Source organism: Goodfellowiella coeruleoviolacea (assembly GCF_024171785.1).
Classification (GTDB): domain Bacteria; phylum Actinomycetota; class Actinomycetes; order Mycobacteriales; family Pseudonocardiaceae; genus Goodfellowiella; species Goodfellowiella coeruleoviolacea.
Genome location: NZ_JAMTCK010000020.1, coordinates 1 through 57,671, shown reverse-complemented (window position 1 = coordinate 57,671; position 57,671 = coordinate 1). Strand labels below are relative to the sequence as shown.

At 70.8% G+C, this 57,671-nt stretch carries 47 protein-coding genes; 34 read left to right on the top strand and 13 right to left on the bottom strand.

Features of this window, described 5'->3' with window-relative positions; genetic code table 11:
• Positions 1–175 precede the first annotated feature (175 nt).
• The 3 genes from LX83_RS33460 to LX83_RS38590 all read left to right on the top strand — a co-directional run bounded on the left by LX83_RS33460 (position 176) and on the right by LX83_RS38590 (position 3,464).
• On the top strand, positions 176–1,681 hold the full coding sequence (locus LX83_RS33460; RefSeq protein WP_253778909.1) for an MFS transporter: 1,506 nt from the start codon (positions 176–178) through the stop codon (positions 1,679–1,681).
• 204 nt (positions 1,682–1,885) lie between these two features.
• The gene (locus LX83_RS33455) at positions 1,886–2,329 is read left to right on the top strand and encodes a hypothetical protein (RefSeq protein WP_253778907.1); all 444 of its coding nucleotides are present in this window, start codon (positions 1,886–1,888) and stop codon (positions 2,327–2,329) included.
• A gap of 22 nt (positions 2,330–2,351) precedes the next feature.
• Positions 2,352–3,464 carry a polymorphic toxin type 44 domain-containing protein gene (locus LX83_RS38590; protein WP_253778905.1) on the top strand — a complete coding sequence of 371 codons (1,113 nt, stop codon included), beginning with the start codon at positions 2,352–2,354 and terminating at the stop codon, positions 3,462–3,464.
• On the opposite strand, the gene LX83_RS33445 is transcribed toward LX83_RS38590, so the two are convergent.
• Positions 3,451–4,542, bottom strand: a complete 1,092-nt coding sequence (locus LX83_RS33445) for an XRE family transcriptional regulator (protein WP_253778902.1) — start codon at positions 4,540–4,542, stop codon at positions 3,451–3,453. The genes LX83_RS38590 and LX83_RS33445 overlap by 14 nt on opposite strands.
• A 263-nt stretch (positions 4,543–4,805) precedes the next feature.
• Here LX83_RS33445 and LX83_RS33440 point away from each other — a divergent pair, with 263 nt between their 5' ends.
• From LX83_RS33440 to LX83_RS33425, 5 genes are all read left to right on the top strand, one after another.
• The gene (locus LX83_RS33440; protein WP_253778900.1) at positions 4,806–4,958 is read left to right on the top strand and encodes a hypothetical protein; all 153 of its coding nucleotides are present in this window, start codon (positions 4,806–4,808) and stop codon (positions 4,956–4,958) included.
• Entirely contained in the window at positions 4,955–5,500 is a 546-nt protein-coding gene (locus tag LX83_RS33435) for a DUF6879 family protein (protein WP_407649727.1), read from the top strand. Before LX83_RS33440 ends, LX83_RS33435 begins: the two co-directional genes overlap by 4 nt.
• Positions 5,472–6,353, top strand: coding sequence for a helix-turn-helix domain-containing protein (locus LX83_RS33430; protein ID WP_253778895.1), 882 nt, complete (start codon positions 5,472–5,474; stop codon positions 6,351–6,353). The genes LX83_RS33435 and LX83_RS33430 overlap by 29 nt, the downstream gene beginning before the upstream one ends.
• 203 nt (positions 6,354–6,556) lie before the next feature.
• Entirely contained in the window at positions 6,557–6,685 is a 129-nt protein-coding gene (locus LX83_RS38185; RefSeq protein WP_301329341.1) for a hypothetical protein, read from the top strand.
• Positions 6,686–6,711: 26 nt separating this feature from the next.
• Positions 6,712–7,782, top strand: coding sequence for a methyltransferase domain-containing protein (locus LX83_RS33425; RefSeq protein WP_253778893.1), 1,071 nt, complete (start codon positions 6,712–6,714; stop codon positions 7,780–7,782).
• 429 nt (positions 7,783–8,211) lie between these two features.
• Here LX83_RS33425 and LX83_RS33420 read toward each other — a convergent pair whose 3' ends face one another.
• Together LX83_RS33420 and LX83_RS33415 are read right to left on the bottom strand one after the other, a co-directional pair.
• Positions 8,212–8,403 (bottom strand): DUF397 domain-containing protein, encoded by a 192-nt coding sequence (locus LX83_RS33420; protein ID WP_253779092.1) that lies wholly within the window; start codon positions 8,401–8,403, stop codon positions 8,212–8,214.
• 18 nt (positions 8,404–8,421) lie between these two features.
• On the bottom strand, positions 8,422–9,303 hold the full coding sequence (locus LX83_RS33415; protein ID WP_253778891.1) for a helix-turn-helix domain-containing protein: 882 nt from the start codon (positions 9,301–9,303) through the stop codon (positions 8,422–8,424).
• Positions 9,304–9,768: 465 nt separating this feature from the next.
• Here LX83_RS33415 and LX83_RS33410 point away from each other — a divergent pair, with 465 nt between their 5' ends.
• The 7 genes from LX83_RS33410 to LX83_RS33380 all read left to right on the top strand — a co-directional run bounded on the left by LX83_RS33410 (position 9,769) and on the right by LX83_RS33380 (position 13,373).
• A complete protein-coding gene (locus LX83_RS33410) occupies positions 9,769–10,062 on the top strand; it encodes a hypothetical protein (RefSeq protein ID WP_253778889.1) in 294 nt (97 codons plus the stop codon).
• Positions 10,063–10,240: 178 nt separating this feature from the next.
• Complete coding sequence (locus LX83_RS33405; protein ID WP_253778887.1) at positions 10,241–10,543, top strand: zinc finger protein; 303 nt, start codon at positions 10,241–10,243, stop codon at positions 10,541–10,543.
• Positions 10,540–10,782, top strand: a complete 243-nt coding sequence (locus LX83_RS33400) for a hypothetical protein (RefSeq protein WP_253778885.1) — start codon at positions 10,540–10,542, stop codon at positions 10,780–10,782. Before LX83_RS33405 ends, LX83_RS33400 begins: the two co-directional genes overlap by 4 nt.
• Positions 10,779–11,174: a hypothetical protein gene (locus LX83_RS33395; protein ID WP_253778882.1), complete on the top strand. Its 396-nt coding sequence runs from the start codon at positions 10,779–10,781 to the stop codon at positions 11,172–11,174. The genes LX83_RS33400 and LX83_RS33395 overlap by 4 nt, the downstream gene beginning before the upstream one ends.
• On the top strand, positions 11,171–11,338 hold the full coding sequence (locus LX83_RS33390; protein WP_253778881.1) for a hypothetical protein: 168 nt from the start codon (positions 11,171–11,173) through the stop codon (positions 11,336–11,338). Before LX83_RS33395 ends, LX83_RS33390 begins: the two co-directional genes overlap by 4 nt.
• A 245-nt stretch (positions 11,339–11,583) precedes the next feature.
• Positions 11,584–12,207 (top strand): class I SAM-dependent methyltransferase, encoded by a 624-nt coding sequence (locus tag LX83_RS33385; RefSeq protein ID WP_253778879.1) that lies wholly within the window; start codon positions 11,584–11,586, stop codon positions 12,205–12,207.
• 284 nt (positions 12,208–12,491) lie between these two features.
• Positions 12,492–13,373, top strand: a complete 882-nt coding sequence (locus LX83_RS33380; RefSeq protein WP_253778877.1) for a phosphotransferase — start codon at positions 12,492–12,494, stop codon at positions 13,371–13,373.
• 105 nt (positions 13,374–13,478) lie between these two features.
• On the opposite strand, the gene LX83_RS33375 is transcribed toward LX83_RS33380, so the two are convergent.
• From LX83_RS33375 to LX83_RS33365, 3 genes are all read right to left on the bottom strand, one after another.
• Complete coding sequence (locus tag LX83_RS33375; protein WP_253778875.1) at positions 13,479–14,921, bottom strand: MFS transporter; 1,443 nt, start codon at positions 14,919–14,921, stop codon at positions 13,479–13,481.
• A gap of 92 nt (positions 14,922–15,013) precedes the next feature.
• A complete protein-coding gene (locus LX83_RS33370) occupies positions 15,014–15,460 on the bottom strand; it encodes an RrF2 family transcriptional regulator (protein ID WP_253778874.1) in 447 nt (148 codons plus the stop codon).
• 120 nt (positions 15,461–15,580) lie between these two features.
• On the bottom strand, positions 15,581–15,904 hold the full coding sequence (locus LX83_RS33365; RefSeq protein ID WP_253778872.1) for a DMT family transporter: 324 nt from the start codon (positions 15,902–15,904) through the stop codon (positions 15,581–15,583).
• Between the two features lie 362 nt (positions 15,905–16,266).
• Here LX83_RS33365 and LX83_RS33360 point away from each other — a divergent pair, with 362 nt between their 5' ends.
• The 9 genes from LX83_RS33360 (at position 16,267) to sigJ (ending at position 33,546) form a co-directional block, all read left to right on the top strand.
• A complete protein-coding gene (locus LX83_RS33360; RefSeq protein WP_253778870.1) occupies positions 16,267–26,085 on the top strand; it encodes an RHS repeat-associated core domain-containing protein in 9,819 nt (3,272 codons plus the stop codon).
• 8 nt (positions 26,086–26,093) lie between these two features.
• A complete protein-coding gene (locus LX83_RS33355; protein WP_253778868.1) occupies positions 26,094–26,327 on the top strand; it encodes a hypothetical protein in 234 nt (77 codons plus the stop codon).
• A 26-nt stretch (positions 26,328–26,353) separates the two neighbouring features.
• Positions 26,354–28,693, top strand: a complete 2,340-nt coding sequence (locus tag LX83_RS38180; protein WP_301329339.1) for a hypothetical protein — start codon at positions 26,354–26,356, stop codon at positions 28,691–28,693.
• A gap of 196 nt (positions 28,694–28,889) precedes the next feature.
• On the top strand, positions 28,890–30,827 hold the full coding sequence (locus tag LX83_RS33345) for an AfsR/SARP family transcriptional regulator (protein ID WP_253778867.1): 1,938 nt from the start codon (positions 28,890–28,892) through the stop codon (positions 30,825–30,827).
• 254 nt (positions 30,828–31,081) lie between these two features.
• A complete protein-coding gene (locus LX83_RS33340; RefSeq protein WP_253778865.1) occupies positions 31,082–31,408 on the top strand; it encodes a PadR family transcriptional regulator in 327 nt (108 codons plus the stop codon).
• On the top strand, positions 31,405–31,761 hold the full coding sequence (locus tag LX83_RS33335) for a DUF1048 domain-containing protein (protein ID WP_253778863.1): 357 nt from the start codon (positions 31,405–31,407) through the stop codon (positions 31,759–31,761). Before LX83_RS33340 ends, LX83_RS33335 begins: the two co-directional genes overlap by 4 nt.
• A 1-nt stretch (position 31,762) precedes the next feature.
• Entirely contained in the window at positions 31,763–32,089 is a 327-nt protein-coding gene (locus tag LX83_RS33330) for a DUF1048 domain-containing protein (protein ID WP_253778861.1), read from the top strand.
• A gap of 192 nt (positions 32,090–32,281) precedes the next feature.
• Positions 32,282–32,470: a hypothetical protein gene (locus LX83_RS33325; RefSeq protein WP_253778859.1), complete on the top strand. Its 189-nt coding sequence runs from the start codon at positions 32,282–32,284 to the stop codon at positions 32,468–32,470.
• 104 nt (positions 32,471–32,574) lie between these two features.
• A complete protein-coding gene (gene sigJ / locus LX83_RS33320) occupies positions 32,575–33,546 on the top strand; it encodes an RNA polymerase sigma factor SigJ (RefSeq protein ID WP_253778857.1) in 972 nt (323 codons plus the stop codon).
• 128 nt (positions 33,547–33,674) lie between these two features.
• On the opposite strand, the gene LX83_RS33315 is transcribed toward sigJ, so the two are convergent.
• Positions 33,675–34,241, bottom strand: coding sequence for a dihydrofolate reductase family protein (locus LX83_RS33315; RefSeq protein WP_253778855.1), 567 nt, complete (start codon positions 34,239–34,241; stop codon positions 33,675–33,677).
• 343 nt (positions 34,242–34,584) lie between these two features.
• On the opposite strand from LX83_RS33315, the gene map reads away from it, so the two are divergent.
• Positions 34,585–35,409, top strand: coding sequence for a type I methionyl aminopeptidase (gene map, locus LX83_RS33310; RefSeq protein ID WP_253778853.1), 825 nt, complete (start codon positions 34,585–34,587; stop codon positions 35,407–35,409).
• Between the two features lie 40 nt (positions 35,410–35,449).
• Here map and LX83_RS33305 read toward each other — a convergent pair whose 3' ends face one another.
• Positions 35,450–36,202 (bottom strand): hypothetical protein, encoded by a 753-nt coding sequence (locus LX83_RS33305; protein ID WP_253778851.1) that lies wholly within the window; start codon positions 36,200–36,202, stop codon positions 35,450–35,452.
• Between the two features lie 78 nt (positions 36,203–36,280).
• Here LX83_RS33305 and LX83_RS33300 point away from each other — a divergent pair, with 78 nt between their 5' ends.
• Positions 36,281–36,565, top strand: a complete 285-nt coding sequence (locus tag LX83_RS33300; RefSeq protein WP_253778848.1) for a hypothetical protein — start codon at positions 36,281–36,283, stop codon at positions 36,563–36,565.
• On the opposite strand, the gene LX83_RS33295 is transcribed toward LX83_RS33300, so the two are convergent.
• Positions 36,550–39,954, bottom strand: coding sequence for a LamG-like jellyroll fold domain-containing protein (locus LX83_RS33295; RefSeq protein WP_253778846.1), 3,405 nt, complete (start codon positions 39,952–39,954; stop codon positions 36,550–36,552). The two genes, LX83_RS33300 and LX83_RS33295, sit on opposite strands and share 16 nt — an antisense overlap.
• Before the next feature lie 174 nt (positions 39,955–40,128).
• On the opposite strand from LX83_RS33295, the gene LX83_RS33290 reads away from it, so the two are divergent.
• Positions 40,129–40,467 carry a hypothetical protein gene (locus LX83_RS33290; protein ID WP_253778843.1) on the top strand — a complete coding sequence of 113 codons (339 nt, stop codon included), beginning with the start codon at positions 40,129–40,131 and terminating at the stop codon, positions 40,465–40,467.
• Between the two features lie 39 nt (positions 40,468–40,506).
• Positions 40,507–40,842, top strand: coding sequence for a hypothetical protein (locus tag LX83_RS33285; protein WP_253778841.1), 336 nt, complete (start codon positions 40,507–40,509; stop codon positions 40,840–40,842).
• Positions 40,843–40,906: 64 nt separating this feature from the next.
• Here LX83_RS33285 and LX83_RS33280 read toward each other — a convergent pair whose 3' ends face one another.
• Complete coding sequence (locus LX83_RS33280) at positions 40,907–44,527, bottom strand: RICIN domain-containing protein (protein ID WP_253778839.1); 3,621 nt, start codon at positions 44,525–44,527, stop codon at positions 40,907–40,909.
• Positions 44,528–44,699: 172 nt separating this feature from the next.
• On the opposite strand from LX83_RS33280, the gene LX83_RS33275 reads away from it, so the two are divergent.
• Positions 44,700–50,942 (top strand): RHS repeat-associated core domain-containing protein, encoded by a 6,243-nt coding sequence (locus tag LX83_RS33275; protein ID WP_253778837.1) that lies wholly within the window; start codon positions 44,700–44,702, stop codon positions 50,940–50,942.
• Positions 50,943–50,979: 37 nt separating this feature from the next.
• Positions 50,980–51,465 carry a hypothetical protein gene (locus LX83_RS33270; protein WP_253778835.1) on the top strand — a complete coding sequence of 162 codons (486 nt, stop codon included), beginning with the start codon at positions 50,980–50,982 and terminating at the stop codon, positions 51,463–51,465.
• A gap of 35 nt (positions 51,466–51,500) precedes the next feature.
• On the opposite strand, the gene LX83_RS33265 is transcribed toward LX83_RS33270, so the two are convergent.
• A complete protein-coding gene (locus LX83_RS33265) occupies positions 51,501–52,475 on the bottom strand; it encodes an ArsR/SmtB family transcription factor (protein ID WP_253778833.1) in 975 nt (324 codons plus the stop codon).
• A 383-nt stretch (positions 52,476–52,858) separates the two neighbouring features.
• On the opposite strand from LX83_RS33265, the gene LX83_RS33260 reads away from it, so the two are divergent.
• A complete protein-coding gene (locus LX83_RS33260) occupies positions 52,859–53,296 on the top strand; it encodes a VOC family protein (protein ID WP_253778832.1) in 438 nt (145 codons plus the stop codon).
• Here the strand turns inward: LX83_RS33260 and LX83_RS33255 are convergent.
• Positions 53,250–53,885 (bottom strand): TetR/AcrR family transcriptional regulator, encoded by a 636-nt coding sequence (locus tag LX83_RS33255; protein WP_253778830.1) that lies wholly within the window; start codon positions 53,883–53,885, stop codon positions 53,250–53,252. The two genes, LX83_RS33260 and LX83_RS33255, sit on opposite strands and share 47 nt — an antisense overlap.
• Positions 53,886–53,968: 83 nt before the next feature.
• Between LX83_RS33255 and LX83_RS33250 the strand changes: the two genes are divergently transcribed.
• The 3 genes from LX83_RS33250 to LX83_RS33240 all read left to right on the top strand — a co-directional run bounded on the left by LX83_RS33250 (position 53,969) and on the right by LX83_RS33240 (position 57,284).
• Positions 53,969–54,487, top strand: a complete 519-nt coding sequence (locus LX83_RS33250) for a PH domain-containing protein (protein WP_253778827.1) — start codon at positions 53,969–53,971, stop codon at positions 54,485–54,487.
• Positions 54,484–56,025 (top strand): PH domain-containing protein, encoded by a 1,542-nt coding sequence (locus LX83_RS33245; RefSeq protein ID WP_253778824.1) that lies wholly within the window; start codon positions 54,484–54,486, stop codon positions 56,023–56,025. Before LX83_RS33250 ends, LX83_RS33245 begins: the two co-directional genes overlap by 4 nt.
• Positions 56,026–56,462: 437 nt before the next feature.
• Complete coding sequence (locus LX83_RS33240; protein WP_253778820.1) at positions 56,463–57,284, top strand: TrmH family RNA methyltransferase; 822 nt, start codon at positions 56,463–56,465, stop codon at positions 57,282–57,284.
• A gap of 53 nt (positions 57,285–57,337) precedes the next feature.
• Here the strand turns inward: LX83_RS33240 and LX83_RS33235 are convergent.
• A partial coding sequence (locus LX83_RS33235; protein ID WP_253777533.1) for an IS110 family transposase occupies positions 57,338–57,671 on the bottom strand: 334 nt, incomplete at its 5' end.

Genomic DNA, 57,671 nt, shown 5'->3' with positions numbered 1-57,671 from the left:
CAGCCCGCGGCGCATCCACACTGTTCCGGGTTGCCACGGGTCGGAATTCCGCGCCTGTCCGCGTGACCGGTCACATCCGTGTGCCTCTGGGACATGGAACTGCCTTCTTCCGAGGTCGGCGGCGGTCGCACAGGATGGCTCCGGAAACAGCGCGTCGCCCGAGAAGAGGATTTCCATGTCCACTCAGGCCATGTCCACTCAGGCCATGCCCGCGCCGGCGGGCCAGGTGTCCCGCTGGCTGGCACTGGCGATCCTGTGCGCCGGCCAGTTGATGGTGATCCTCGACGGCACCATCGTGAACGTGGCGCTGCCGTCCATTCAGGAGAGTCTCGGCTTCTCGCCGTCGAACCTCGGTTGGGTGGTCAACGCCTACCTGATCCCCTTCGGCGGCCTGTTGTTGCTCTCCGGCCGGTTCGGTGACCTCTTCGGCCGCAAGCGGGTGTTCATCACCGGCCTGGTCGTCTTCACGGCGGCGTCCCTGCTCTGCGGTCTGGCGCAGAACGCGGGCACGCTGCTCGTCGCCCGCTTCGCGCAGGGCGCGGGTGGCGCGGTGACGTCCTCGGTCACGCTGGCCGTGGTCGTCACCATGTTCACCGAGCCGGGGAAACGGGCCAGGGCGATCGGCGTCTACAGCTTCGTGCAGTCCGCGGGCGGCACGCTCGGCCTGCTGCTGGGCGGTGTGCTGACGCAGACCACCAGCTGGCACTGGATCTTCTTCGTCAACGTGCCGATCGGTGCGGCGACGGCGGTCCTGGCCCACCGCCACCTCCGCGCGGAGCAGGGCGCGAACCAGGGCAGCAGCGTCGACGTGCTCGGCGCCGCGCTGGTCACGGCCGCGCTCGTGCTGGCCGTCTACACCATCGTCGCGGCGGCGGACCACGGCTTCGGTTCCGTCCACACGCTCGTGTTCGGCCTCGGTGCCCTCGTGCTGCTCGCGGCGTTCCTCGTGCGGCAGGCCAGGGCCGAGGACCCGCTGCTGCCACCCCGGATGTTCAGGTTCCGCAACGTCTCGGGAGCACTGGCGACGCACACGCTGATGATCTCCGGCATGTTCAGCTTCCAGTTCCTCGCGGTGCTGTACATGCAGCGGGTGCTCGGCTTCGACGAGGTGCGCACCGGCTTCGGCGTGGTTCCCGTGTCGCTGCTCATCGGCCTGATGTCGCTGTTGTTCGCCCCGCGCCTGATCGCCAGGTTCGGTGGTCGCGCCGTGCTGCTCGGCGCCCTCGTCCTGATCGCCGGCGGCCTGGGCATCCTCGGGCAGGTCTCGGTGGACGGCACCTACCTCAGCGAGGTCTTTCCCGCGACGGTACCGCTGGGGCTCGGCTTCGGCCTGGCCATGCCGGCACTGGCCGGACTGGCCATGTCGGGCGCGACACCGGGGGACTCGGGGCTGGCCTCCGGCATGTTCAACACCATGCAGCAGGTCGGCAGCTCGCTCGGCCTGGCGGTGCTGAGCACACTGGCCGCCACGCGCACCAGTGCGCTGCTGGCCGGCGGCACCGCCGGGACCGACGCCCTGACCGGTGGCTACCGGCTCGCCTTCCGCGTTGGCGCCTGCCTGGTGCTGGCCGCGCTGGTGGTCGCCGCGCTGGTGCTGCGCACCGCACGGCGGTCCGCGGCCGCGCCAGCCACCGGCCCCGGCACCGCCCAACCGGCGGAAGCGAACACCACCTCGGGGTGAGCCGTGAGCGGCCGCGCCGTTGGCCGCCGTGGTCCGGATCCGGTCGTGGCCGTCACCTACCCCACAGGTTTACCCCCGGCCTCGGGCCTACTCCACCTGGCAGACGCCAACATCCTTCTGTTGCTGGACGCGGACCCCGCCGAACCGGATTATTCTGCGCCGAACAGCAGGCCCCGGGGGTTACGGGCGGACAAGGGGTTGGTCATGGGGAACTCGATCGATCAGGCGCTGAATCCGTGGCGGCACAACGGTGAGCGCCCGCCCACCGGCGCGGCGGACGCGACCGCGCCGATGAGCGCGGGCGGCGGTGGTGGCGGTGGCAACGGTGGTTCCGGGGGCATCACCGTTGATCCCGCCGCCCTGCGGCGCGGCTCCAGCGCGGCCGGTGAGCTGCTGGACCGGGTCAACAAGGACGGTCGGCTGGTCGACGACGCGAACAACACCGCGGCCAGCGCGCTGAGCGCGGAGAACTTCCAGCTGGGCAAGGCGCTGAAGAACACCGCGGACCTGTGGTACCAGCAGGTGACCACGCTGGCCCAGGCGTGCCACAAGATCGAGGAGTCGCTGGCGGCCAACGCCGAGGGACACCAGCTCACCGAGGACGCCAACGAGATGTCCATGAGCCAGATCAGCCAGAGCTTCAACTAGCGGGAAAACTGGGGGAACGACCGTGCTCAGCTACGACAACCTGTACAACGCTCCGGTGGATCAGCTGAAGTCCGCTGTGGACGAGTGGACCGAGATGATCGGCAAGCTCCAGCCGCTCGGCGGTGAGCTGCGCGACTCGGTGCGGGGGCCGTTGTCCGGCTGGACCGGCAAGGACGCCAAGGCCGCGACCGAGTTCATCGACAAGACCGGCAAGGAGTTCGAGGACGCGGTCAAGGAGGCCACGGGCATCCGGGACATCCTCAGCGAGGCGCACGACCGGTTCCGCACCCAGCGCGACGAACTGCACCGCATCGCCGGGCAGGACGCGCCGGCCCAGGGGCTCCAGGTCGACAGCGCCGGCAAGGTCACGCTGAAGCAGGAGGTGCGGGAGGACGACCAGAGCACCTGGCGCGGCAAGGGCAGTTTCGACGAGGCGGTGGCGGACGCCAAGCAGGCCATCGCGGTCATGGCCAAGCGCATCGAACGGGCCAGGGCCAACGCCACCGAGGCCGACGACACCGCGGCGTGGGCGCTGCACGTGAACCTGGGCGGCCAGCAGCACAACTTCGTGGCCCCCAAGCACACCACGCTGGCCCAGGCGTGGCAGGCGGGCAGCGAGAACAACTTCGCCGACGCGCAGAACTACATCTTCAACGAGATGATCAAGAACATGAACTCCAAGGACATCGCCGAGATGCGCGAGAAGTGGGACAGCTGGAACCCCATCGAGAAGGCGCAGGCGATCAAGGAGTGGTACGACAAGGTCAAGAGCAACGGCCCCTGGGACCACAAGCCCATCCTTGAGGACCGCTACGGCATGGAGACCAAGAACGAGTACGACCTCAAGGTCCCCGGCCAGAACAAGAAGGTCTCCTACGACATCTGGTCCAACATCCACTACGGATACGTGGGCCGCTCCGCCGGGTTCCCGTCGGAACTGCTGGAGCGGGCCGCGACCATGGACATCCCCGGGGTCGGCCGGACCGACGAGGGCGACAAGATGACCGTGCGACTGGGCATCGAGCTGTACGAGAAGTACGGGCCGAACCTCACCAAGGAGCAGTTCCAGCAGGAGGTCGACCGGACCATCCAGGAGATGGAGCGCAAGAAGGCCCCGCAGGTCAAGTCGTGGTGACCCGGCCGCCGGCGGCGTTCGCGTCCACCGCCGCCGACCTGCCTTGGGTGGCGTGGACGCGGGCGGCGAGCGCGCGGATCCCGGGCATGGCCGCGGCTCGCGGGGATGCCAACAGCTCGCCCATGAGCCGGCGCACCGCGCCCCGGGTGCGGACCTCGCCGGGCGCGAGGCGTTCGGCGGCCAGCAGCGCGGTGTGGGCCCGGTCGGGGTTGCCGAACATGGCCCACGCCTGGGCGACGTCCACGAGGTAGCGGGCCTGCCGTTCCGTGGTGGGCAGCGCCGCGAACGGGACGGTGCGCGCGGTCTCCAACGCGGCGACGGCGTCGCCGAGCTTGTGCGCCGCGGAGATCTGGTGTGACCGGACGTGGGCGAGCAGGCGGGTGCGGCCCGGCTCGTCGTCGATGCGTTCGGCGGTGGCGGCGGCCTCCCGGTAGAACTCGGCGGATCGCGCCTGGTCGCCCCGCACGGCGGCGGCGTATCCGGCGCCGCAGTAGAGCATTCCGGCCGCGCGCCAGGTCGCGGCCGTGCGGACACCGGAGTGCAGCAGGCTTTCGACTGCCGCGAGACTGATCCGCTGTGCCTGCTCGGGGTGGTGGGTGCGGCGCGCGGCCGAGGCGACCACCTCACGGGCGGCGGCGAGGAGGAGATCGTCACCGCTGTTCTCGGCGGCGCGCGCGGCACGGTCCGCCGCGATCGGCTGAAGCCCGGCCGAGACGTCGAGCTTGCCGAGCACCCGCGCGGTGAGCTGGTAGACCTGCGCGGCCAGCGCCGCCGTCGCTGCCGTTCCGTGCTCGCGCGTGGTGTGTTCCACGGCCGTGACCAGGACGGGCAACCGGTCGGCGAGCGAGAGGTACTGACAGGAGGCGAACTCGGCGCTCGCCATGGCGAACTGGCGCCGCAGCGCGGAAAGGCTCGCCGGGGCGGTCTCAGCGGTGGGGTGGAGCAGGGCGGTGGCCAGCCGCTGCTCCAACAGCGCGGCCGGGTCGAGCGCGGCGGCGGCGTGCGCGGCGCCGGGACCACCCAGCCCGGTGGCGACAACAGCACCAGCGGTGGCGGTGAGGAACGAGCGGCGGTCCACCGGGGCCTCCTTGCGGGCGGGTTCCGGGACGCGCCTCACCTTATTGCCACAGAGCGTCATCACGTGACTACCGACAGCCCCAAGTCTGGGAAGCGGCACCGACGACTGAGCGTTGACGGACCAGCCACTCTGCGTCACTATGGCAAGCAGATTTCGCCGTGTTCAAGAAATGAGGGGCAATGCGCGCTCAGTTTCTTGGCAAAGATCCTGAGTCGACCGAGGGCGACTCCCCTACGCTGTTCGCCACCGACCGAGCAGACCGGGTGACGTACATCGCCCAGGGGTGGAAGGTGACCGATCCCCGGGTGCTGGCTGACGTCGGACCGGTGCCGGATCACGAGACCCTGGTCGAGATCCCGGAAGAGGTGCTCAAGTTCTACGTGCGCCGCTACCGGCAGAAGGAGGGAGACAGCTGACCTTCATCAAGCCAGGCCCCGACTTCGTCCAGCTCTTCCGCACCTTCGAGCACACGGCGTTTCGGTTGGAAACCCGCGACCGGTACAACTCACCGCGCGAGACGGAGTCCTTTCGCAAGTTCGTCGCGGGTGAGCCGGACGCGTCGTACCACGAGAACTGGTTGGAGTTGGTGCGCGAAGCCACGGCCGCGGGTCGCCTGTTCTCCCGCGTTCGGGTGGTCAGCTTTCCGTTGACCGACTACACGCGGTTCAGCCTGTGGATCTCCGGATACACCAACAAGGCCGGAGACGACATCCGCTACCTCACCCGGGACGAGGCGGAGGCCGCGAACCTTCCGCGCTACGACTACTGGCTGTTCGACTCGTGCAAGCTGGTCATGATGCGTTTCGGTGATGACGACCGGTTTGTCGGCGCGGAAGTTGTCGAAGACCCGGCAATCATCGTTGAACACAACTACTGGCGTGATGTCGCCCGGCACCACGCGATCCCACGGGACGACTTCGCCCTGCGGTATGAACAGCGGTATCACCAGCGTCGATGAAGCGCGCGACGCGCTCGGCAAACGACTCCGCGAGCTGCGCCAGCAGGCCGGCCTCTCTGGCAAGGGGCTCGCGGAGTCCTTGTCGTGGCCGGCTTCCAAGATTTCGAAGATAGAACACGGCAGGCAGACGCCGACCGACGAGGACATCCGGTCCTGGGTCGGCGCAACGAACGCCGAGGCCCAGTTGGGGAGCCTTCTCGCCGCGCTGCACACCCTCGAACTGCACCACGCCGAGTGGCAGCGCCTGTTGAAGGCGGGCATGAGGGCGCACCAAAGCTCGCTCGCCAGGCACGACGAGAAGACAAAGCTCTACCGAGGGTTCGAGAACACCGTCATTCCCGGCCTTGTTCAGACGCCTGACTACGCGCGGGCCCGCTTCGCCCAGGTCGTCATGGTGCACAAGGTGCCCAACGACATCAACGAGGCCGTTCGGGTTCGGATGCGGCGCCAAGAAATGCTGTACCGGCCGGACAAGCGGTTCCACTTCATCCTCACCGAGGCGGCACTGCGTTACCGGCTGGTCTCCGTCGACGTGATGCTGGCCCAGCTCGACCGTCTTGTGGCGGTCTCCTCGATGCGCAACGTGCGGCTCGGCATCATCGGGTTCAACACGCGGTACATCACCGATCCGCGCCACGGATTCTGGTTGCTGGACAACGACTTGGTGCGCGTTGAGACCTACTCGGCCGAACTGAACCTGCGGCAGCCTCAGGAGATCGCGCTGTACAGCAGCATCTTCGAACAGTTGGCCGCTGTCGCCAGCTACGGCGGCGCCGCGCGGGCGATCATCACCAGTGTCATGGCTGACTTGGCCGCGGAAGCACCTGAGGACGATTCAGGAGACTGGCGCTGAAACCGCTCAGTATTTCCCGCGGTTTCTCCTGGTGATCACCATAAAATCATTTCGAGAAATAACGGGAAATTTTCTGGTCATACCATCGAGGGCCGCCCTACTCTTCGGGATCGTCGAGTCCCACGCACCCGGAGCGGAACCTGGTGACGACGTTCATTTCGCAACACCGGGGTGCTGGGAAACCGCAGTGGAAGGAGAGCGCGATGGCCGAGGGCGACGAGAAGGACGAGAAGAAGGGCGACAAGCACGACGTCCACGAGGACCGGGCGACCGGCAAGACGCCGGGCGACATCAACCCGAGCGACTGGCACCCGGAGAACAACCCGCTGTGACTCTCGTTGACGAACTTGGCTCAGCGGTGCCGGCTGCGTGGCGGCCGGCACTCGCCGCGGTGCGGCGCGAGTGGTTCATCCCGGACCGGATGTGGGTTGACCTCGGTGACGGGCACGTGGCTGTCGATCGCGCCGCCGAGCCGGACCGGTGGCTGCGGGCAGTGCGCTCAGACCGGGCGATCATCACGCAGTGGGACGACGGTGCCACGGTGTGGCCGGACACGGGAGCGCACGCCACCTGTTCGGCGTCTCAGCCGAGCGTGGTGGCGGGCATGCTCGACGCACTCGACGTGCACGAGGGCCACCGAGTTCTGGAGATCGGTACCGGCACCGGCTACAACTCGGCCCTGCTCGCGCACCGGCTCGGTGCCGACGGCGTGGTGAGCGTCGAGGTCGATCCGGTGCTGGCCGACCAGGCCCGGAAGCGGCTGGTGGCGGCGGGACACCCGGTGCGGGTGGTGACCGGGGACGGCGCGGACGGCTGGCCGGACGCTGCCCCGTTCGACCGGGTGATCGTCACGGCCAACGTGATGCTCGGGCAGTTCCCCGATGTCTGGATCGAGCAAACCCGACCGGGTGGGGCGGTCCTCGCCCCTCTGGGCACGACGTTGACGTCCGGACCGCTGGTGCGGTTCGAGGTTGGCGAGGACAGGACGGCGGTCGGCAGGCCGGTGCCGTGCTACGTCGACTTCATGGAACTGCGCGCGCAACGGCGCCCGATCGCTCCCTGGCCGTCGGATGACGGTGACGGGGACAGTGGCACCACGAGGGTGCGACCGTGGGAGCTGTTCCACCTCGATCCACTGTGGACTATCGCGCTACGGCTACCCGGCTGCCACTGGCGGCACCAGCCGCCAGTCGGCGACAGGGGAAGGCACGTGCTGTGGCTGCTCGACCCGCAGAGCGGGTCATGGGCAACGGCCTCGTACGGGCGCCATGCCGGTGCTGGCCCGTGGCCGGTTCGGCAACACGGCCCACGTCGGTTGTGGGACGAGGCGGAAGCGGCGTACCGGTGGTGGGACGACCAGGGGCGTCCACCCGTGGATTCCTGGCGGTTCACCATCACACCGGACGCACAAGCTGTGGAACTGGGCTGACCAGGCCGGACAACACCGCACAAGCCCCGCGCTGCGTGGGAAGGCGGGCAGGCGCGGGGCCGGAGACCGGCGCGGGTCAGTCGTGGTGTGGTCGGCTGATGACCGCGAGGTGGCTGGCGAACGAGGCGACGAGGCTGTCGAGCACAGCCCTGACGTCGGCTGCTCTGCCCGCAGCCCTGCGTCCGATAACGCCGCAGGTCATGTAGGCCTTCATCGCTGTGGTGCGTAGACGCCAGCTCTACGCACGCATTGGTGTGTTCGGGGACCGGCTGCTCGTACGCCAGTGGGTGAAGGGCGGGGCCATACCGCCTCGTTGTTCGACCGGTAACCGACTTTGCCGGCGGCCTCGCAGGGCTGCGATGTCGAAGGAACACCGGAACAGCCCCCGGGGCCCACTTCAAGTCTGGCTCGGGGGCTGTTGGTCGGTGTTCAGCCGTCCAGCTGGCCGGTCTTCACGGTGTTGAGGAACCTGGTCAGCTCGGCTTGGCTGAAGGTCAACACCGGTCCGGTGGGGTTCTTCGAGTCACGAACACCAGCAACGTCGGTGGTGTGAGCCAGCTCCACGCACTGGCCACTCTGCCCGCTCTTGCTGGACTTACGCCACACGGCCTGCGGAGACATGCGCAAGTCGTGCTCCTTTCACTTGTTCTGGCTCTCGGAGGACACCAGGTTATAGAGAAGCTGGGCCGTGTCCTCCACGGAGAGCGCCAACCGGGACATGTGCTGGAAGACCCTCACATGCTCGGCGATGTCGGATGAACGCTCCTGCCACACGCCGCCAACGACGTTCTCCAGGTACACGCAGTCCATGTCGTCGAAGCCTTCAGGAAAACGTAGAAGCGTGAAGGGTGACTTCATTCCCGGATGTGCCCCGACCTCAAAGGGCAGAACCTGAAGAGTGATGTTCGGCCGCTTGGCCATCTCGATGAGATGGGTGATTTGTTCGCGCATCACTTCCCAGCCGCCCACAGGACGACGCACCACCGCCTCGTTGAAAATGAGGTGGAGGCGCGGAGCATCGTCCTCGTCAAGGAGGGATTGCCGCGCCCGTCGTAGTTCTACGGAACGCTGCAACTGACCTTCGCTGATGTCGGGGTAGCCGCAACGGGCCAACTCGGTAGCGTAGGCAGGCGTTTGGAGCAGACCGTCTACCAGTTCAGATGTGTAGGTCCAGATCTCCTGTGCGTCCCGCTCCAGGGTGGTGTAGGCCGAGAACCACGAGAACCAGTCCGGCATGCCCTCACGGAATTCGAGCAGCCAGTCATCCCGGGTGTCGTCATCCGCCGCGAGCAGCACAAGGCTGTCGATCTTCGACTTGCTGAGACCTGTGGCGCGCCCGATCGCTCTGATGTTGATTGGGCGGATGGCTTGCTTCGCGTTCTCGATCTTGCTGACCGTGCCATGTTGGAGCCCAATTTCTGCCGCGAGCTGACGAACGCTCAAGCCTGCCGCTTCACGTGCGGCGATCAACTCCTTGGCCAACTTGCGCCGGCGCAGCGTTGGACCAGGACGCTCAGCCATCGGACCTCCGGATGCATATGCGGGTTAAGCGGATGTACCGAATGTTGCACCTCCACACGGAGTAATCACCCGGTCGGGCGCACGTCAGGAACCGGTTCCTAAGGTACCGTTTCCTTATCGGCTCGATGTGGTGCTCAGCACCCTACGCGGCCGATGGCCCCCGCCCCTCGCGCGGCTCTCGGAGGAACCACGAGGGGCGGGTGCCCAGAAGCCTCCGGCTCCGGATGGGCCGGTGATGCCGGGGATAGGTGAGAGTTCCTCGCTGTTCCCTCTCCGGCATGGGGAGCGGGTTGGGATCCCTGCCCGGGCGCCCGCTCCCCGCCCCGTACTCGCCCCCTCCGCACGGGGCGCCGGGTGACGGCCGCCAGACCGCCACCCAAACGGACCGGCAGGACGGTCAGAGCGCGTTTGACGTCATGGGCGCGCTCCCGTCCTGCCGGCCCATCTCACACATGGAGGTGTGGCGTGGAGACACGGTTCGTCCTCAGCTACGTCCTGTTCCACGGCCTGCTCGCCGTCGCCCTCTACCGCGGCCTGCTGGCCGTCATGGACTGGGCCGACCACAGGTGGGCCACCCGCATCACCCCTGAGCGGCCGTGCCCGGAAATCCCCGACGCTCCGGGCGCGGTGGCTGCACGCATCCCGCTGTTCACCCGCGTGCAGCCGGCGGAGCCGGAGTTCTCATCCCCCTGGGGCTCCAGCTCCGCCACCTCCGCCTACACCGTGCGGCACGCACGCGAACTTCAGCGGGTGTCGTGATGTGCCGCAGCAAGCTCTGCCGGGGTAAGGGCCGCCGCTACGCGACCGTTGCGGACGTCGAAGCCGCGCTCGACCGGTGGCGAACCACGAGCGAGGGGCAGCACGCCCGCGAGATGGGCCGCACCCGCGAATCCCGGAGCTGCCCGGATGGCGGGTTCCACATCGTCGAGGTGGCGCGATGACCGCAGCAGCGCGGGGAACGTTCCGCTGGTGGCCGGTGGACGGCGGTCGGCACGCCATCCCCGGTGAACTCCAACCCGGACAGACCGGCGAAACCCTCTGCCGGCACCCGGTCACCTACTCCGGCGGCGAACCGTGCAAGCGGGAGTGGCTGTGGCCCACGTGCTCGATCTGCTACGAGGCGGCCAGGAGCTGCACCCACGTGTCCCGCGCCTCTCGTTTCGGAGTGCCGTGGCAGCGGGCCGGCGAGCCGACCCCAGACGACAGTCCACTCAGGACAGGAAGCGAGGTGCGGCCGTGAGCGGCCACATGTGGATGCGGGGAGGGGACGGCTTCGTGCACGCCTTCTCCGCTGCCGAAGCCAGCAAGACCGAGGGCATCGTGCGGGCCTTGGGTGACTGCTGCTACAGCGGGTCGGCCGCCGACCTGATCCGGATGCCGGTGGGGCGGTTCTGCCTCGCGTGCTCCGACGGGGTGAAGTCGGCCGAGGACGAGGGCGTGCTGGCGGCCCAGAAGCGGGACCGGGGGACGCCGGGATGAAAGAGCCGATGGCCGCGGTGTTCAACGACACCGCCAGGTTCGCCGACGTGGTCGCGCGGTGCGTGCCCGGCGACTTCCCGCCGGACATCGCGATCCGCGCCGCCAGGATCAAGCTCGCCAAGTTGCGCCGCGAGGCGTGGCCGCTGTTGACCACATGGGCGCCAGGAGATCCCGCGCCCGAGTCCTGGCCGACGTGGGGCCTCTACGACGTCGGTGGCCTGGTCTGGCACGGACGAGCTGACGGCCTGCTTCGACTGAGCCTGGACGATCGAACTCGACTCGCCCAGCACCCCGAGTGGTGGATGGAGAAGGCGCTGGCGTGGGGGGATCTGTTGCTGCTTCGCGGGCCGTTGACTCGGCGCCAGGCTCCCCAGGTTCAGCGGGCAACGTGAAGTCCACAGTGGGCATTCGGGCCGCGCTGCTGCTCGCGCTGGGGGCGTTCCTCGCCGGCATCGTCGTGGGAGCGGGCGACCACGAGTCGGTCACGCCGGCCAGCACGACCACGTCCATCCCCACGCCGACACCGGTTCCGCTGGTCGGCCCGCTGTCACGGTGACCAACTGTCCCGATAGTGCGCTGAGGAGGTTGGGAGTTCCCAATCTCCTCAAACGCATGCCATGAGAACGCGATTTCTGAGCCGCATATTACAAACAATCACATCACTCGAATGGGCCCGTTCACCAGTGTCACGCAGGGTGCGATGACTCCCCGAATGGTGGAGGCGGCGGCAAGTAGCGGCGCTCGCTATGGTTCCTGTCTCACGTTGAAGGGCGTGAGACAGGAACGCGAGGAAGGCATCAGGTGGCCACCGCTGTTGAAGCCTGGGAACGCTACGGCGCAAAGGTGAAACCCCGACGGGTGACCAATTCGGCTGGCGCGACAACATGGTTCAACTGGACTCAATATCCTGACCACGGGCCGAATGAGTCACTATTGGGTGACATTCGGGGCAAGCGGGTGTTGGAATTGGGTTCGGGCAGCGGTGCGAATCTCGCCCACCTTGCCACTCTCGGCGCTCACTGCGTCGGTGTCGACCTCGCGCCCAGCCGCAGAGACGCTGGCCGTGAGCGGTGGGGACATCTGCGGAACCTGGAGTTCGTCGTGGGTGATGTCCTCGACTTCCTTCCGCAGGCCGAGGGTTTCGACGTCATCTACTCGGTCTTCGGGGCAGTGTGGTTCGTAGAGCCGGCCAAGCTTCTCCCGCTGGTTCGCTCCAGTCTTCTCCGTGGCGGCGTCTTCGCGTTCTCCCACCTGCCACCGAACGGCCTGGAGGGGCCGACCGCAGGGAAGGCGGTGACCAAGTGGCACTACTCACCGACGAGGTGGGTGGAGTTGCTGGTTCGCCACGGGTTCCAGGCGGAAGCTGACGTCATTCCTGCGCCAGTTGCGGGTCCTGGCACCATGCTGGTCCGGGCGCGCTCCTGACAACACAGAACGGCCCCCACGCTCACCGTCGACGGCCAAGGCGTGCAACAACACCGCGGAATTCGCCGCCACGATCACACGATCGACGTACTGGAGCACAGCGGCTTCGAGGTCGACACCACTGTGTGGTTGGCTGCTGGGGGTGCCAATTGCAACACCGGAGACGGCGGCGGTCCGGGGCAATGCACCAGCACCGGACCGGATGGAAACGAAAACCAGGAGAGCAAGAAACCCGGCCCCAGTAAGAAGTAGTGCATCTCTGGCCTCGTCGGACAAAGGGAGTCGTGGACGTGTCAACTGAATGGGCGGAGCTGCCGGCTGAAGTTCGGGCAGGCGTTCAGGAAAACATCGGCATGGTCACGCACGTCATCCCCAATCGACGAGGCCGGAGTTGCGACCTCGCGGCCACCTTGGTGCTCGCCGATCAGCAACGCGTGTTCGTCAAGGGCGTGTCCGGGGTCTCGCGGCGGATGTGGTTCCTGCGCAACGAGAGCACCGCACCGCGGTTGGCCGGTGACCTCGCACCACGCGTCCTGTTCCACGCCGACTTCGACCAGGACGACTGGCTCGTCGTGGTGTTCGAACACGTGGAGGGGCGCGCGGCGGACTTCACGCCGGGATCAGGTGACCTGCCCCGGATTGCCGGGACGCTGGACCAGCTCAGCGGCACGACTGCCCCCGGGGTGCGCTCGCTGCGCGAGCGCTGGTCTGGTGGGCAGAAGTGGCGCGCGCTGGTGGAGGACAACCAGGTGGGCGGCTGGGCCGAGAAATGCCTGAGCGAGCTGACCAAGTGGGAAGCGGTGGCGCCCGAGTTGCTCGTCGGGGATGCCCTGTTGCACACGGACCTGCACCAGGACCAGTTCATCATCGGCGCGGACGGGAGCGTTCGGGTGATCGACTGGGGTTGGCCAGCATCGGGCGCTCCCTGGGTCGATGTCGCGTTTCTCGTCATCCGATTGATCGCGGCGGGGCACACGCCGGCTGAGGCGGAGCGGTGGGCGGCGGGGGTTCCAGCGTGGTCAACGGCTGACGGTGACGCGGTGACCGCGTTCGCCTGCTACGTCTCCGGCCTGTGGAGCACGTGGGCTCTCACGAAAGAGGGATTGGGCTGGCGGGCGTCTTGTGCTCGCAGGTATGCCGCTTGGCGGTTGGGTCAGGATGTTTGAGCCCTGACAACACCGAACGGCCCCCACGCTCACCGTGCTGGTGGCGTGGGGGCCGCGCTGTGGCTGGTCTTCTGCTACGAGCACTGACCCGTCACCCGCTGCTGGTCACTGGCCGAGGTTGGGCTGCTGGGGCTGGGCCGCCGGGCGAGCTGGGCGCATCCGTGACGCGACGATCAGCGTGAGAACGGTGACCACGGCCATCGCCAGGAAGACGTCGGAGTAGGCGGCGCCCTCGTGGCCGGCGTAGTAGGGGTTGATGGCGCTGGCGCCGCTCTGCTGCCGGGCGGAGACCAGCACGCCGAACACGGCCGGGCCGGTGCCCGCGCCGAGGAACTGGACGCCCTGGAGGACCCCGAGGCCGACGCCGACCTGCTCGCCGGGCAGTTCGCCCGCTGCCGCGCCGATGAGGGTGGTCATCACGAAGCTGAAGCCGATGCTGAGCGCGAGAACCCCGACGGCCGCGGGAACCGGCGAGGCGCCGTCGGTGAACGTGGACAGGAACAGCGCGGACAACCCGATCAGGGCCAGCCCGGTGAGCACCAGGGGGCGGGTGCCGACGCGCTCGGCGAGCCGGCCGATCACCGGCGAGAGCGCGGCGACCGCGGCGCCGGCCGGGATCATGACCAGCGCGCCTTGCCCCGGGGTGAGGCCGTTGACCTCGACCACCAGCAGTGGGACGAACACCAGGCCGCCGAGGTTGACGGTCATGGCCAGGAACGCGACCAGGACGCCGGTGCGGTAGCCGCGGTTGGTGAACAACGCGGGCGGGACGAACGGCTGGTCGACCCGGGCGGTGCGCCAGCCGAACAGGACCAGCGCCGCGACCGCGACCGCGAGACTGCCCCACGCCAGCGGGGCGGCGAAACCGGCGACCTGTGCCTGGGTCATGCCGAACAGGACCAGGCCCGCGCCGAGGCCGAGCAGGACGCCGCCGGGGACGTCGAGCCGGCCGCGCCCTGCCGGGGCGTCGTCGGGCAGCACCCGCAGCGCCGCGGGGACCAGCACCAGGGAGACCACCAGCGTGATCCAGAACAGCGCGGGCCAGCCGAGCGCCTGGCCCACACCGCCGCCCACCGCCGGGCCGGCCGCGGTGCCGATGCCCGCGCCCGCCGAGACCACGCCGATGCCGACGCCGCGCTTGGCCGCGGGCAGCAGCCGGGTGACCGCGATGATGCCGAGGACCGGGATCGCGGCCGCGCCGATCCCGGTGACGATCCTGCCCGCCACCAGCACGAACAGGCTGGGGGCGAGGGCACAGACCAGGCTGCCGGCGGCGTAGGTCAGCAGCGCGAGGACGAAGAGGCGCCGCAGGCTCACCCGGTCGGAGACGCGCCCGTAGAGCGGGACGCCGACCGAGAACATCAGCAGGAAGCCGGTGACCACCCAGGCGAGTTCGGCCTCGGTGGCGCCGAACTCGGTTCCGATGGTCGGCAGCATCAGGTTGACCATGTCGCTGGCGGTGACCGTGATCAGGATGGCGGGCAGCAGCAGTGCCAGCAGTGCCAGCCCCGGTCCGGTCCGCTCGGGCGTTGTCGATGGTGAGGTCATGCGGGCGTCCTTCAGCTCAAGATACTGCAACCGTGGCGCTTACAGTTTGGGTAAAAGAGAAGGCGGAGGGCTGAGCCTCCGCCAGCGGTCGGCTAGTGGTTTCGCCGCGCGGCCGCGCGCTCGTTGGCCAGCACCTGGCGGACCAGGTGGGCGATGGTCGTCCGGCTGAGCCGTTCCTCCAGGGCCCGCTCCGCGTCCCGGAACTCCGCGTCGAGCAGGTCCTGCATGTTCCGGCCCACCTCGCACGCGTCGCTCGGCGGGTGCGGGTGCCGGGACAGGACCGGTCCCGCTTCGACGGCGGTGTAGGCGTCGCGGAGCGTGATCTGGGTGGCGGGGCGGGCCAGTGACCAGCCACCGTTGCGCCCCTCGGTGGCCCAGACCAGGCCGGCGTCGCGCAGGCTGCCGAGGATCCGCCGCACCAGGACCGGGTTGCTCGCCAGGCTGTCCGCGATCTCCGCCGAGGTCAACGACTTGTCGTCCCAGCGCGCCAGCATGGTGAGCGCGTGGATCGCGACCGCGCTCCTGCTGCTGACGCCCACCGCTGTCCCCTTCCCCGCTGGAGTCGCCTGGCCGAACCCGTTCCGGTTGAACTGAAACGAGGCTAGTTACAGTTTGGTGGGCGTGTCAATCCCGGCTCCGTGGCGGGGGATGTGTCGGCGTCAGTGCGCGCCGGAGAGGTTGAGCACGACCACGCCCGCGACCACCAGGACCACGCCGATGATCTTGGCGAGGGTGATCGGCTCGTGCAGGAACAGCGCGCCGATCGCCACGATGAGCGTGGTGCCCAGGGCGGACCAGACGGCGTAGGCCACGCCGATCTGCAGGCCGCGCTGGATCGCCAGGGCCAGGGTGAGGAACGCCACGGCGTAGGAGAACAGGCACGCCAGTGTCGGCCACAGCCTGGTGAAGCCCTCGGTGGACTTGAGCAGCGTGGTGCCCGCCACCTCGAACACGATGGCACCCAGCAGGAACAGGTACGCCATGCGGCCCGCGCTCCCCCTTCATGTACGCGTGTACCAGTACAGATGTACAAGGTACCTACGCCCCTGCTGACCTGGTGCCGCTGTGGGGTAGCTCATAACTCCACTCCTCGGTAACGCGTTGACCTGCGCTGACGCGTCCGGCGCGGCTGCCGGGCCGGTGGTGTGAAGCGGTTGTGAAGACGGCTGGAAGTCGGCTGCAAGATCGCCGACGTAGCTTCTTGCGCGCTCAACTAGGTGCGCTACGGCAAGGGGTGCCGACGGGTATGTCACGCGCTGGCTTTGATCGACGCCCTCGGGCCGGCCGGGGGAAACGACGCGCCGCGGGCCTGCTGGGTCTGCTGTGGACCTCAGGTGCCGTCAAGGTGGTCGCGGTCGGCACCGCCATCACCATGCTGGTGACCAGCGGCGGTGACGGAACCGGTGGGCTGGCCGACGAGTACGCCCGCGAGCGCGCCGCCCAGGCCCAGCGGCAGACCGTGCTCGGCGCCACCCCGCAGCAGCAGTGGGGCGCGGCCAGCGGCGGCGGCGACCAGGCCACGCAGGGCAAACCCGGCAACCGCACGCTGCCGGCCAGCGTGCGCAGCCGCTACCCCGCGATCAGGTGGGAGCAGAACGCGGACAACGCCGCGTCCGTTGTGGACCCGCCGGCCAGTGAGGTGCGCGGCTTCGACGAGGCCACCAGCACCGAGGTGGCGGCCCAGCGCGGCGCGTTCGAGCGCGTCTACGACAACACCGACGGCACGCAGACCACGGTGTTCTCCACCACGCCGGTGAACTACCAGGACGCCAACGGCGCCTGGCAGCCGATCGACACCACGCTGCGGCCGGCCGAACAGGGCGGCGGCTGGCGCAACACCGCCGACGCGGTCGGCCTGCACTTCGCACCGACGGCCACCACCGACAGCCTGGCCACGGTGCGCGTGGACGATGCGCACGCGCTGTCCTTCGGGCTGGCCGAGACGGCCGCCACCACCGCCACCACCGAGGGCAGTGCCATCACCTACCCGGGCGTGCTGTCGCATGTGGACCTCAAGCTGGAGGCACAGCCGGGCGGGGTCAAGGAAACCCTGGTGCTGACCGCGCCGGACGCGCCCACCTCGTTCGTGTTCCCGTTGCGGCTCACCGGACTCACCGCCAGCCTGGTGGACGGCCAGGTGGTGCTGACCGACGCGGCCGGCACACCGCGCGCGGTGCTCCCGCCGGGCGAGATGGTGGACTCGCGCACCGGCGACGCCGGCCCGGCCGCCTCCACCGGCGTCAGCTACCAGCTGGTGACCTCCGGTGGGCAGCAGGCGCTGCGGGTGGACGTGGACGCGGCGTGGCTGCGCGACCCGGCCCGGGTCTACCCGGTGCTGGTGGACCCGACCGTGCGGGTGCCGGTGGCGGGCGAGGCGGCCGACTCCAGCATGTACACGGTGCAGGGCGGCTCCTCGGTGGTGGGCCGGCAGACCCTGCGGGTGGGCGCCGGCCACGCCGCCTACGTCAAGTTCACCGGCCTGGTGAACAAGCTCAAGTACCACACCATCTTCGGCGCGCAGTTGTGGGCGGTGAACTACAACTCCAACTCGTGCACGCCGCGCCAGGTCACCGTGCACCCGGTGACCGAGTCGTGGTCGGCCGGCACCGGCTACTCCTACCCGGGCCCGTCGGTGGGCGGTGAGCTGGGCAGCAAGTCGTTCAACCACGGCTACATCGCGTTCGGCAAACCGTCCTCGGCCTGCCCGACCGCGGGCGAGCTGATCGACCTGGGCGGCGGCGGCCGGGACCTGGTGCAGCGGTGGGTCAACGGCGAGCAGGCCAACAACGGCATCTCGCTGCGCGCGTCCACCGACGCCTCGGCCGGGAAGTGGTTCACCGGCACGGAAACCGCCAACCCGCCGCGCCTGTACGTCACGCACAGCCCGTACAACGCCAGCTACTCCATCCCCAACCCGGTGCCCAACCCGGTGGTGTTGCAGAACCAGGACGGCAAGGTCAAGGTCACCGTCACCAACAAGAGCGCCGCCGAGTGGCAGCCGGGCGACTACTACCTGGCCTACCGGGTCTACAAGGCGGACACGGGCGCGTCCGTGTCGCAGCAGCGCGCCGCCAACCTCACCAGCACGGTCGCGCGCGGCGGCCGGGTGACGCTGGACGCCACCATCAAGGCCATGCCGCCGGGCAAGTACTTCCTCGACTTCACCATGGTCAAGACCGGCGGACCGGTGTTCACCGACCACCAGGTGCCGCCCGGCCGGATCGTGTTGCAGGTCTTCGACATCCCGCCGGTGGTGCAGGAACTGTTCCCGCCCAACGGGTACCAGGCGCCGACGCTGACGCCGCAGCTGTGGGCGCGGGCGCTGGACATCGACGCGCCGCCCAGCGTCAGCATGCAGTTCAAGTTCGAGGTCTGCCAGACCGACGCCGCGAACAAGCCGGTGAACTGCGTCAACTCCGGCTACCAGGCCAAGCCCGCGTGGACGGTGCCGGCCGGCACCCTGGTGTGGAGCAAGACCTACCAGTGGCGTGCCTACGTCAAGGACGCCACCAACGAGGTGATCTCGCCGTACTCCACGGTGCTGACCAGCGTGCCGCAGCCGGAGATCACCGCGCACCTGGCCGGCTCCCCGTACGCCGCCCAGGACCAGGAGTTCGACCCGCAGGTCGGCAACGTCACCACGTCGGCGCTGGACGCGTCGGTGACCACGGTCGGCCCGGAACTCAACCTGGTGCGCACCTACAACAGCCTGGACCCGAGGCGCGACGGGCTGTTCGGCGCCGGCTGGACCAGCCGCTACGACATGAAGCTGGTGCCGGACAACGACGGCTCCGGCAACGTGGTGGTGACCTATCCGGACGGTCAGGCCGTGCGGTTCGGCCGCAACCCGGACGGCGGCTACGCCGCGCCGCGGGGCCGCACCGCGTCGCTGACCGCGGACGCCAGCTCGTGGAAGCTGCTGGACGCCTCCGGCACCACGTTCCAGTTCTCCCTCAACGGCCGGCTCACCAGGATCACCGACAGCGCGTCCCGGTCGGTGGTGCTCAGCTACGGCAGCGCGGACGGCCGGCTGGCCAAGGCGCAGGTGTCCAACAGCCAGACCAACACCGCCGGCCGGTCGCTGACCTTCACCTGGTCCGGCAACCACGTCAGCAGCGTGAGCACGGACAAGGTCGAGGGTGTCGCGCTGACCTGGACCTACAGCTACACCGGTGACCTGCTCACCAAGGTGTGCGGGCCGGGCGCCACCGCGTGCACCAGCTACGACTACAGCGCGGGCTCGCACTACCGCAGCGCCGTGCTGGACTCCCGGCCGGAGTCCTACTGGCGGCTGGGTGAGCCCGACGGCACGGCCGCGGCCAGCGAGGTCGCGGTCAACCTGGGCAAGGACGCCGGCAGCTACTCCGGGGTCAGCCTGGGCACGGCCGGTCCGCTGGCCGGCACCACCAACACCGCCGCCACCTTCGACGGCAAAACGTCCAAGGTGGACATTCCCAAGGGGACGGTGAAGAAGAGCACCGACGCCGCGGTCGAGCTGTGGTTCCGCTCCTCGATCACCGGCACCGGCGGCCCGCTGCTCGGCTACCAGGACAAGGCGCTGGGCTCGGCGTCCACCACCGGCGTGCCCGTGCTGTACGTGGGCACCGACGGCAAGCTGCGCGGCCAGTTCGCCACCGGCGGCGTCAACCCGATCACCTCCACCAGGACCGTCAACGACGGCAAGTGGCACCACGCGGTGCTGTCCGCCGTGGGCACCACCCAGACCCTGTACCTGGACGGCGTCAAGACCGGTGAGCTGACCGGCAAGACCGTCGACCAGACCCTGTTGACGTTCAACCAGATCGGCGCGGCCTACGCCAGCAGCCCGGCGTCCTGGCCGGCGTGGGGCAGTACCGCGCAGCGCTCGTTCGCCGGCGCCATCGACGAGGTCGCCGTCTACGCCCACCCGCTGGGCGCGGCCTCGGTGGCCAGCCACTACCAGGCCGGTACCGGCCAGGCCGACCAGCTCGGCAAGGTGACCCTGCCCAGTGGCAAGACCGCCGTGACCGCCACCTACGACGTGGCCACCGACCGGGTCAAGGAGTACACCGACGACAACGGCGGCACCTGGAAGATCGGCGCGCCCACCGTGTACGGCGGTGACAGCGACCTGCGGCGCAGCGTGGAGGTGCTGGACCCGGCCAACCGCCCGAGCCTGTACGAGTACGACGCGATCGGCGGCTGGCTCCTGCGCGAGGGCCGGCCGCTGGGCATCGAGACCCGCCCCGAGGACCGGCCGGGCGAGCCCACGACCACGCCGGAACAACCACCGGTGCAGAGCTGCACCCAGCCCGACCCCAACGACCCCGCGTTCTGCACCACCATCCCGGACAGCTCGGGTGGGCCGGTGTTCGTCCGCTACGGCGCCGAGGGCACCGCCATCCGCACGTTCGGCTACGACGACAACGGCAACCTGACCACGATCACCGACGAGAACGGCGACACCACCACGCTGACCTACGACGCGCGCGGCAACGTGACCTCGCAGCGCACCTGCCGCACGTCCAGCGAGTGCCACACCAGCTACACCAGCTACCCGGCCACGGTGACCAACCCCTACGACCCGCGCAACAACCTGCCCACCGAGACGCGGGACGCGCGCTCGGCCAGCGCCACCGACAACACCTACCGGACCAGCTACGGCTACCACGCCACCGGGCAGCTGGCCACGCAGACCAACCCGGACGGCAGCACGGTCACGCACGCCTACACCACCGGCGGTGAGGCCGCGGTCAACGGCGGCAACCCGCCGGCGGGCCTGCTGGCCAGCACCAGGGACGCGCGCGGCAAGGTGACCAGCTACGCCTACTACAACAACGGCGACCTGGCCCGGATCACCTCGCCCAGCGGGCAGATCACCGAGTACGGCTACGACGCGATCGGCCGCAGGATCAGCGAGAAGCAGATCTCGGACACCTTCCCGGACGGCGTGGTCACCACCTACGCCTACGACACCATGTCCCGGCTGCGCACCCAGACCGAGCCGGCCACCAGGAACGCGGTGACCGGCCAGTGGCACCAGCGGGTCACCACCAACACCTACGACGTGGACGGCAACGCCACCCGGGTGGAGGTCAGCGACGCGCTGGGTGACGCCGCGGCCCGGGTGACCACCAGCGACTACGACGAGCACAACCGGATGATCCGGGTCACCAACCCGGAGGGCGGCGAGACCAACTACAACTACGACGCGTTCGGCAACGTCACCTCGGAGACCGACCCGAACGGCAACCGGTTCGACTACGCCTACACCGCCCGCAACGACGTGTCCGAGGTGCGGCTGCGCGACTGGCACAGCGACCCGGCCGGCACGCCCGCGCCCAGCACCGGCGACCACCTGGTGCTGGCCGCCTACTCCTACGACTTCGCCGGCCGGCTGGCCAGTGAGACCGACGCGATGGGTCGGCGCGTCGAGTACGAGTACTACGGCGACGGCCTGGTGCACCGCGTGGTGTTGAAGAACTTCCACAACCCGGACGGCAGCACCCGCGACTTCGTGTTGGAGGACGACACCTACGACGCGGACGGCAACCTCACCCGGCAGGTCGCCGACAACGGCAGGACCGTGGTGGAGAACACCATCGACCGCGTCGGCCGGGTGCAGTCCACCGTGGCCGACCCGGGCGGGTTGGCCCGCACCACCAGCTTCACCTACGACGGCAACGGCAACGTGCTCAGCGTGTCCCGCTCGGGCAACGCGTCCAACGTGCCGTGGGCGGTGTCCACCACGCCGGAGCAGGTGACCTACGAGTACGACAACATCGGCAACGTCAGCAAGGAGACGGTCACCGACGGCAGCACCGCCCGGATCACCACCTACGGCTACGACCAGCGCGGGGTGCGCACCTGGGTGACCGACCCCAGGGGCAACGACACGGGCGCGGACAGGGCCGCGTTCACCACCAGGATCGTCAGCGACGAACTGGGCCGGCGGACCAGCGTGATCGGCGCGCCCGTGGCCGTGGAGACCGGTGGCGGCGCGGCCAGCACCACCACCCCCACCCTGACCACCGGCTACAACGCGTTCGGCGAGCAGACCGACGTGCGCGACGAGACCGGCAACGTCAGCACCGCCAGCTACGACCGGCTGGGCCGACAGGTCAGCAGCACCGCGCCCAGCTACACCCCGCCGGCCGGCATGCAGGCGCTCACCTCGACCGTGCGCTACGACTACGACGACAACGGCAACGTCATCCAGGTCACCGACGCGCGCGGCAACACCACCCGCTCCAGCTACGACCAGCTCAACCGGCTGACCGCGGTGGACCAGCCGGCCAGCACCGACGCCGAGCGGGCGGTCACCAGCTACACCTACACCCGCACCGGCCAGCAACTGTCCACAACGGACGCCAACGGCGCGCGCACCGAGGCCACCTACGACGACCTCGACCGGCAGGTGACCAGCACCGAGATCGAGCGCAAGCCCACGGGCGCGGTCTACACCACCACGCTCGGCTACGACGACGCCGGCAACCTCACCAGCTCGCTCTCACCGGCCGGCGCCAGCGTCAGCAACACCTACGACGCCCTCGGCGAGCTGATCAGGAGCGTGGACGGCAACGGCGTGGCCACCGAGTACGGCTACGACTTCGCCGGCCGGCGGGTCCGGGCCACCGACGGCGCGGGCCGCACCGAGCAGACCGCCTACAACCCGTTCGGCGACACCGTGGCCGAGGCCGACCTCAAGGCGGACGGCACCACCCTGCGCAGCACCCGCTACGACTACGACCCGGCCGGCAACCTGATCCTGGTCACCGACCCGGTCAAGGCCACCACCAGCTACACCTACGACGCGGCCAACCAGCTGGTGAAGCAGGTCGAGACGGTGACCGACACCAGGACCGTCACCACCACGTTCGGCTACGACGCCGCCGGCCACCGCACCCGCTACACCGACGGCCGCGGCAACACCACCATCACCACCTACAACCCGCTCGGCCTGGCCGAGTCGGTGATCGAGCCGGCCACCACCGAGCACCCGGCCGCGGCCGACCGCACCTGGACGGCCAGCTACGACCAGAACGGCAACCAGGTCGCGCTGACCGCGCCCGGTGGGGTGGTCCGCAAGGCCAGCTACGACGCGGCCAACCGGCTGACCAGCGAAACCGGCAGCGGCGCCGAGGCCGACACCGCCACCCGCACCCTCGGCTACGACCTGGTCGGCCAGCTCACCTCCGCCAACGGCGCCACCGACACCAACACCTACAGCTACGACGACCGGGGCAACCTGATCGGCACCACCGGCCCGAGCGGCACCGCCCAGTTCGGCTACGACGGCGACGGCGCGCCCACCAGCCGCACCGACGCCGCGGGCAGCGCCAGCTACGGCTACACCAAGGGGCGACTGTCCACTGTGGTGGACGGCCTGACCGGTGCCACCCAGAAGTTCGGCTACGACCCGGCCGGCAAGGTCAGGACCATCGACTACGGCTCGGGCCGGCTGCGCACCCTCGGCTACGACGACTTCGGCCGGCTCGCCTCGGACACGCTCACCAACGCGGCCAAGCAGACCGTGGCCGCCACCACCGTGGGCTACGACCTCAACGACACGCTGACCCACAAGACCACCAGCGGCACCGCGGGCGCCGGCGAGTTCACCTACTCCTACGACAAGGCCGGCCGGCTCACCGGCCTCACCACCGGCGGGACCACCACGGCCTACGAGTGGGACGACGCCGGCAACCGCACCAGGGCCGGCGCCAAGACCGCCAGCTTCGACGAGCGCAACCGGGTGCTCGCCGACGGCGACTACACCTACACCCACACCGCGCGCGGCACCCTGCGCACGCGTACCTCCTCCGGGCTGACCGAGCAGTTCACCTCGGACGCGTTCGACCGGATGGTCAGCGCGGCCGGGCAGAACTACACCTACGACGGCCTGGACCGGGTGGCCGCCCGCAACGGCGTGGCGTTCACCTACGCCGGCCAGGACGACGAGCCGGTCGCCGACGGCACCGAGACCTACGCCAGGGGCCCGGGCAACGAACTGCTGGCCGTCGGCGAGAACGGCGGCACCCGACTGTCCATCCAGGACTTCCACGGGGACGTGGTCGGCGCCATCGACCCGGCCGACACCACACTGTCCGCACTGGCCGGTTCCACCGCCTACGACCCGTTCGGCACGGTGACCGCGCGCACCGGTGACACCGGCTCGCTGGGCTTCCAGGGCGACTGGACCGACGGCGCCACCGGGCAGGTGGACATGGGCGCCCGCTGGTACGACCCGGGTACCGGTGCCTTCACCTCGCGGGACACCCTGTCCTACGACTCCGGCGACTCGGTCGAGGCCAACCGCTACACCTACGGTTCGGCCGACCCGCTGGACAACGTGGACCCGGACGGCCACAAGCCGCGCAAGGCGAACGCGTGCAACATCTGGTTCGTCGCGCTCGCGTGCATGTTCAGGCACGGTGGCGGCGACAGCACCACGGTGCAGCCGTGCTGGATGAACGTGTTCTGCTCGCTGATCGAAGAGATGGAGTGGAACAGCCCGAGTTCGCTCGCGTACGCCATCGAACAGCAGGCCTACTACCAGTCCTGCCAGGTGAAGAAGTGCCCGAAGAAGGCCCGGGGCGCCAACGGCACCTACCCGTCCTACGCGCCCGGTCCGGCCGCCCGCAACGGCAGTGGCCGCAGTTGCGGCGCCTGCTACGGCAGCGGCAAGTCCGCCGCCTCGGCAGCCGCCGCCCGGCGCGCCGCCTACGAGCGGGCCAAGCGGGTCAGTGACGTGGCCCGGTCCGCCGCCGCCACCGCGGCCAGGACCGTGCCCCGCAAGGTGGCCGCGGCCGCGGCCAAGCCGGTGCTGAACATGCCGGCACCGGTCTCGTCCAGCCCGAAGCTGCCGGCCCGGTCGGTGGCCACCAACAAGAACGTGGTCGCCGACGCCAGGAAGGGCACCGAGAAGATCTACCAGGCGGCCGTGGACAGGGTCGGCCCGGTGGTCAGCAACGTCTCCGACGCGGCCAGCGCGGCCAGCGAGTCCACCTCCAGCGGCGGTGGCGGCCGCGGCTACGACGGCGACGGCGGTGGCGGCTTCGGCGACTTCCACCTGTCCGACCTCACCCACGCCGGCTTCTGGAAGGCCAGCGGCAGGGGGTTCGTGCACGCGCTCGCCGAGCTGTCCGGCTACAACGACGCCAAGGACTGCATCACCGACGGCGACGCCGAGGGCTGCGCCTGGGCCGCGGTCACCGCGCTCAGCCTGCTCGTCGGCCCCGAGGGCGCCGGCGCGGTGCGCGGCGTGCGCAGCGGGGTCAAGGAGGCGGTCAGGCACGCCGACGACGCCGTGGACGCCGCCCGGGTCGGCATCCGGGCCGCCGACGCGGCGATCACCAACGTGACCTGCGCCGCCGCCGGCAACAGCTTCACCGGCGACACCCCGGTGCGGTTGGCCGACGGCGGCAGCACACCCATCGCGCGGGTGGCCGTGGGCGACGAGGTGCTGGCCACCGACCCGACCACCGGCCGCACCGAGGCGGAACCGGTCACCGACGTGATCACCGGCACGGGCCGCAAGGACCTCACCGAACTCACCCTGCGGGTGACCGACGAGCAGTCCACTTCGGACACCGCGACGATCACCGCCACCAGCGGGCACCCGTTCTGGTCGGTCGACCAGTCCCGCTGGGTCAGCGCGGGCGAGCTGCGGGTCGGCCAGCGGGTGCGGACCGCCGAGAACCGGCCGGCCACCGTGGTGGCCACCCGGACGTGGAGCCAGACCCAGACCGTCTACAACCTCACCGTCGACACCCTGCACACCTTCCACGTGGTGGCCGGCGACGCCGACGTGCTCGTGCACAACGTGGACGGCCGGTGCGTGACCAAGGCGCTGGCCAGGGCCAGGGGCGCGGCGGCGGGCGGGCTGAGCAAGATCGGTTCCGGCCTCAGCAGGCTGGGCGACGGCCTGGCCAGCGCCGGCCGCACCATCGGCGGCGGCCTCAGCAAGGTCGGCCGGCAGGTCAAGCAGCACGGCTTCACCGACCCGATCAAGTACGTCCGCAACAACCCGGGGCGGGCCGCGTGGCGCTGCATCGGCATGCCGGCGCTGACCACCGCGGCGGCCTGGGCCACCCTCGGCGAGAAGTTCGGGTGGGGAGCGGCGGCGGTGTCCACGGCGAGCTGCGTCGGCAACCTCGTGCACGACTCCTGGCCGACCAAGAAGTAGCGGCGGACATGGGCGACGACGTGACCGCGGGCCGGGACGGGTTCCTGTGCTGGCTGCTGCGCGACCGGTGGGCGCGGCGGGTGTTCTACCTGCCGCTGCCCCTGCTGGTCGTGGTGGTGGCCGGCGTGGTCACCGACTGGCCGTTCCCGCTGCGGGACCGGCCGGTCACCCTGCTGCTGCCCGTCGCGCAGTTCGCCGTCGAACTCGGCTTCCGCTACCTGGACTGGCGCAAGGCCAGCTAGCGACCGGTACCCCCAAGGAGAGAGAGTTGACCACGACAACGACGACCGGCGCGGGCGGCCGAAGCACGCGCCGACGAGGCGGACGCGGCGGCCTGCGGCTGCCGGTGTTGCTGCTGGCCACCCTGTTGGCCGGGGCGGCGGTGGCGGCCGAGCCGATCACCCCGCTGGCGCCGCGGGCGCACGCGGACGCGGCCGGCGGTGGTGGCGACTACGTGCCGCTGAGCACGAACGCCGTGGTGCTGGACACCCGCTCCGGCACCGGCACCACCACCGGCACCCGGGCCGCCGACAGCACCACCACCTTCCCCGTGCTCGGCGTCGGCGGCGTGCCCACCACGGGCGTGGGCGCGGTGGTCGTCCGGGTGGCCCTGATCGGACCGACCGCGGCGACGTGGACCGCGCTGTGGCCGGACGGCACCACCCGGCCCAACCAGACGATGGTGTCGGCCGCGGCCGGTGAGGACCTCTCCAACGTCGCCGTGGTGCGCGTCGGCGCCAACGGCAAGCTCGCCATCTACAACGCCGCCGGCAAGACCCACCTCGTGGTCGAGGTGCAGGGCTACTTCAAGTCCGCGCAGGGCAGCACCGGCGGCGGCTTCGTGCCGATCGCCCACACCCGCGTGGTGGACACCCGCAACGGGCTGGGCACCAACACCGGCACCATCGCGGCCGGCGGCAGCCGCACCCTCACCCTCACCGGCGGCAAGGTGCCGGCCGGAGCGGCGGCCGCGTTCGTGAACGTGCTCGTGCCGGGCGCGTCCACCGCCGGCTGGCTGGCCGTGGCCCCGTCCGGCGGCAGCCAGCGCCCGCTGATGAACTACGAGACCGGCTCCACCCAGTCGGGCGCGGTGCTCACCCTGCCCGCCGACGGCAAGGTGACCATCTACAACAAGGGCAGCGCCGCGGTGAACGTGGTGCTGGCGCTGGAGGGCTACTTCGCGGCCAACCCGGCCCAGGGCGCCGGCCTGCGCAACGTGACCAGCCGGCTGCTGAACACCCGCACCGTGGGCGCGGGCGTGCCACTGGCCGCCAACGCCACCATCGACGTGCAGGTCGGCGGCACCAACGGCCTGCCGACCAGGGGCATCGCCGGTGCCGTGCTGAACACGGTGGTCACCCCGGACAAGGCCGGCTACCTCAAGGCGTGGCCGGTGGGCGAGGCCGAGCCGGACGTGTCCGTCATGGACTTCAAGGCCGACAGCTGGCGGGACAACGCCATGGTGCTCAAGCCCGGCACCGACGGCAAGATCCGCATCCGCAACGGCAGCTCCGGCACCATCCACCTGATCGTGGACCTGCAGGGCTGGTTCGCCGACCCGCTGCCCGCCATCCCCGTGGCCAAGGACACCCGCACCACCGTCATGCAGGCCGCCCCGGCCACCGGCGCCATCGCCGGCACCCTGGAATACGCCTACGTGGACGACTCCGGTCGGCTGCGCTACGGCCACCAGGACGACCTGGGCAGCTTCAACTCGGTGCAGTGGACCACGATCTCCGGCAACGAGGCGTTCACCGGGCAGCCCGCCCTGACCCAGCTGGCCGACGGCCGCGTGCAGGTCAGCGCGCAGCACCAGGACGGTGACATCTGGACGATCACCCAGACCGCGGCCGGCGCGGCCACCTGGACCGCCTGGGCCGACTTCGGCGGCTCCGTGGCCGGCCCACCCGTGGTGGCCAAGCTGGGTGACAACACCGCGGTGCAGTTCGCCGTGGACGCCGACGGCAAGCTGTGGGCCTACGCCCAGACCGGCGCCGTGCCCTACTGGCGCAACCTCGGTGACCAGGACCTGACCACCGCGCTGGACGTGGTGCCGGTGCGCGACGGCGTGCGGGTGTTCGGGCTGAACGCCCAGGGCGCGGTCAAGACCGTCGAGTACTACAACGACGGCTCGGTGTCCGCCTGGACCGACCTGGGCGGCACCGGCCTGACCGGCGCCCCCGAGGTCATCACCCGGCCCGGGTACGTCCTGCAGGTGTTCGTCCGAGGCGCCAGCGGTGCCATCGTGACCAAGACCCAGGACGTCTCCGGCGCCTGGCCCGCCGACTGGCGCACCGTGGGCACCTACCCGGACCTGGGTGCGGACACCCCGCCACCGGCCGCGGGCTCGCCCACCGCGGTCACCGACGCCTCCACCGGCCGGATCTCGGTGGTGGTGCGCGGCACCAACAGCGAGCTGTACCAGGTGACCGAGACCAGCACCGGCAGCGACACCTGGGGCAACTGGACCAAGTCGGTGGCGGCCAGCGACCCGTCGGCCACCGACCCGACGGCGCTCGCCTACACCGGCACCAACGGGGCGTCGTGGTTGATCACCTTCCGCGACGTCAACGACGCCAGCCGGATCTACGACCTCAAGCAGGGCTGACCCGGGCCGGCACACTCCGAAATGGACAATCACGACGAGTCGGCCAGCGCCGTTGAACAGCGGCTGTCCGGCGCGTGAAACCTCGGTGCGCCACCGCGGTGATCGCTAACAGCGCGGTGGCCGCCGGCGAACAGCGAATCGGCAAGGTGGGGGGCCGGGGTGCGGGCGAGCGCACCCCGGCCCCACGTGTTCGCACATGAGCGCTGGGGGCGACGAGGTGCGTTACCTGTTACTGGGGCCGGTCGCGGTGACCGGGCCGACCGGGCCGGTGCGCCTGGGCGGCCCCAAACAGCGGGCGGTGCTGGCCAGCCTGCTGCTGCGGGCCAACCAGGTGGTCTCCGACGACCAGCTGGTGCGGCTGGTCTGGGGCAAGCAGACCCCGGCCAACGCGCGCGGCCAGCTGCAGATCTACGTGTCCGGGCTGCGCAAGCTGCTCGGCCGGTCCACCATCGTGCGCCGGCCACCCGGCTACCTCATCGAGGTGGCGCCCGGCGAACTGGACCTGGCGGTGTTCTCCGCCACGGTGGACCAGGCCGTCGGCGACCTGGCCGCCGGCCTCACCGAACGCGCGTCCGAACGACTGCGCACCGCACTGGCGCTGTGGCGCGGGCCGGCGCTCGGCGGCGCACCCGAGTCCATTGTGGAGCGTGAAGGACCGTCCCTTGAGGAACAGCGGCTGGCCGCGTTCGAGCACTTCTTCGACGCCGAACTGGCCATGGGCCGGGCCGCCCAACTCGCCGGCGACCTGCACCGGCTGGTGCGCGAACACCCGTACCGGGAGCGGCTGTGCTGGCAGCTGATGCTGGCGCTGCACCGCACCGGCCGCACCTCCGAGGCGCTGGCCGCCTACACCGACATCCGGCTGCGGCTGGCCACCGAACTGGGCATCGACCCGGGCAGCCGGCTCCAGGAACTGCACCAGCGCATCCTGCGCGGCGACGACTGCGCCGAGCTGGTGGCCCGCCCCGGTGGCGCCGCGCCCGAGCCGGCCACCGCCTCCGGCACCACCGCACCCGACGCCACCAGCACCAGCACCACCGCACCCGGCGAGGAGGTGCGGCCCGCCGAACTCCCGCACGACGTGCGCGGCTTCGTCGGCCGGGAACGGGAACTGGCCACCCTGTCCCAACCCGGCGACGAGTCCATCCCGGACATCTGGGTGATCAGCGGCATGGCCGGCGTCGGCAAGACCGCGCTCGCCGTGCACTGGGCCCACCTGGCCCGCGACCGGTTTCCCGACGCCCAGCTGTACGTGGACCTGCGCGGTTTCGACGCCGACCACCCTCCGCTGACCCCGGCGGCCGCGCTCAGCCAACTGCTGCGCGCCCTGGGCACCGACCCGCGCCGCATCCCCGCCGAGGTGGACGCCCAGGCCCGGCTCTACCGGTCGGTGCTGGCCGGCCAGCGGGTGCTGCTGGTGTTGGACAACGCGCGCGGCGCCGACCAGGTGCGCCCCCTGCTGCCCGGTGGTGGACCGGCCACCGTGCTGGTCACCAGCCGCGACCGGCTCGGCGACCTGGTGGCCCGGGACGGCGCGCGCGCCCTCGCCCTGGGCGTGCTGCCCGCCGCCGACGCCCACGACCTGCTCGCCGACGTCCTCGGCGCGCACCGGGTCGCGGCCGAACCCGAGGCCACCAGGGAACTGGCCCGCCGCTGCGGCCAACTGCCCCTGGCGTTGCGCATCGCCGCGGCCAACATCAGCGCCAACCCGAACACCAGCATCGCCGCCGGCCTGGCCGAACTCGTCGCCGACGGGCTGCTCGCCGGCCTGGCCGTGGACGGCGCCGCCACCAGCTCGGTGGCCGCGGCCCTGATGGTCTCCTACGAGTCGCTGCCCACCGACCTGCGCCGCCTGTTCCGCCGCCTCGGCCTGTTCCCCGGCTGCGAGTTCACCGCGCACACCGCCGCCGCCCTGGACAACACCACCGTGGCCGAGGCCAACCGCCGGCTGCGCACCCTGGCCGCCGCCAACCTGCTCGAACAGCACGCGGCCCACACCTACCGCTTCCACGACCTGGTCCGCCTGTTCGCCGCCGCCCGCGCCATCGACGAGGACACCGGCACCGACCGCGACATCGCCCGTGAACGCCTGTTCGCCGCACCACCGGCGCCCGCGTGTTCGAGTGGTGCGTGAGGGCGGGATCCCGGTCTGCCGTTACCCGAAGCACCGGTGATCGTCAGGCAGCCGGGGTCCTGCGGTCCCGGCGTTCACCCGTGGTGGGTGTTCCCGTGACGCACGCCGACCGCGGCGATGCGGCTGCGCCGTGCGAGGCGGGTCGGCACGCCGCACCAGTCGTCGCTCATCGCATGCTGGTTGTCCGCTACCTTGTGATACTTTGTACTGGTACTCAGTGTTACTGAGTACCGGCGTGGCCGGGAGGACCAGAGTTGGACGACCTGACGGAGATGCTGAAGGGCACGCTTGAGGGCTGCGTGCTAGAGATCATCGGCAGCGAGGAGACCTACGGGTACGCCATCACGCGTCGGCTGAACGAACTCGGCTTCGCCGACGTCGTCGAGGGGACGGTTTACACCATCCTGCTGCGACTGGAGCGGAACGGGCTCGTCCAGGTGACCAAACGACCGTCCGTCCAGGGCCCACCGCGCAAGTTCTACGCGCTCAACGGCGCGGGGCGCGAAGAACTCGCGAAGTTCTGGGAGAAATGGGAGTACGTCACATCGCGGATCGACAAGCTCAGGGAGGACCGGAGATGAACTTCTGGGAGACCGTCACGGGCAGCGATATCACCAGGGAATGGAAGTCGTTCGAAGCCCGAGCCGAGGTGTTGCCGGCCGACTACCGGGCGGCGTGGGAAGAGATCAAGGACCATCTTTCTCCCTACTCGGACTTCACCGGCCGCAACCTGATGCCGATTCTCGACGCCGCCCTGGGGCTGCTCGAAGAGACAGCGTCCGATGGACAGAGCGTTCACGAGGTGCTGGGTGACGACATCAAAGGCTTCTGCACCGCGCTGGCCGGCGGAGAACGGAGTCGGGACTACCGCGACCGGTGGCGCGAGCAGTTGAACAGGAACGTCGCAAGGAAACTGGCCCAACTGGGAGGCTGACGTGGGCATCCAGGACATCATCGAGGGCAAGAAGCAGTGGCGGGCGCACATGGCACGGGTCAAGGCGCTCCCGCCCGACTACCAGATCGTCTACAAGGAGATGCAGAAGTACCTCTTCAAGGTCGGACCGATCGGCTTGTCCGACGGGCAGCTGCTTACCGGGATCGTCGATTTCTTCGAGGAGGGCGTCGTGTCCGGCAAGGGGGTCCTGGAACTTCTCGGCAACGACGTCGCTGCCTTCTGCGACGACCTGCTCAAGGACACGCGCACCTACGCGGACATCTATCAGAAGTCCCTCAGCGGGGAACCCGGCACGGCCGAGAAGTAACACCCCGAGACCCGATACCGACCACCGGCGAGGTTGCTCGGCCGAACCGATTGGCTGATCGACTGCTGGCCGACCGCCACTCCCGGACGCTCTCGATCGCGCTCCACCTCATCCCCGGAGCCCACGGCCAGCCCACACGTTTCCAGGTACGGCATCCAGCCGCTGACGCGGCGACTCGACCTCAACGGGATCATGCGCGAACTGGAGGGCGAACGCGGCCACCGGGCGCGGCCGTTCCGGCTCGTGATCACCGAGATCCCGGTGGCCGGGGTGATCTGCCACCGGCTGGCGCCCGATCACCTGCTGATCTCCGGCCGGTTCCGCGCCGACGAAGCCGCCTGCCGAGCCGCACTGCGCGCACTCCTGGCCGAGCTGTACTGACGTGCCGCCCGTTGTACCGTGCGGTGACGTGCCGACCTCACATCTTGGCGTGCTGTCTCGTCGGAGTGGTTGAGGCAGATGCGACCAAGGGAGCGTGCGGCAGCATGACCACCTTCGCCGGACACGGAGACGGCCGGCTCGATCCGGACCTGAGCGCGATCATGCGCGAGCGGCGCCAGTTGACCAACCTGGCGTACCGGCTGCTCGGCTCCCTGGCCGACGCCGAGGACGTCGTGCAGGAGACCTACGCCCGCTGGTACGCCCTGTCCCGGCAGCAGCAGGAGGCCATCAGGTCCCCTGCCGCCTGGCTGACCACGGTCGCCGGTCGGATCTGCCTGGACCTGCTCGGCTCGGCCAGGGCCCGGCGCGAGCGCTACGTGGGCGAGTGGGTGCCCGAGCCGCTGCCCGACCGCGCGGAGTGGGGCAGCGCGTCCTCGGGCGGCGCCACCGCCGACCCGGCGGACCGGATCACCCTCGACGAGTCGGTCAACATGGCCTTCCTCGTCGTGCTCGACTCGATGACCCCGGCCGAGCGGGTCGCGTTCGTCCTGCACGACGTCTTCCGCTACTCCTTCGCCGAGGTGGCCGAGATCGTCGGCCGCACGCCGGCGGCCTGTCGGCAGCTGGCGTCCTCGGCCCGCCGCCGCATCCGCGCCGCGCAGGCTCCGGCGACGCCGGCGGCCCAGCGCGCCGGTGTGGTCCGGGACTTCAAGCAGGCGTGGCACGCCGGGGACATCAACGCCCTCATCGGCCTGCTCGACCCGGACGCCACCGCGATCGGCGATGGCGGCGGTCTGGTCGGCGCCGCGCCGCACCCGGTCCGGGGTGCCGAGCGGATCGCGCGCTTCCTCGTCGAGCGGGTCGGCACCCAGCCCGGCGTGGCGATCCTGGAGCGCACGGTCAACGGTCAGCCCGGGCTGGTGGTGCAGTTGGCCGGCGTCACCTCGGCGGTGTTGGCGTTCGACATCGCGGGCGACCGGATCAGGCACATCTGGTCGGTGTTGAACCCCCACAAACTCCGAGCCTGGACAGCGGACTCGCCCACCTCGCCGGAACCGGCCGAACTCGACACCTGACGCCGCCGGCCGGAAGCGACCGCACGCGGGCGGGGCGGCGCGCGCCGCGGCTGCGGCCGAACCGGTCGGGCTGCCCGGCGGGGAAGGCCGGGCAGCCCGGGCATCGGGTGGGGACTGGCCGGGAGCGATCAGGCCGCGCCGGCGGTCGCGGGCAGCGGCCGGTAGGTGAGGATGGTGGGGCCGGCGTCGAACGCGGTGGTGTCGAGCAGCTCCAGGGATGTGACGCTGTCCTTGCGGAACAGGCGCTCGCCCGCACCCTTGAGCACCGGGTAGATCCAGATCCGGTACTCGTCGAGCAGCCCGGCCCCGGCGAGTGCGTCGGTGAGCCGGCCGGTGCCCCAGATCAGGATGTCGCCGCCGTCCTGCTCCTTGAGCTTGGCCACGGACGAGAGCAGGTCGGCGCCGGGAATGACCTCGGTGGGGTTCCAGGCGGAGGTGTCGACCGGCTGGGAGGCGACCACGTACTTGGTGATGGAGTTGAGGTGGTCGGCGTAGGGGTTGCCGCCCATGTTCGGCCACGCCTGCGCCATGCCCTCGTAGGTGACGCGGCCCAGCAGCAGGGCGTCCGCCCGCATGGCCAGGTCGAACGCGTAGGTCATGACCTGCTCGGCGTTGTTGTACCGCATCGCCCACTCGTGCGGGTTGTCGATGAACCCGTCGAGCGTGGCGTAGGTCGAGTTGATGATCTTCCGCATGGCGCCCCCTCGCGATACCGACCGTGGCCTGTTTGCCACGGTCCGTGCTGTTGACCAACAGCATGCACGACCCCACCGACAAAACCGGGCCGCCGCCCTGCTTCGCGCAGGTCACCAGGGGCGACGGTGGTCCGCGAGGCACCCCGGGGGCGACCTCCTGCGGGCGGCCGGCGGTCCGCGCGGGGAGCGAGGCCGGGCCGGCGGGAGAGCGCGCGCCACGAAGAGTCCACTGTGGAGGATGGTGGGCGGATCGCGCTCACGCCAGATGGTTGGTATTACTATACCGGCAGGTGTTAGGGTTCCGGTATAGCTATACCGCATCCTGTGACGCGAGGTATTCGCCGTGATTGAACTGAAGACGCCTGCTGAGATCGAACGCATGCACGTGGCCGGGCGTTTTGTCGCCGAGGTGCTCTCCGAGGTCGGCCGGCTCGCCGACGTGGGCGTCAACCTCCTGGACCTGGAGCACCACGTGCGCGGCATGATCAAACGGCGCGGGGCGGAGTCGTGCTACTGGGACTACGCGCCGTCCTTCGGCAAGGGCCCGTTCCGCAACGTCATCTGCCTGTCGGTCAACGACGCCGTCCTGCACGGTCTGCCGCACGACTACACGCTGCGCGACGGTGACGTGCTCACCGCGGACCTCGCGGTGAGCGTCGACGGCTGGGTGGCCGACTCGGCGCGCACGGTCATCGTCGGCACCGCTGCCGAGGAGGACCTCCGGCTCATCCGGGCCACCGAGGAGGCGTTGGCGGCGGGGATCGAGGTGGCACGTCCGGGCAACCGGCTGGGTGACATCTCGGCGGCGATCTGGGCGGTGGCCCGCGACTACGGCTATCCGGTCAACACCGAGTTCGGTGGGCACGGCATCGGCCGCACCATGCACGAGGAGCCCCACGTCTCCAACAAGGGCCGGGCGGGCCGCGGCCTGAAGCTCCAGCCGGGACTGACCCTCGCGCTCGAACCCTGGCTCGCCCGCACGACCGACCGGATCGTCTACGACCCCGACGGCTGGACCATCCGGTCGGCCGACGGCTCGCGCACGGCCCACTCCGAGCACACGATCGCCATCACCGAGGACGCCGCCCTGGTGCTGACCCGGCGCGAGTCGGAGGACCCGGCGGCGAGCGGTGGTTCCGCCAGCCAACCCTCCGCAGCGGACGCCTGACCCGCCGGCGGCAGGTGCCTGGCCGCCCAACTCGCCCTGATCACGATGGGCGGCGGGGTTCGGGCGCGGGTGCGGTGAGCGCCGTGATCCACTGCTGGTAGCGGGCGTGGAACCGCTCGAACTCCAGCACGTCAACGGCTGCCGGGTCGTCGAGGAGTGCGAGTACCGCGCCACCGTCGGGGGTTCGGGTGACCGTGAGACCAGGTTCCTCGGGTAGTGGTGGCAGTGATTGGTAGTAGTCGGCGCTGAAGTAGGTCGTCCACCCCAACCACCGGGGCCAGTGGCCGGGGGTGGGTTGTGGACCCGCGTACGGGTCGGCCAGCGTGCGCCAGATCTGTTCGAGGGTCCACTCGTCCTCGACGTAGCCGAACGGGGCTTCGGTGCGGGCGGCGATGGCCAGCCAGAGTTCGGTCAGTTGTCGGTGCAGGCGGCGGAAGTACTCCGCTTCCGGGGCGGGCTGCCGCCAGCACCAACACGAGTCCAGGTAGAAGGAGAGGCTGGGGGGAGCCGTTGGGCCGCCAAGGGATGTGGTCAGGAAGATGTCCACCTCGTCCGGTGTCCACAGGTTGGTGCTGTGGGTTCCGGTGGCCAGTGCGGTGACGACCGACTGGCGGTCCAGGCGTTCGAGGTAGTGGTCAACGTTCTCGAAGTCGTTGCTGAAACCGTTGACCGCGCCGTCCGGTCGGTGCGGTGACAGGTCGGCATCCTCGGCCAGGGTGAGGATGTCGTCGATCAGGGCAGGGGTCAGCGCGCCTGGTGGGAAATCCAGCGACCACGACCAGTCAGAGCCCATGACACTGATCTTTCCAGTGCGGCCAAGTGGATTAACCGCCGTGCCGCGCGGAGAACCGTTTCCCCGTTACGGTTTCCAGTGGGCGAAGGTGTCCTGGACCTCGCGGGGTGCGTGGGCGAGCGCGTCGGGGTCGGGGGTGGCGGCGGTGACGTGCGGGAGGTGGATGACGACGTCGTAGGCGAGGGCTACCGGCAGGGCACGCTCTGGCTCAGCCCCGAGGAACTCGCCGAGATGGTCGACGAGTTGCGCGCGGTGTTCGCGGCGCGGACGGGCAACGGGCCGGCGCCGAACCGCCGGCCGCACCTGGTGAGCGCGATCTTCTTCCCGAGCGGGGCGGCGCCGGACGATCAGCCGCCCGCGTAGCTGGTCGCGGCGATCGACTCGAAGGACAGGTGCACGGCGGTGACCGGGCCCAGGTCGGGGTTGTGCTGGCGGAGCGCGGCGAGCGCGTCGGCGTCCAGGGCGGTGCGCACGATCCGGAACTCGTCCAGCGCGCCGCGCAGCCGGTTGGTGCCGTCGGGTTTGGCGCCGAGCTGGACGCCGTCCACGGCGAAGGTGTCGCCGTAGGTGAGGGAACCGCCGGCCGGCAGGGTGGTGCTGGCCAGGACCACGCCGTCCACGAGCAGGGCCAGGGTGTCGGCGGAGCGGCGCAGGGCCACGTGGTGCCAGCCGCCATCGCCGAAACCCGCGGCGGCGGACGGGTCGGGCGCGGCCAGACCCGTGGCGCCGGCGTCGGTCTGCAGCCAGGCGTAGAGCCGATCCTGGCCGGGCTGGGCGCGCAGCCACAGGGACCGCTCGGTGCCGCCGACGCCGTACGCCCACAGCAGCACCTGGTCGCCCGTGGCCGGCGTGGCCGAGTAGCGCAGCCAGGTGGTGATGGTGAAGTCACCGGACCCCAGTGCGCTGGCCGAGTCGTGCGGCAGCTGCACGGCGTCGTCGGTGCCGTCGAAGCTCAGCGCGCTGCCCATCCCGGCCGGCCCGCCGGTCAGGGTGGCGCCGCCGCGCACGTACGCGTTGGCGCAGTGCACTGACGAGTCCGGTGTGGACGGACCGGAGGCGGGTGTTGGCCGGACCACGTCGTGGGCCTGGGTGTGTTGCAGGTCGAAGGTCCACCACAGGGCGGGCAGGCCGGCGGGGAAGGAGCCGGTGGCCGCGCGGGTGACCTCATCGGTGGACAGGGCCCTGCGGTAGACCCTGGTCTCGTCGAAGCTGCCCTGGAACACGTCGGTGCCGTCCGGTTTGGACCCCACGCGCAGGCCCTGGATGGCGTCGGCCTTGGCCGCGGTGACCGAGCCGGTCAGGCCGGTGGCGGTGGCCGGGGTGCCGGCGTCCACGCCCAACCGCACCTGGCCGCCGGAGCGGGTCAGGCTCAGCAGGTGCCAGGCGTTGTCGCCGAACGCGACGGAACCACTCGAATCCGGCAGGGCGAGGCCCACCTGGGCGGTGTCGGTCTGCACCCAGGCGTAGAGCCGGTCCTGGCCGGGCTGGGCGCGCACCCACAGCGAGCGCTTGCCGGCCGTCGAGCCGAACGCCCACACCAGGGCCTGGGTGGGGCTGCTGGCCGTGGCCGAGTAGCGGAACCAGGCGGTGATGGTGAAGTCGTCGGCGCCCAGATCGAGCGTGGGGGTGAAGCCCACCTCGACGCCGGGGTGGTCGGCGTCCACCCGGATCGCGTCCGACCCGGCCACCCGACCGTCCACAAGGGACCGGTGGCCGCCGAGCAGGGTGCCGGCCGCGCAGTGCCCGGACACGTCGTCGGTGATCGCCACGGTGGTCCGGGTCGGCGCGGTGGCGGTGTCGATCACCTGGAAGGGCAGCCGCACGCCGAGCGCGGCATCGCTGGCCAGTGCGCCGCTCTGGCGCACGCCGGCCAGCTCCGCGTCGGTCAGGGCGCGGCGGTAGAAGCGGAAGTCGTTGACGCCGCCGTGCCAGGCGTCGCTGGCCGTGCCGTCCTGCTTGGCGCCCAGGCGGATGCCGGTCACGCCCTGGTCGGTGCGCGCGGTGACCGAGCCGGCCACACCGGTCGCGGTCGCGGTGCGGGTGCCGTCCACGGTGAGCCGGATCTGGCCGCCGGAGCGCACCAGGGCCAGGTGGTGCCAGGCGCCGTCACCGAACGCGGCGCTGGTCGCGGTGTCCCGCACCGCGACGGTGGCAGCGCCGGCCGAGCCCTGCACCCAGGCCAGGACCTGGTCCTGGCCGGGTTGGGCGCGCACCCACACCTGGGGGCGGTTCGCGCCGGCGCCGTAGGCCCACAGCAGCGCCTGGTCGGGGCTGCCGGCCGTGGCGGAGTAGCGGAACCAGGCGGTGGCGGTGAAGTCGCCGGCGCCGGGGTCGAGGCCGCGCGCGTACGGCAGGTCGGCGTAGTCGCCGGCGCCGTCGAGCACCAGGCCCTGGCCGACCGGGTTGCTCAGCGCGGCGTTGCCGGCCAGGTAGGCGTCGTTGGCCTCGGGCGTGGCGTCCGGGGTGGTCGGCCCGGCCGGCTGGGACGGCTGGGTGGACACGCTGCCGGTGAACGTGCCGGGCAGGCCGATCTGCGCCGGGGTGAACCGGTTGAACCGGATCTCGTCGGCGGAGAAGGACGCGCCGCCCTCGTAGAGCACCCCGATCTCGCCGTCGGCCAGTTCGGCCACGTCCGAGTAGCCGGCGCGGTCGCCGTTGACCAGACCGTTGCCGGCGCTGGTCCAGGTGTTGCCGTTGTCCGTGGAGTAGCGCACCCGCAACAGCTTGCGGTCGGTGGCGTCGGACGGTCCGGTGAACAGCAGGGTGTCACCGGGGGTGCGCTGGTAGGTGGCGCGCAGCGCCAGCACCGCGCCCTGCACGTTCGGCGTGACCAGGGACGGGACCGTGACGAACGTCGGCATGCTGGTGCCGCCGTCGGTGCTCACCGCCTTGGCGCGGTGGTTGCCGGTGGCGATCTCGTTGCGGGCCGCCGCGTACAGGCCGCCGCCGGGCAGCTCGGCCACGCTGATCTCGCCGGGGCTGAGCGCGCCCGGCTGGTGGGAGTCGGCCGCGGCGCTGGCCTGCCAGGTGCGCCCACCGTCGTCGCTGTACAGCACGCCCGCGCGCACCGAGCCGTCGGCGGGTTTCTGGTGCGCGCCCACCACCAGCCGGCCGGCGTGCTCACCCGCGCGCAACTGGACGCCGTGCCCGGGGCCGGTGGCGAACCAGCCGTTGTGCGCGCCGTCGTCGAAGCTGGCGGCGATGGGCTCGGCCGCCGAGAAGGTCACCCCGTCGTCGCTGCTGCGCTGCACCCACGGCAGCCGCTGCCCGCCCGGCGTGGCCGGGTTCGACGTGGTGACCAGGACGATGTCACCGGTGGTCTCGTCCACCACCGGGGTGGGGTTGCCCCGGGTGAACGGCGCGTCCACGGCGTCGGGGCTGCCGGAGAGCACCGTGCGGATCGGCCCCCAGGTGCGGCCGTCGTTGGTGGAACGGCGCACCACCACGTCGATGTCGCCGCGGTCGGCGCAGGACGGTGACTCGCGCGCCTCGGCGAAGGCGAGCAGGCTGCCGGTGGTGGTGCGCACCAGCGCCGGGATGCGGAAGCAGCCGTAGCCGGCGGTGCCGCCGCGGAAGAGCACCTGTTGCGTGCCGACCACCCGCGCCGAGGACTCGGCGGCGCCGCTGGCCGCGGCCACGGGCGCGGCCGCCACCAGCAGGGCCACCGCCAGCCCCGCCGACACCCACCGGCCCGGTCGGCCGGTCACCGGCCGAGCTGGCCGATCCACAGTGGACCTGTCCGATCGCGACACACCGCGAGGCTACGGCCGGCCGGTAGCGACCGGCCTTGAGTTCGCTTAACAAACGCTTTTCCCGGTGCTGCCGGCGGGTGACTCCACCCGGGCGAGTGGGGTGCTGGATAACCGCGGCGCCACGGGCAACCCGGAGGGGGGTACACCGTCCACCGCCGCGAAGGAGGCCACCGGATGCGATCCGCGCGCGCCCGTTCCCCCGTGGTCACCGCCGCCGTCGCGGCGATCACCGCCGTGCTGGCCGTGCTGGCCGTTCCGCCTGCCGAAGCGGCGTCCGGCCGGCTGGTCCTCGCCGAGGGGTCCGGCGAGTACGTCTGGTACGACGACCCCGACCTGGGCTGCTACCCGGGACCGGGGCCGGCCAGCCCGCGCCGGGACCGGGTGGACAACTACACCGACAGCGACGTGCTGGTCTACCCGGCCCCGAACTGCCGAGGCGCGCCGTCCGACCGCGTGGCGCCGCACGAGTTCCGCCACGTCGACCACCTCGGCAGCGTGTGGGTGCTGCACTGAGTCCGGCCGGCGAGCCCGGCCCGTGAAGGAGGCGAGCGCATGCGTCGTCCCAGCCTGGTGTTCCGCCTGGTGTTCGGTCCGGTGGCCACCGCGCTGCTGCTGGTCGTGACGATCGCGTCACCGGCTGGCGCGGCCGCCGGTGTGCTGCGGATATCCCGGGGCGGAACGGTGGTCAGGACCTACGACAACCCGGCGGCCGGCTGCTACCAGGGCGCCTGGCCGGGTGTGTGGCTGTCGGACTTCCTGGACAACGACACCGACAGCGAGGTGTGGGTCTACGCCGGGGACCGCTGCCAGGGCGACCCCGACGACCGGCTGTCCGCGCACGGCTCCAAGTACGTCGACCACCTGGGCAGCGTTCGCGTGGTCCACTGAGGACCCGCCGCACCGCGCGCGGCGGTGGGGCCCGGGCGGTGCCGGACCCCACCGCCGGTGCCGGTCAGGGTTCGATGCGCAGGGTGTACTGCTGGTTGGCCGCGCCCGTGCAGGTGGACTGCACCACGGCGGCGCCCACCTGGGTGCTGGCCCCGCTCACGGTCACGCACTTGTCGCTGTGCACGATCCTGGGCGCCACCACCACGTCCATGCCGCTGCCGTCCACGTAGTCCAACCGGAACTGCTGGTTGGCCTGGGGGCCGCCGTCCGCGTCGCAGGTCGACTGGGCCACCGGCGTGTTGTCCTCGTGCTTCCAGCCGGTGATGTCCAGGCACTTGCCCGAGGCCACCACCTTGGCGCGGAAGTAGGGCGTGCTGCCGATCCGCTCCAGGGTGAACTGCTGGTTGCTCGCGGACCCCGCGCAGTCGGCCTGCTTGAGCGGGGTGTCGTTGGCGGTGTTGCCGGCGGCGATCTCCACGCACTTGCCGCTGTGCCTGGGCAGCAGCCGGTACTTGCGGTTCGGTTCGATGTAGACGGACGCGGGCGCGTCGGCCACCGTGCCCTGCCAGTCGATCCTGGCGTTGCTCAGCGCGGTCCCGGTCGAGCTGAACGTGTGCAGCTGGCGGGTGCCGCCGCCCACGTCGTACAGGGCGGCCACATCGCCCCTGCCGTCGCCGTTGAAGTCACCGGCGGCCACCACCGCGCGCTTGGCGTCGAAGGTGTTGGCCGCACCGCTGTCCCAGCCCACCGACGTGGTCCAGGTGCCGGTGCCCGCGGTGAACACGGTCAGCTGGGTGGCGGCGCCGCCCTTGTCGTACACGGCGACGATCTCGTCGCGGCCGGCGGCGTCGCCGTTGACGTTGGTGCTCAGGTAGCTGGCGCGGGCCCGGTCGAAGGTGGTGCTGCCGCTGTCCCACTGCTGCACCGGCGCGGCGAACCCGGTGTCGGTGGCCTGGTGCAGCCACAGGGTGGTGCGGGTACCACCGGTGGCGCCGCGGAACACGGCGATGTCGTCGCGGCCGTCGCCGGTGAAGTCACCGGCCACCGGGGAGAGCTGGCCGACGTCCAGGCCGCCGACGCCGCTGTCCCAGCGCTGCACGGGCGCGCCCACCCGGCCGGCGGCGCTGTGGTGCACCCACAGCACGGTCTGGTTGCCGCTCAGGCCCTGGAACACCGCGATGTCGTCGTCGCCGTCCCCGTCGAAGTCACCCGCGGCCAGCCGCAGGTGGGACAGCCGGTACTGGGAGCCAGCCCAGGCCGGCTCGCTCTCCGCGTCGAACCGGTTGCCGTCCGAGCGCAGCAGGTACAGCCGGACCATGCCGTCCGGGTCCTCCCGGAAGGTGGCGATGTCGGTGCGGCCGTCCCCGTCGAAGTCGCCGTTGACGCTCTTGATCCGGTACATCGGGAAACCACCGCTGACGTCGGTGTCCCAGCCGATGTAGCCGGCGGTGAACCCGTCGCCGGAGGACAGCACGTTCCACGCGGCGGTGCGGCCGTCACCCTGGTCGAACAGGGTGGTGAAGTCGGCGCGCCGGTCCCCGTTGGTGTCGCCGCGGACCGCGCCGCCCGGCACGGTCCGGTCGTTCGCGGTCAGCGTCCACGCCGGGGTGGCCACGCTGATGTTGCCGGCCCGGTCCACCGCCCGCACGTACAGCGGCCGGTCGATGCCGGCCGAGCGCGGCCACAGGGTGATCGGCACGGTCGCCGACCCGGTCGCCCCGGCCGCCACCCACATGGTCGTCTTGTCCTGCTGGAAGCCGTACTTGAAGCCGGCCACGTCGGTGTCGCCGGCCGCGCGGGTGAAGGTGACCGTGCCCAGCTCACCGACCGCGCGGACCGGGACCCCGTCGGGGTAGTCGGCGGTGGTGATCGTCGGGGTGCCCGGCCGCACCCGGTCGACGGTGAAGTAGCAGCGGGCACTGTCCGGACTGGACAGTCCGGCGTCGCGGACGCGGGCGCGGTAGTTGAACACCGTGTCCGGCTGGTCCTCGGGCAGCACCCCGGCCGGCAGCGGCGGCCAGGTGAACGCCCCGCCCGAGCGGATGGTGGGCCCGTCGACCGTGCTGATCACGGTGTCCCCGTTGAGGATCTCCAGCTGGCCGGACACGTTGTCGTTGTCCGGGTCCGAGGCGATCGCGGAGAACGTGGGCGTGGCGGTGTTCAGCGCGGTCGGCGCGGTCGCGGTGCCGCACGGCGTGGGCGGCACGGTGGCCAGGCCGATGGGCGCGCGCGGCGCGATGTTGTACTCCACCACCAGGCGCGCGGTGGCCGGCAGGAACTTCTTCCACTGGCCGGCGTCGCTCTCGTTGGGCGCGCGCAGGCCGAAGGTGAGGCTGCCCGCCTTGGCGGTGGCCGCGTTCTGCACCACGGTCTGCAACGCCGCCGAGCTGAACTCCATCGGCAGGTCGGGCTGGGTGGTGCCGCAGCCGCCGCCCTCGTTGGCGTTGCCCGAGCGGGTGTCCAGTTTGGACAGCCAGTGCGACGTGCTGCTGTTCCAGGTGAGCGCGACCGCCGGGTCGATGGCCTTGGTGTGCCAGAAGTCCACCGGGGTGGCCGCGCACGACCCGGAGTGGTCCAGGGTCACCGCGAACCAGGTGCGGGTGATCCGGGAGCCGGCGAACGGCGCGGCGTTGACCTGGAAGAACGACCGGTAGCGGGAGGTGCCGTCGTAGTTCTGGTAGCCGACCCTGGCCACGTCCCGCTGGGTGGTCCAGTAGGAGGTGGTGGCGGCGTAGCCGTTGACCTGGGTCCACCGGTACTGGGTGGAGCTGTAGGACGGGCCGAGGTAGAGCGGGAACTGGGTGTCCGACCCGGTCAGCAGGTCCTGGTCGGGCAGCACGGTCAGCCGGTCGCGGTCCACCCGCAGGCCCATGGCCCGCTCCCGCGCCGGCCCGCTCTCGTCCACTGTGGACGCTGGGGCGGCGGCGGTCCGGGCGGCCGGGGCCGGGGTGCTGTCCCACATGGTGGGGGTGCCGGAGTAGAACACCGGGGTGCCGTCGTGCTCGGCGGTGGTGCTGCCGTCCTGGTGCGCCCTGATGGTCAGGCCACTGGTCGAGGTGTGGTACGTGATCGCGCGCAGCGCCGGGTTGGCCGCGGCCCTGGCGTCCTTGACCACCAGCAGCTGGGCGAACCCGTCGGCCGTCACCCGCACCCGCAGGTCCACGCCGGGCAGCACCTCCGGGTAGGTGGCGGTGTCGCCGGCCAGCACCGGGGTGGGCAGCGCACCCGGCCAGGACAGGCCCAGCCGCCTGTCGTCCCGGCTGATCGAGACCAGTTCGCCCGCGCCGCCACCGGACAGCCGCAGCCCGGCCACGGCCACCCGGGGCCGCACCGTGCCGTCGGCGTCGCGGACCAGGGTGGTGTCGATCGGCGCCCACCCCTCGGGCGTGCGCGCCCGGACCGGCTGCACGTACTGCTCCAGGGTCCTGGTGCCGGACGGGTTGGCGAACACCCGCGAGGTCTCGGTGCGCTCGGCGGTGATCTCCACCGGCGCACCCGAGCGCCGCGCCGCCGCGAACGCGGTCGTCTCGTCCGGCGCCTCGGTCACCCCGGCCACACCGGGTGGGGCCGGATCGCCGGTGGCGGCACCGGGTTCCGCCGCGCCGGCCACGCCCGGCCAGCCGCTCACCGTACACACCATGGCCAGGGCGAACGCCAGCAGGCGCGCGGTGCCTCGAACTGCCATCGACTACTGCCTTCCTGATGCGGGAGCGCAGGCTAAACACAGATTTCACGCGGAGGGAAGCGTTTCCGTCGCTGTCGAAACGTCTGGCGTCGGCGGTCTTGTCCGGTCCTAGCATCCGCTGCTGGCCACCCCGACACGGGTGGTCTGTCTCGTTCGCCCTGGAGGCACGTGGATGAGTCGAAGAACGAGTTCGCGACAACGACTGAGCAGGATCGGGGCGAGTGCGATCGCGCTCGCGGTGGCCGCCTCACTGGTCTCCCCGGAGGTGGCTGGGGCGCAGACCAGTCCGGAGTGGTCGGCCCCGAAGGAGAAGTCGGTTTCCGGCGTCAACGCCAGGGCCGAGGCGCCCGGCCCGGACCCGGCCGAGGAGAAGGCCCTCACCGGCACCCCGGCGGTGCGCTGGCCGGCACCCGCCGCCGGCGAGGTGTCGCTGGCCGCCACGCTGCGCGCGGCCGACACCACCGCCCTGACCAAGGTCGGCGACCTGCCGGTGCGCGTCGGCGTGGCACCGGCCACCAGGACCGGTGACCAGACGCTGGCGGCGGCGGCCCCGGACCGGGTCCGGGTGGAGGTACTGGACAAGCGGCTGGACGGGCCGGTGCTGCGGGTGGTCACGCCCGCCGGCACGGCACGCGCCGCCGCCCAGCGCCCGCTCTCCGTCGAGGTCGACTACTCGTCCTACCGCGACGCCTACGGCGGTGACTGGGCCACCCGGCTGCGGCTGGCCGCGCTGCCCGAGTGCGCGCTGAGCACGCCCGAGCGCGACGAGTGCCAGCCCAGGCAGCTGCCCACCCGCAACGACGGCTCCGGCACGCTGACCGCGGCGCTGACCCCGGGCAGCGCCGACCAGGCCGGCACCGGGCTGTTCGCGGTGACCGCGGCGGCCTCCTCGGGCGCGGGCGACTTCCAGGCGTCCTCGCTGTCGCCGGGCGCCACCTGGACCGCCGGCGGCTCGTCGGGCGACTTCACCTGGGAGTACCCCATGCCCACGCCGCCGGCCATCGGCGGCCCCGAACCCGAGCTGGAGCTGTCCTACTCGTCCGGCTCGGTGGACGCCAGGACGTCGGCCACCAACAACCAGCCGTCCTGGGTGGGCGAGGGCTTCGACTTCACCCCCGGCGGCTACATCGAGCGCCGCTACGCCAGCTGCTCGACGGACATGACCGGCGGCAACAACACCAAGAAGACCGGTGACCTGTGCTGGCGCACGGACAACGCGAGCATGTCGCTGAACGGCTCGGCCGTGGAACTGGTGCGCGACGACGCCACCGGCAAGTGGCGGCCCCGCAACGACGACGGCTCCCGCATCGAGCGGCTGTCCGGCCGGGACAACGGCGACGGCGGCGACAAGGACGACAACAAGGGCGAGTACTGGAAGATCACCACCAGGGACGGCACCCAGTACTTCTTCGGCCTGCACAAGCTGCCCGGCTGGACCACCGGCAAGGCCGTGACCAACTCGGTGTGGACGGTCCCGGTGTTCGGCAACCAGACCGGCGAGCCGTGCCGACAGTCCACTTTCGACGCGTCCTGGTGCCAGCAGGCGTGGCGGTGGAACCTGGACTACGTGGTGGACGCCCACGGCAACACCATGAGCTTCTTCTACAGGACCGAGACCAACAACTACGCGCGCAACATGACCGCCACCAAGGTCAGCACCTACGTGCGCGACGGCTACCTGGAGCGGATCGACTACGGTCAGCGCGACGGCGCGGTCTACACCACCCCGCCGGTCGGTCAGGTGGCGTTCACGGTCGAGGACCGGTGCATCCCCGGCACCAGCTGCGTGACCTCGCAGCCGGCCAACTGGCCGGACACCCCGCTGGACCAGGCCTGCACCAGCACCACCAGCTGCACCAACAAGTACACGCCCACGTTCTGGACGCAGAAGCGGCTGGCCAGGATCACCACCAAGGTGTGGAACGGCACCGCGCCCAAGGACGTGGACTCCTGGACGTTCACCCACTCCTTCCCGGCGCCGGGTGACGGCACCCGGGCCGGCATGTGGCTGGCCTCGATCAAGCGCACCGGTCTGGTCGGCGGCACCGCCAGCCTGCCCGAGGTGAACTTCGACGGCATCCAGCTGGCCAACCGGGTCGACGGCATCGACGGCATCCCGCCGATGAAGTGGTGGCGCATCAAGGCGATCCGCTCGGAGACCGGCGGTGAACTGGCCGTCACCTACCTGCCGACCGAGTGCTCGGCCCCGGGCAACCTGCCGGCCGAGGACAACAACACCAAGCGGTGCCACCCGCTGAAGTGGACACCGGACTCGCTGGACGACCTGGCGGCGGAGCGGCACGACTGGTTCCACAAGTACGTGGTCTCCCAGGTCACCGAGAAGGACCTGGCCACCGGCCAGGCCCCGAAGGTGACGCAGCTGGAGTACACCGGCAAGCCGGCGTGGCGGCACGACGACGAGGACGGCCTGGTTCCCACCGAGCGCAAGACCTGGTCGCAGTGGCGCGGTTACGACCGGGTCCAGGTGCGCACCGGAACGCCCGGCGGGGTCCAGTCCCAGCAGGAGGTCCTGTACTTCCAGGGCATGGACGACGACCTGACCGCCGCCGGCGGGCACAAGGACGTCAAGGTCGTCGACTCCACCGGCACCGCGTGGGAGGACACCAACGAACTGGCCGGCGCGGAGCGGGAACGCGTCACCTACGACCGTCCCGGTGGGACGGTGACCAACCGGTCCATCACCGACCCGTGGATCTCCGCGCCGACCGCGACCAGCACCCGCAGCTGGGGCACGACCAAGGCCTACCGGGTGGCCGAGGCCAGGGTGCGTGAGCTGGAGGTGCTCGGTTCCGGCAGCCAGCGGCAGACCGGCGCGGACAACGAGCTGGACGCCGAGGGGCGGTTGGTGCGCACGGTCGACCACAACGACCTGGCCGACCCCGACGACGACACCTGCACCCGCTACAGCTACGCCCGCAACGACGCGGCCAACCTGGTCGACCTGCCCTACCTCACCGAGACCGTGGCGGTGGCCTGCGACAAGCAGCCCGACCTGCCCACCGACCTCATCGCCAGTGAGCGGCTCTACTACGACAACAACGACACCCTGGGCGCCGCGCCGGTGCGCGGTGACGTGACCCGCAAGGAGGAGTTCAACGGGTGGGTCAACGGGGTGGCGACCTACCAGACCGTGGAGCGGTCGGTCTACGACGACTACGGCCGGCAGGTCGAGACCTACGACGTGTTCAACAAGAAGAGCACGGTCAGCTACTCCTCGTCGGTGGGCGGACCGGTCACCAAGGTGGTGTCCACCAACCCGCTCGGCCAGTCGTCCACCCTGGAGATCGAGCCGGCGTGGGGCGAGGAACTGGTCGCGGTCGACACCAACGGCAAGCGCAGTGAGTGGGCCTACGACCCGCTGGGCCGGGTGACCAAGACCTGGGCGCCGGGCCGGGACCGCTCGCAGAGCCCGACCACCGAGCACAGCTACCTGATCCGCACCGACGGCGCCAACGTCGTCACCAACCGCACGCTGCAGCCGGACGGCGGGTACGTCACCGACTACGACCTGTTCGACGGGCAGATGCGGGAGCGGCAGAGCCAGGAGCCGGCGCCCGGCGGCGGCCGCGTGGTCACCGACACCATCCACGACGGACGCGGCCTGGTGGTCAAGGACAACGGGCCGTACTACAACGACGCCCCACCCGGCACGGACGTGCTCATCCCGGACGAGGCGCAGCTGCCGGCGCAGACCATCACCGAGTACGACGGCCTGGACCGGCCGACCGCGGAGATCTTCAAGGTCGAGGGCGTGGAGAAGTGGCGCACCACGCACAGCTACGTGGGCGACCGGCACGACATCGACCCGCCGCAGGGTGAGACGCCGACCAGCCAGATCGTGGACAACGAGGGCCGGCTGATCGAGCTGCGCCAGTACCAGGGCGACTCGCCCACCGGCGAGTACGACAGAACCACCTACACCTACACCAAGTTCGGCCAGCTGGAGACGGTCACCGACCCGGCCGGCAACGTGTGGCGGCACGAGTACGACCTGCTCGGCCGGGAGATCCGGACCACCGACCCGGATCGCGGCGTCACCGAGATGACCTACAACGACGCCGACCAGGTGGTGTCCAGGAAGGACGGTCGGGGCACCACGCTGTTCTACGACTACGACGCGCTCGGCCGGGCCACGGCCGTGCACGAGGGCGCGCCGGACGGGCCCAAGCGCGCCGAGTGGCGCTACGACGTGCTGGCCGACGGCACGCCCGCGCCCGGGCTGCCCACCGCGTCCATCCGCTACGTCGACGGCAACGCCTACCGCACCGACATCCTCGGCTACGACAAGGGCAACCAGCCGACCGGGATGTCCATCACCATCCCCGCCGCCGAGGGCAAGCTGGCCGGAACCTACAAGTTCACCAGCGGGTACGGCGCGGACGGCGACCTGGTCTCGGCGACCATGCCCGCGGTGGGCGGGCTGGCCGAGGAGACGCTGACCTACGGCTACAACAGCCTGGGTCTGCCCAGCACGCTGACCGGCAAGAGCACCTACGTCACGGACACCTCCTACACCCCCTACGCCGAACCGCAGCAGATGACGCTGTCGGCCGGAGGCAAGTGGGTGAAGCGGTCGCTGGAGTACGAGATCGGCACCAGGCGGGTGATCCGCTCGGTGACCGAGCGGGAGACCGCAGGCCGTCGACTGTCCAACGTGTCCTACGACTACGACCAGGCCGGCAACGTGACCCGGGTGGCCAACCAGCCCGGCGCGGACACCGGCGAGGCCACCGACGTCCAGTGCTTCGGCTACGACTACCTGCGCCGGATGACCGGGGCGTGGACGCCGGGCGACGGCAACTGCTCGGCCGCGCCGAGCGCGGGCACGCTGGGCGGGCCGGCGCCGTACTGGCACGCGTGGACCTACGACAAGGTGGGCAACCGGCGCAGCCAGACCACGACCGCGCCCGACGGCAAGTCCACCACCAGCACCTACGAGTACCCCGAGCCCGGCAAGGCACGGCCGCACGCGGTGAACAAGGTCACCACGACCGGGCCGAGCGGGACCAGGGTGGACGAGTACGGCTACGACGAGGCCGGCAACACCACCACCCGCAAGCTCGCCTCCGGCGTCAACCAGACGCTGGAGTGGGACGCCGAGGGTGCGCTGGCCAAGGTGACCGACAACGGCAAGGTCACCTCCTACCTGTACGACGCCGACGGCGACCGGCTGCTGCGCCGGGACGCCACCGGGACCACGCTGTACCTCGGCGCCACCGAGGTGCTGCTCACCCCGACCGGCGAGATCCAGCCGACCCGCTACTACTACCTGCACGACGAGCTGGTGGCGGTGCGCGGGCCGGACGGCGCGCTGGACTGGATCAGCTCGGATCTGGCCGGCACCGGCGAGTTGGCCATCGACGCGGACACCCAGGAGTTCCAGCGCCGGCGGATCACCCCGTTCGGTGAGGAACGCGGCCTGAAGTCCGCGGCCTGGCCGGGCAACAAGGGCTTCGTCGGTGGCACGGTGGACAGCTCCACCGGCCTGACGCAGCTGGGCGAACGCGCGTACGACCCGAGCACCGGTCGGTTCATCTCCCCGGACCCGGTCATCGACTTCGCCGAGCCGCAGCAGACCAACGCCTACGCCTACGCCAACAACAGCCCGGTCACCTTCTCCGACCCGGACGGCCAGTTCTGGGGCATCGTGATCCGCTTCGTGGCCAAGAAGGTCGTCGTGCCGGTGGTCAAGAAGTACGCGGTGCCGGTGCTGAAGCGGGTGGGCCACTGGATCTGGTCGCCGATGCGGGGCTTCTTCGGCAAGGTGTTCAGCTTCATCAAGAAGATGATCTTCCACTACGTGAAGGTCTTCATCACCAAGACGGTGAAGAAGTTCGTCGTCAAGGTGATCAAGGTGGCCAAGAAGGTCCTGGTCAAGCTCAAGAAGTCCAAGTTCGTCAAGGCGGTCAGGAAAGCCGTCAAGAAGGCCGTCGACAAGGTCAAGAGCGTCGGCAAGAAGATCAAGAAGATCATCAAGCGCATCGTCAAGCGGGAACGCAAGCAGCGCAAGAAGAAGGAGCACGAGGAGAGCAAGCCGACACCGCGGCTCTACGCCATCGGCAAGCGCGAGGAACCGCCCTCGATCAACCCCAACCGCAGCGGTGACTACGACACCGACGGCAACGGCAACGTGCTGCCGCAGCGGCCACCGGACCCGAAGGGCAAGTCCACTTTCGACAGTGAGGACCACCTGACCGACCGGGTTGGCGGCCAGATGTGGATGCTGCCGGAAGGCACCAAGCTGCCCGAGGGGCTGGACTGGTACAACGACAACGACCCGCCCGGCCACCACACCATCTACCCGACCAGGAAGATGTCCATCCAGGAGTTCAAGAGCAAGATCGAGGGCCTGCCGTGGGTGTACCAGAAGAAGGTGAAGAAGAAGTCCAACTAGCCGGCACTGGCGGGCACGGACGAAAGGACCGGATGAGGTGACCGCGGACCCAGCCTGGGCCAGACTGGTGCGCGCCGAGCACGACTACCTGGTGGCGCGCCAGGAGATCCTGGACGCCGACCCGGTGGCGACGCTGCGCGCGGTGTTCGCCAGCGGCCGGGACCAGCGCACCGCGCTGCGCCTGCTCGACGGCCTCGCGGCGGGCCGGCCCGACCTGGTGGTCGCGCTGCTGCCGGAGGTGTTCGAGGCGGCGCTGAGCCTGGAGAAGGACGGCATGCTGGCCAGGCAGCTGCTGGCCAGGCTCACCGGCCCGGAGCGGGACCAGGCGCTGGAACCGCTGGTGGCCGGGCAGATCGGCGACCCGGACCCGGAGCGGTGGGCGGAGCTGCGCGCCCTGGCCACGCTGCTGGAGGAGCTGGGTCGGCTGGATCTGTTGGAACGACTGAAGGACGCGGTCCGGGACTCGCCGTCGGAAGACCTCCGCGACATCGCGGAGGACTTCCCCGAGATGACCGACGACTGACCGGTCCCGCGTGCTGGTCGGGGTCGGGCGCCGGGTCAGCCGGTGCCCGACTCCACCAGGGCACGGCCCAGCGTGGTGATCGAGTGCAGCACCGCCTGGCCGTGCTGCTTGCTGTTGATCAACCGGGCCTGGCGCAGCACGGACGCGTGCTGGCTGGCCGTGGCCAGGCTGGTGCCGACCCGGCGGGCCAGCTCGCTGGTGGTGCAGCCGCCGTCGCCGATCGCGGCCAACACCCGTGCCCTGGTCCGGCCGAGCAGCGCGACCAGGGCGCGGGCCGTGTCGGCCACCTCACCGGCCACCCAGCCCGACTCGTGGTCGATGGGCAGCACCAGGGTGGGCGGCAGGCTGCTGTCCCGGAAGGTGATCGGCATGCCGAAGCAGAAGAACGACGGCACCAGCAGCAGCCCCCGCCCGGCCAGGTGCAGTTCCCGGTCGACCGGGTAGTCCAGGTCCAGCACGGGTGGGCGCCACCGGGCGCTGGGGTGCAGTTCCCGCAGCACCCGCTCGTAGCCGCCGTCGGCGATCAGCCGCACCAGCCGGGCGCGCTCGTGGTCCACGTGCGCGTGCACCTGCTGCCAGTACGGGGCGAGGCAGGCGGCGAAGTACTGGTTGGCGGCCACGGCCAGCTGGTCGAGCCCGGCCGGGTCGCCCGCGCTGAGCGCGCGGGTCCAGTCCGGCAGGGGCCGCTCGGCGGCCAGGTGGGACAGGTCGGTGTCGATCCGCTGGCGCGGGGTGCGGCGCAGCGCGGCCAGCCCCTGGGCCAGCGACGGGGTCGGCGTCACCGGGGTGAGGAAGTCCACGGCGTACCCGCTGGGCGGGGCCAGGTCGGACAGCAGCCTGGTGCTGGCCGGCACCTGCGGTCTGATGCGTCTTCGCCACTCACCGAACACCTCGGCGCCGTCGCCCCGGCGGATCCGGTTGAGGCTGAGCAGCAGTTCCCACAGCGGATGGGGGCCGGTGATGATTCTGATCCGCGTCAGGTCCTCCGGGGTGAAGAAGATGCGCAACATGAAGGAATTTTAGTCACCCGATCGTCCTAATTGTCGGTTGCGTACCGTAGTATTTCTCGCGCTGATATCGCGGGTCGTAACTGCTGTCACGATCGGTGGCGAATGCCGATGACGGTATCGCTGACGGTGACAGGTGTGCCGACGGCGAAAGGGAAACAACGCCGCGGTGATCGCGCCGAAATGATTTCCGCGACGCGCTGGCGGCGCGCTGGCGGCGTGCTGGTGCGGGTCGAATTGCTCCGGTTGTTTCGGCCGGGTGCGCGCGCCGCCCCCGGCCGGCTCGACCGACGGCGGGCGGCGGCCCGGACACGACCGAGCGGTTTTTCGCGGCCGCCGGTTTCGGCTGAGTCCGGCCGGGCCGGCGGCGATCTAGCGTGGTGCGCATGTTCACGGGCATCACGCACTCGCAGATCTACGTTCTCGACCAGGACGAGGCCCTCGACTTCTACGTCGGCACGCTCGGTCTGCACGTCAGCACCGACGTGGATCTGGGCAGCACGCGCTGGCTCACGGTGTGCGTGCCCGGCGATCCCAGCCGGGAGATCCTGCTGGAGAAGCCGGGGCCGCCGGCCATGGACGAGGACACCGCCGAAGCCGTCCGCGAGCTGGTGACCAGGGGCGCGATGGGCGGCTGGCTCATCCTCACCACCGACGACTGCCGGGCGACCTACCAGGACCTGCTGGCCAAGGGCGTCGAGTTCACCCAGCAGCCGGTGGAGCACTTCTACGGGGTGGACTGCGCGCTGCGCGACCCGTTCGGCAACCCGATCCGGATCACCCAGCCGGTTCCTCGGCCGGTCGGGGCCGGGGTGCGCGGCTGAACAGGTTCGCCAGGTGGTAGTCGACCAGCCGCAGGGCCTGCTCGGCGGTGTGCACGCCCAGCAGCAGGTAGCTGTTCAGCCCGTCGATCAGGCCGATCAACAGCATCGCCTCGCTGTCCGGGTCGCGGTCGGCGGGCACCTCGCCGCGCGCCACGCCCTCGCGCAGCAGCCCGGCGAAGAACCGCCGCAGCTCGGGCGTGCCCTGCTGGGCGTAGCCGCGCAACTGCTCGTCGTGGATGGCCCGCACGAAGTAGGCGATCTGGGCGAGCACGCCGGTGCGGCTGTTGTCGTCCAGCGCCAGCATCTCGGCCAGGCACTCGCGCAGCACCAGCCGAGGTGACGGCGTCGCGGACAGCGCTTGGACGCGCTCGGTTATCCGGTTGGTCGCCAGCTGCTCCATGTGCTTGAGCGCGAAGGTGAACAGCTCGTTCTTGCTGCTGAAGTAGTGCTGCAACTGCCCGAGTGAGATGCCGGCCTCGGCCGCCACGTCGCGCAGGCCCACGCCGTCCAGGCCGCGCGTGCTGGCCAGCCGCCACACCGCCGAGGCGATCTGCCGGCGTCTGGCCTCGTGATCCACCCGTTTGGGCACGTCCCACCATCCCCTTTCGCAAGTCAGCCGTATTGTTATAGCCTACCGGCGATCCAATACAGCTGACTTAGAAAGATGCGGCCGTGACTCAACCCCACAACCTGCGGTTACGTCCCCCGCGGCAGCGGATCGACCCGCGCGCCCGGCGCTGGTGGACCGTGCAGGCGCTGGTCCTGCCGGCCGGTCCGATGCTGCTGGTGGCCATCGCCCTGGGCGTGCTGTCCCTGCTGTTCTTCCCCGGCGCGCTGCCCTGGCTCGGCCCGCTGCTGCTGGTCGTGCTCGTCCTGCCAGCCCTGGCCTACCTGCTGGTGATGCCGACCTGGCGCTACCGGGTGCACGCCTGGGAACTGGGCGAGCTGGCCGTGTACGCGGCCAGCGGCTGGTTCTGGCAGCGGCGGCGGATCGCCCCGCTGTCCCGGGTGCAGACCGTGGACACCGTGCGCGGCCCCATCCAGCAGGCGTTCGGCCTGGCCACGGTCATCGTCACCACCGCGTCCACCGCCGGTGACGTGAAGATCGCCGGGCTGTCCGACGCCGACGCCGAGGAGTTGGCCAGCCGGATCGGCGCCGCCGCCCAGCACGTGCCCGGTGATGCCACGTGACCGCGACCCCGCTGCCCCCGCAGCCGCCCGTCCCCACCGCCGAACCCGCCTGGCGCCGGCTGGACCCGCGCACCCTGGCCGTGCACGCCGCCTGGCTGGCCGCGCCACTGGCCTCGACCGGGCTGACCGCGCTGGCCACCGGCGGCCGGCTGGACACCCGGACCTGGATCACCCTGGGCGCGATCGCCTCGGCCTTCGCCGTGCTCACCCTCATCGGCCTGGTGCGCTGGACGCGGACCAGCTACCGGGTGACCACCAGCGTGATCGAGGTGCGCTCCGGCGTGCTCACCCGCAGCTCCCGGTCCATCCCGCTGCACCGGGTGCGCAACGTGGACCTGACCGCCAACCCGGTGCACCGGCTGTTCGGCGTGACCGTGCTGCGCATCGGCACCGCCGGCACCGCCGACGGCCGCGGCGAGCTGTCCCTGGAGGCGCTGTCCCGCGCCGCCGCCGGCCAGCTGCGCGCCGAACTGCTGCGCCGCGCCGAGGCCGCCACCGCCCACGAGCCCACCCTGTCCACACTGGACACCCGCTGGCTGCGCTACGCGCCGCTCACCTTCTGGGTGTTCGGCGGGGTGTTCACCGTCGCCGGCGCGGCCTACCGCTTCCTGGACGACCTGGGCATCGAACCGTGGCGGATCGGCCCGGTGCGCGCGGCGTTCACCGCGTTCGGCGCCAGCGCGCTCTGGATCACCATTCCGCTGGCCCTGCTGGCGATCACGGTCCTCGGCAGCATCGGCGCGGTCGTGGTCTACGCGGAGAACTGGTGGCGCTACCGGCTGGAGTGGACCGACCCGCACACCCTGCGGGTGCGGCGCGGCCTGCTCACCACCCGCTCGGTGTCCATCGCGGACAACCAGCTGCGCGGCGTGGTGCTGCGCGAGCCCCTGCTGCTGCGCGCCGGCGGCGGCGCGTCCGTGCGCGCGGTGGCCGGCGGACTGGGCGACGAGGAGGAGAACCGCCGACGCAGCGCACTGCTGCCGCCCGCGCCGCGCGCCGAGGCACTGCGCGTGGCCGCCGGGGTGCTGCGCGAACCCGAGGCGCTGCTGGACCGGCCACGGCTGGTCGCCCACCCGAGGGTGGCGCTGCGCCGCCGAGTGGTGCGCGGGATGGTGTTCGCCGTGCTGCCCGCCGTGCTGGTGCTGGCCGTGCTGGGCGCGCTGTTCACCACCGTGCTGGTGCACTGCGCGTGGGTGCTGCTGGTGCTGTCCACCCCGGTGGTGGTCTGGCTGGCCCGCGACGCCTACCGGCACCTCGGCCACGGCCTGCACGGCCGGTACCTGCTGGCCCGCTCCGGCGTGTTCAGCCGCGACACCGTGGTGCTGCGCCGGGACGGCGTGCTGGCCTGGACCTTCTCCAGCTCGCCGACGGGCCGGCGGGCCGGGGTGGTCACGCTGACCGCGGCGGTGACCGCCGGCGAACCGGGCTACCGGATTCCCGACCTGGCCGAGGACCAGTCCGTCGCCTTCGCGCACGCCGCCGTGCCGGGCGTGCTCGCCGAGTTCCTGGAACCGGTCCCGCCCGGCCCGACCCGCTGAGCCGGACGGGTCACGGTGGATGCGCGAGCAGCAGTGCGGTGCGCCGTTGCGGGGTGCGCGGCGGCAGGTGGTGGTCGGCCCCGGCCACCACGACGCCGCGCGCGCTAGCGCACCAGGGCCTCGCCGTCCAGCCGCCGCCGCGCGTTGTCGACGCGGCACCGGAAACGCTTTTCCCGTCGCTCACGTCGGGCCGCTCCGCTTTTGCCGTTGACTGATGGGTTGTTCTCGCCCAACAACTCGGACCCGAAAGGGTGCGGCGGTTGTCCCCGGGCCACTGCCCCATCTGTCGTAACAGAAGCCGAACAGCGCGGACGGCGGAGCGGGCGAGAACCGCGCCATTTCGGCGGATGTTGGTTTGTCGCGTTGGCGCTGGCCGCGCGGTGTCGCCGAACATGCCGTTGCCACTGTCCGATTCGGACGCGGTTACCATCACCGGCATGTCCGACCCGCAGTCCCGCCCGCCGCTGGAGTTGACCAGCACCAGCAACCCGCGGATCAAGGCACTGATCGGGTTGCGCCGCCGTCGTGCCCGCGAGCAGGCCGGGGTCAGCCTGGTGGAGGGTTACGAGGAACTCGTCCTGGCGCTGGACGCGGGTGTGGTGCCGCAAAGCCTGTACTACTGCCCCGCGCTGATGTCCACATCGGACCAACTGGACACCGTCGACCGCGTGTCGGCCCTGGGCACCACCGTGTTCCGGCTGAGCCGGCCGGTCTTCGAGAAGGCCGCCTACCGCGAGTCGCCGGACGGCTGGCTGGCGGTGGTCCCGGCCGTGCCCACCGGGCTGGCCGAACTGCGGATCGCGGCCAACCCGCTGCTGCTGGTGGGGGAGGCGGTGGAGAAGCCGGGCAACCTCGGCGCCATGCTGCGCACCGCCGACGCGGTGGGCGTGGACGCGGTGATCGCCAGCCAGCCGGTGACCGACTGGGGCAACCCGAACGTGGTGCGGGCGAGCAAGGGCACCATCTTCACCGTGCCGGTGGCGTCCGCGCCCACCGCCGAGGTGCTGCCCTGGCTGCGCGACCGCGCGGTGTCGGTGGTCGCCGCCACCCCGGACACCGACACCGAGTACACCGACGTCGACTTCACCGGCCCCACCGCGGTCGTGGTCGGCACCGAGAAGCACGGCCTGACCGACGAGTGGCTGGACCGAGCGGACGCGCGGGTGCGCATCCCCATGCTGGGCCGGGTGAACTCGCTCAACGTGGCCACCTCGGCCGCGATCATCCTCTACGAAGCCCTCCGCCAACGCCGCCCCTAACCCACCCCCCCGCGAGTCGACTTTGCAAACCCCGCGAGATGCTCCTATAGCTGTCAAGTCGTGGGTTGGGGGTCGTGAAGGGCGGCGAGGTCGGCCATGAGGCGGGGATAGATCTCTCGTGCCAGGTAGCGTTTGAGGCAGCGGATGAGGTGTTTCTTGGTCATCTTGGTGCCTGGTCGCAGGCGTGCGGCGAGATAAGCACGGGTGGGTTGGTGGTGGGCCAGGCGGACGATGACCACGCGGTAGAGCGCGGCGTTGGCTTGGCGGTCGCCGGCGCGGGAGAGTCGGTGGTGCTCGTGTTTGCCGCTGCTGGCGTCCACGGGGGCGACTCCGGTCAGGCAGGCGAACGCGGCCTGGGAGTGTAGCCGGTCGGGGTGCTCGCCGACG

Coding starts and splice junctions, on each gene's coding strand:
- LX83_RS33460 (WP_253778909.1), top strand. CDS start 176: ATGTCCACTCAGGCCATGTCCACTCAGGCCATGCCCGCGCCGGCGGGC.
- LX83_RS33455 (WP_253778907.1), top strand. CDS start 1,886: ATGGGGAACTCGATCGATCAGGCGCTGAATCCGTGGCGGCACAACGGT.
- LX83_RS33430 (WP_253778895.1), top strand. CDS start 5,472: ATGAACAGCGGTATCACCAGCGTCGATGAAGCGCGCGACGCGCTCGGC.
- LX83_RS38185 (WP_301329341.1), top strand. CDS start 6,557: ATGGCCGAGGGCGACGAGAAGGACGAGAAGAAGGGCGACAAGCACGAC.
- LX83_RS33420 (WP_253779092.1), bottom strand. CDS start 8,403: ATGTCTCCGCAGGCCGTGTGGCGTAAGTCCAGCAAGAGCGGGCAGAGT.
- LX83_RS33415 (WP_253778891.1), bottom strand. CDS start 9,303: ATGGCTGAGCGTCCTGGTCCAACGCTGCGCCGGCGCAAGTTGGCCAAG.
- LX83_RS33405 (WP_253778887.1), top strand. CDS start 10,241: ATGACCGCAGCAGCGCGGGGAACGTTCCGCTGGTGGCCGGTGGACGGC.
- LX83_RS33395 (WP_253778882.1), top strand. CDS start 10,779: ATGAAAGAGCCGATGGCCGCGGTGTTCAACGACACCGCCAGGTTCGCC.
- LX83_RS33375 (WP_253778875.1), bottom strand. CDS start 14,921: ATGACCTCACCATCGACAACGCCCGAGCGGACCGGACCGGGGCTGGCA.
- LX83_RS33365 (WP_253778872.1), bottom strand. CDS start 15,904: ATGGCGTACCTGTTCCTGCTGGGTGCCATCGTGTTCGAGGTGGCGGGC.
- LX83_RS33355 (WP_253778868.1), top strand. CDS start 26,094: ATGGGCGACGACGTGACCGCGGGCCGGGACGGGTTCCTGTGCTGGCTG.
- LX83_RS33345 (WP_253778867.1), top strand. CDS start 28,890: ATGAGCGCTGGGGGCGACGAGGTGCGTTACCTGTTACTGGGGCCGGTC.
- LX83_RS33335 (WP_253778863.1), top strand. CDS start 31,405: ATGAACTTCTGGGAGACCGTCACGGGCAGCGATATCACCAGGGAATGG.
- LX83_RS33325 (WP_253778859.1), top strand. CDS start 32,282: ATGCGCGAACTGGAGGGCGAACGCGGCCACCGGGCGCGGCCGTTCCGG.
- sigJ (WP_253778857.1), top strand. CDS start 32,575: ATGACCACCTTCGCCGGACACGGAGACGGCCGGCTCGATCCGGACCTG.
- LX83_RS33315 (WP_253778855.1), bottom strand. CDS start 34,241: ATGCGGAAGATCATCAACTCGACCTACGCCACGCTCGACGGGTTCATC.
- LX83_RS33305 (WP_253778851.1), bottom strand. CDS start 36,202: ATGGGCTCTGACTGGTCGTGGTCGCTGGATTTCCCACCAGGCGCGCTG.
- LX83_RS33290 (WP_253778843.1), top strand. CDS start 40,129: ATGCGATCCGCGCGCGCCCGTTCCCCCGTGGTCACCGCCGCCGTCGCG.
- LX83_RS33285 (WP_253778841.1), top strand. CDS start 40,507: ATGCGTCGTCCCAGCCTGGTGTTCCGCCTGGTGTTCGGTCCGGTGGCC.
- LX83_RS33280 (WP_253778839.1), bottom strand. CDS start 44,527: ATGGCAGTTCGAGGCACCGCGCGCCTGCTGGCGTTCGCCCTGGCCATG.
- LX83_RS33275 (WP_253778837.1), top strand. CDS start 44,700: ATGAGTCGAAGAACGAGTTCGCGACAACGACTGAGCAGGATCGGGGCG.
- LX83_RS33265 (WP_253778833.1), bottom strand. CDS start 52,475: ATGTTGCGCATCTTCTTCACCCCGGAGGACCTGACGCGGATCAGAATC.
- LX83_RS33260 (WP_253778832.1), top strand. CDS start 52,859: ATGTTCACGGGCATCACGCACTCGCAGATCTACGTTCTCGACCAGGAC.
- LX83_RS33240 (WP_253778820.1), top strand. CDS start 56,463: ATGTCCGACCCGCAGTCCCGCCCGCCGCTGGAGTTGACCAGCACCAGC.